Here is a 41,448-nt window from a genome sequence, read left to right on the forward strand (position 1 = left end):
CACATCCGGCGCCTGGCGCAGGGTGTTCTTCAAGGCGGCGTGGAAGCTGCGCGTATCGACGCCTACCTCACGCTGGTTGATGATCGACTGTTGATGGCGATGGATATACTCCACCGGGTCTTCGATGGTGATGATGTGCCCGCTGCTGTGGCGATTGCGGTAATCGATCAACGCTGCCAGCGAGGTCGACTTGCCCGAATCCGTGGCGCCGACGAACAACATCAGCCCCTGCTTGAGCATCACCGTCTCAAGCAGCACGGCCGGCAGCTTGAGGTCTTCAAAGCGCGGGATATCGAGTTTGATGTTGCGCGCCACGATCGACACGTCATTGCGCTGCTTGAAGACGTTGACGCGAAAGCGCCCGACGCCAACCAGAGAAACCGCCAGGTTCATTTCCAGCTCGCGGTCGAACTCTGCGCACTGCTCGACGTCCATAAGGGTCTCGGCAATCCGGGCAATCTCGCCGGGCTTGAACACTTCATGGGCCAGTGTTCGGAGCGCACCCTTGAAGCGCCCGGTAGGCGGTGCGCCAGTCGACAGGTAAAGATCGGAGCCGTCCTGGCTGGCCAGCATTCTTAGCAGCGAGTGAATGTCCATGGCAAAAAAATATCCATTGAGCCTTCCATTGAACGAAAATTGCCAAGGCACGCCACTTTTCACGCGTCCGAGCGTCTACTCCTTCGAAGCATAGTAGATGCCCCAGTACCGATATGTAGCACGGACATGATGCAGGAACCCTTGATGAACGAATCCCCTACCGGCGGCGACGCCCAGGCCTTGATTGCCCGACTCGACTGGGCACAAAGCCCGCTGGGCTCTGCCAGCCACTGGCCGCAGAGCCTGCGCACCGCCGTGGACATCGTGATTCACTCGCCCATGCCCATGCTGTTGTTATGGGGACCGGAGCTGTCGCAGATCTACAACGACGGCTTTGCGTTGTTGGCCGGCAACAAACATCCGCAGGCTTTCGGACAACCCACGCACCAGACATGGCCAGAACTTAAAGACTTCACCGACCCCATTTATAGCGCTGTCCTAAAGGGCCAAGTACGTTCCTACAGCGAGCAGCGTTTCAGCCTGCAACGCGATGGCGGTGAATCGGACTTCTGGCTGGACCTGACCTACAGCCCGATTCGTGACGAACGCGGGCAGGTCGCCGGGATCCTGGTCACTGCCATTGAAACCAATGAGCGCCGACGCATCGCCCTGGAGCTCAAACAACGCTCGGAGGCCAGCCTCAAGGCCCAGCACGAAACCGAAGAACGCCTGCAACTGGCCCTCGCCGCCACCGACGCGGTAGGCACCTGGGACTGGGATATCGGCGAAGATCACTTTATTGCCGACGCCCACTTCGCCCAGTTGCACAGTGTTGACCCGGCACTGGCCAACCAACTGCCCATCACCGAATACCTCAACGGCGTGCACCCGGAAGACCGGGGCATGGTTGCCCGCAGCATCAAGCACTGCATCAGCCAGGGCAGCGAATACGCCGAGGAATACCGACTGCTGCAAGCCAGCGGCGCAGTGCGCTGGGTCTTTGCCCGAGGCCGTTGCTACAAGGATCACCACGGTCGCCCCCTGCGTTTTCTCGGTGCCGCTCTGGACCTGACCGAGCGCAAGCACACCGAACAGGCGTTACGGCAGAGCCAGACCGAACTGCAGCTGATCATCAACGCCATGCCGGTGCTGATCGGTTATGTCGATCATGAACAGCGCTTTCGCCTGAACAACAGTGCGTACCTGGACTGGTACGGCATGACCCCGCAGGAGCTGTACGGTAAAACCATTCGCGAAATTCTCGGCGACGAACTCTATGCCACCCGCGTCGAGCACATCAGCGCCGCACTGGCGGGCAAAGCCTGCAGTTTCGAGGCCTATTCACCACACCGCGATGGCCGACCGCGTTATGCGCTGATGAAGTACCTGCCACGCTTTGGTTCTGACGGCTCGGTCAATGGGTTCTACATTTTCGTGATCGACGAAACCGAGCGCAAACAGACCGAGGAAGCCTTGCGCAACCTCAACGAGACGCTGGAAGAACGGGTCGACACACGCACCAAGGCACTGGCTGAAGCCAACCATCGCCTGCAAAACGAAATGTTCGAGCGCGAACGCGCCGAAGATGCGTTGCGCCATGCCCAAAAAATGGAAGCCGTCGGCCAACTCACTGGCGGTATCGCCCACGACTTCAACAACATGCTGACCGGGATTATTGGCAGCCTGGACCTGATGCAGCGCTACATTGCCGATGGGCGTAGCGATGAGATCGGCCGCTTTGCCGATGCGGCCGTGTCGTCAGCCAATCGGGCAGCAGCCCTGACTCACCGGCTGCTGGCATTCTCCCGCCGGCAATCGCTGGACCGTCGACCGCTTGAGCCCAACACACTGGTGCGCTCGCTCGAAGAGCTGTTGCGCCGCACCAAGGGCGAGCATATCGAACTGAAGTTTCAGCTGGCACCGGAAGTCTGGCCGGTCAACACCGATGCCAACCAACTGGAAAACGCCCTGCTCAACCTGGTGATCAACGCCCGCGATGCGATGCCTGAGGGCGGCGAGCTGGTGATTGAAACCGCCAATAGCTACCTCGATGGCAACGACATCAGCACCCTTGAGCCGGTCAAGGCCGGTGACTATGTGATGCTCGGCGTACGCGACAACGGTACCGGCATGACTCCGCGCGTATTGGCCAAGGCCTTCGATCCGTTCTTCACCACCAAGCCTATCGGCCAGGGCACCGGGCTGGGGTTGTCGATGATTTATGGCTTCGCCCAGCAATCCGGCGGCCATGTGACCCTCAGCAGTGAGCCGGGACAAGGCACGTCGGTGCGCCTGTATTTGCCGCGCCTGCACAACGCGCCTCAGCACAGCTCGCTGGCGGCAGTCAGCCTGGGCAGCCCCTATGCGACGGCGGGTGAGTCAGTGGTGCTGGTCGAAGACGACCCTGCGGTGCGTATGCTGGTGCTCAATGTGCTGAACGAACTGGGCTACATCGCCCATGAGGCGCAAGATGCCAAAAACGCCCTGCCGCTGCTGGAGTCAGACCTGCGCATCGATCTGCTGGTAACCGATGTCGGCCTGCCCGGCATGAATGGCCGGCAACTGGCGGAAATTGCCCGTCAGCATCGACCTGGGCTCAACGTATTGTTCATGACCGGTTACGCGGAAAAAGCCGCCGAACGCCAGGGCTTTCTCGAGGAGGGCATGGACCTGCTGGCCAAGCCCTTCACCCTTGAACAACTGGCCGGCAAGATTCGCCACATGATCCGCCGAACAGGATGATTTGAGGCATAATCGCGCCCCGCCGCCACCACCGCTCCAAGGTAACTGCCCCAATGAAAGCTCAAGCCCGCCATATTCTGGTGAAAACGGCCGAAGAAGCCGAACAGCTCAAACAACGCATCGCCAAAGGTGAAGCCTTTGATGTGCTGGCCAAGAAGTATTCCACTTGCCCATCCGGCAAACGCGGGGGTGATCTGGGCGAAGTCCGGCCTGGGCAGATGGTCGGCGCCATCGATGCGGTGATTTTCAAGAAACCGCTGCGTGTCGTGCATGGGCCGATCAAGAGCAAGTTTGGTTATCACCTGGTGCAGGTGTTTTACCGCGATTGACGGATTGGCTTGAGGGCCTCATCGCGAGCAGGCTCGCTCCCACATTGATTGCAGTCACACTACAAAACCTGTGGGAGCAGTCGGGCGGTGTTCCGTTTGCTCGCGATCCGATTGCGCAACAAGCGGCCATTGAGCCTCAATCCTTGGGGATCAGTGCCCCCGGCACCTGGATCACCCGGCTCGCCAACCGATGCCCGGCTTCGGCGGCCTCTGCCGGGCTTGCGCCACGGAGCCGACTGGCCAGATACGCCGCGCTGAACGAATCTCCCGCCGCCGTGGTGTCCACCACCCGTTCGACACGCAGCGCCGGAACCTCGAACGACTCACCATCACAGCGAATCAGACACGGCTCGGCACCGCGTTTGAGCACCACTTCCGGTATGCCGATCTGCTCGTAGGCCGCGAACACCGCCGCCTCATCGGAAAAGCCGAACAACGCCTGTTCATCATCCACTGTCAGCAGTGCCAGATCGACATAGGGCAAGACTTCGCGGTACGCCGTCCGAGCCTGTTCGACGCTGCTCCACAAACGCGGCCGATAGTTGTTGTCAAAGACGATCCGCGCATCCCGCTGACGGGCTTCGATCAGTGTCTCGATGAGCTTTTTACGCCCGGCTTCACCCAACACCGCCAGGGTGATGCCACTGAAATACAGCACGTCGTAATCCGCCAGCGCCGCAAGAGTCGGTGCAGCCGCCGGTGTGGTGAAGCAATCGCGCACGGCCGCTTCGTTGCGCCAGTAGAGGAAACGACGTTCACCCGCCGCATCGGTCTGGATGCAATACAAACCGGGCAAACGTCCCGGCAACCGCTGGACCATGCCCAGGCCGATGCCTTCTTCGGACCAGCTCTGGCACATGGCATCGCTGAAGCTGTCGTCGCCCAGCGCGGTGACGTAATCCACCGTGGCCCCATCGCCCATTTCACGAGACAGGTAGACCGCGGTGTTCAGGGTGTCGCCGCCAAAACTCTGCTGCAGACTGCCGTCGGCGCGCTGCTGCAACTCGATCATGCACTCGCCGATCAGCGCAATGCGCAGGGTGTCGGGGCCGAGAGGGCTGAGGGTGTTCATGGTTGTGGGGTCTCTGGGGTTTCGGTGTTGTCTGGCAGGCCGTCATCGCGAGCAGGCTCGCTCCCACATTGGATCTCCAGTGCTCACAAGATCAGTGTGGGAGCGAGCCTGCTCGCGATGGCCGCGCCTCGGTCTCAAACCTTAAAAACAGGTTTCCATGCTTTCGATGACGTTCAACTGCTCATCCACCAGGCAACCGGTGCGCCACTTATCAAAGGTCAGGCACGGGTGAGACGTACCGAACGAGATGATGTCGCCCACACGCAACTGAACCCCGGGCGCGACCGTCATGAACGCATGCTGATCCATCACCGCCGTCACTGTGCAGGCACTGACATCATCGCCTACCGCCGGCAGCACACCCGCCCGATATCGCAGCAATGGCACCGGCAGCCCCGCGTCATAGGCCACATCGCGCTTGCCCAGGGCGATCACCGCAAACCCCGGCTCCGGCAACGACTGCACATGGGCCCAGACTTCCAGCGCCGGACGCAGGCCTTCGTGCAAGTCGCTACGACGATCGAGCACGCAGCATTGCGCTTCCTTGTAGATGCCATGGTCGTGAGCCACGTAACTGCCCGGACGCAACACGCTGAGGAAACGCCCGGCGGCGTTCTGGGCTTCGAAGGACTCGGCGATCAGGTCATACCAGGCCGACCCCGACGCGGTGATGATGGGCGTGTCGATGGCGAAAGCGCCGCTGTCTTGCAACTGCACCGCGAGGCGTACCAGGGACGCAGCAAACTCACGAATGCCACTGACTGCCTGGTCGCCGTGAATCACCCCTTCGTAGCCTTCAATGCCGGTCAACGCCAACCCTGGCTGTGCCTTGATCGCTTGGGCCAGCGCCAGCACTTCGGCTTCGCTGCGGCAGCCGCAACGGCCACCGACCACGCCGTACTCGATCATCACGTTCAGGCGCAGACCGCGCGCGGCAAAAAAGGCCCCAAGGTCGGCGACGTTGTCCGGGTGATCGACCATGCAGTGAAAGTCGAAAGACGGATCTGCCAGCAACTCGGCGATCAGCGCCATGTTCGGCGCCCCCACCAACTGATTGGCCATCAACACCCGGCGCACGCCATGGGCGTAGGCGGCGCGAGTCTGCACCGCAGTGGCCAGGGTGATGCCCCAGGCGCCCGCCTCCAGTTGGCGGCGAAACAATGACGGAGTCATGCTGGTTTTGCCGTGCGGCGCCAGCTCGGCACCGCTGTTGCTGACGAACGCCTGCATCCAGCGAATGTTGTGTTCCAACGCTTCGCGGTGCAGCACCAGCGCCGGCAGGCTGACGTCACGCACCAGGTTGGCACCGGGCTGGCCGTTGCCCTTTTCCACGGCAGCGATGTTCAAGGCAGAAGGCATGTTCTAACTCCTCACACGCGGCCGCGAACGGCCACTGTTATTCGTTGATGCGACGGGCCAGATTGTTCGCGCTGTCGATCAGCACCCGGCGATAGTCGTTGTAATTGTTCTTGGCATCGGCCCTCGGGGCGACGATGCACAGGGTCGCAATGGCGACGCCACTCGGGTCTTTCACCGGGGCGGCAAAGCAATGGGTAAAGGTGTCGGCGACGCTGTCGAAGGAGAAGAATCCATCGATAGCGGCCTGACGGATTTCCGCCAGAAAACGCTCCAGCGGCAGGCGTTCACCATCAGGCAGGATGAAGTCATCTTCATCGATCAGGTCGACGATTTGCTGGTCGCTCAAGTGCGCCAGCAACAAGCGCCCGGAAGCGGTCCACGGGATCGGCGCGTTCTCGCCGATGTCCGAGGAAATGCGGAAATGCCGCTCGCCCTCCTTCATCAACGCTACCGTGTACTTGCGCCCGTTGAGCAGGCACATCTGCGCGGTTTCGCGGGTCTGGCTGACGATCTCCTGCAAGGCGTGATCGGCCTCGCGGCTCAGGTCGAAATGGCGCAGATGCGCTTGCCCCAGAAAGTACAGTTGCCGGCCAAGGTAGACGTGTCCTTCCTTGCCCACCGGCTCGAGAATTCGTCGTTCAAGCAGCGACGCGACCAGTTCGTAGACCGTGGATTTCGGACTGCCGATACCGCTGGCGATATCGTTCGGGCGCAGTGGCTGGCCGACTTCCTTGAGGAAATCGAGGATATCGAACGCCCGGTCCAGACCGCGAGCCCGGCGCTTGATGGTGTCTTCGGTCATGTCAGTGGGTTCTCATTCAAATTCGCCGGTGAGTTTAACCAGAGTCCTGCGCCGACCGTTAGACCGCCATCGCGCGCAAGCTCGCTCCCACAGGGGAACGCATTCCAAATGTGGGAGCGAGCCTGCTCGCGATGCAGTCACAGCAAATCTCAGGCTTTCTTCTTGTACGCGATGCAATCAATCTCGACCTTGCAGTCGACCATCATGTTCGCCTGCACACAGGCCCGGGCCGGTGCGTGCTCGGGGCTGAAGTATTCGGAGAAGACTTTGTTGAAGCTCCAGAAATCCCGCGGATCTTCCAGCCATACGCCCGTGCGCACCACGTCTTCCAGGCCATAGCCGGCTTCTTCGAGGATCGCGATCAGGTTGCGCATGGTCTGGTGAGTCTGCTCGACGATCCCGCCAGCAATGATTTCGCCGTCCACCGCCGGCACCTGGCCAGACACATGCAGCCAGCCATCCGCTTCGACCGCGCGGGCGAAAGGACGGGGCTGGCCGCCACCGGCGGTGCTACCAGTGCCGTAACGAGTAATGCTCATGGGTGTTTCTCCTGATTCGATATTGAATATTAAAAACGCGTGTTCTTGAGAAACTCCGCCAAACGCGGAGATTGAGGGCGTTCGAACAGTTCCTTGGGTGGCCCCTGCTCTTCGATTCGCCCCTGATTCATGAAGACGATCTTGTCCGAGACTTCAAAGGCAAAACGCATCTCGTGGGTCACCAGCAGCATGGTCATGCCATCCTCGGCCAGGCCCTTGATCACGTTCAATACTTCGCCGACCAGTTCCGGGTCGAGTGCCGACGTCACTTCGTCGAACAGCATCAGGCTCGGGTTCATCGCAATCGCCCGGGCAATCGCTACGCGCTGTTGCTGACCACCCGACAACTGACCCGGATAGTGATCGCGGCGCTCCAGCAGGCCGACACGCTCCAGCCATTTTTCCGCCAGCACCACCGCTTCGTCCTTGTGCAGCTTTTTGACTTTCAGCAGGCCAAGGGTGACGTTCTGCAACGCCGTGAGGTGCGGAAACAGGTTGAACTGCTGGAACGCCATGCCGGTCATGGCCCGATGCTGGGCAATGACTTTTTCCGAGTGGCGCACGCGCTTGCCGTTGACCTCGTGGTAACCGATGGACTCGCCATCGAGCAGGATCCGCCCGCCCTGGAACTCTTCGAGCATGTTCACACAGCGCAGCAGCGTGGTCTTGCCCGAGCCGCTGGAGCCGATCAGCGTGACCACGTTGCCACGCTGCATGGTCAGGTCGACGCCCTTGAGCACTTCGAGCGGACCGTATTGCTTATGCAGATCGCGAATCTCCAGCAGGGCCTGGCTAGCGTTCTGTGTCGAAACTTGAGCTTGAGTCATGGCAAGGCCACCCGCTTTTCAATATGCCGGCCGAGTAATTCGATGGCGTAGTTGATGATGAAAAAGAGAAAACCGGCAAACAGGTAAAACTCCAGGGTCATGAAGGTCCGGGCGATGATCTGCTGGGTACTCAGCAGCAACTCGGCTACACCGATCACCGAGAGCAAGGTCGAGGCCTTGACGATTTCGGTCGACGAGTTGACCCAGGTCGGCAAAATCTGCCGCAACGCCTGAGGCAGCAGCACGTAAGCGAGGGCCTGATAAAACGTCAGGCCGATGGCCTTGCTCGCTTCCATCTGCCCACGTGGCAATGCTTGCAACGCACCGCGAACGATCTCGGCAACGTGCGAACCGCAGAACAGCGTCAACCCCAGCACTCCCGCCTGGAACGCATCGATCTGCCAGCCCAGTGCGGGCGCCATGTAGAAGCAGGCCAGCACCAGCACAAACACCGGCGTGCCACGGATCAGGTCAACGTAAAAGCGAAACGGCGCGCGCATCCAGAACTTGCCGTAGGTCAGCACCAGCCCGGCAACAATGCCGATCAGGGTGCCCAGCATGATCGCCAGGACAGAGCACTGCACACTGGTCAAAAAGCCCGACCACAGGGTTTCGCGGGCGACCCATAACTCATGCAACCAACTTGGGGACTCGTACATGGGTGCACTCCTAACGGCGAATCGCCAGACGCTGCTCGAGGTAACGCAGCAGCATCGCGATGAGATAACAGGCCGCAACATAGAGCGCTGTCGTCACCAGCCAGGTTTCAATGACCCGGTAGCTCTCGACGTTGATCTTGCGCGCGTAATAGGTCAGCTCCGGCACGGCAATCGCCGCCGCCAGCGAGGTGTCCTTGAACAGCGAAATGAAGTTGTTCGAAAGTGCGGGCAGCACGTTGCGCAACATCACTGGCACGGTGACGTACGCCTTGACCTGCCACTCCCCCAGACCAATCGCCAGCCCGGCTTCACGCAGGCCTTTGGGGATGCTCAACAACCCGCCACGGAACACTTCGGTCAGGTACGCCCCGGCATACAACGACAGGGTGATGATGAACGACGGCAGCTTGTCCAGCCGGATACCCAGGCTCGGCAGCGCAAAGTAGATCAGCAGAATCAACACCAGAATCGGCGTGTTACGGATCACCGTCACGTACACCGACGCCAGCACCCGCAATGCGCGGTGCTTTGAGAGCAAAGCAAACGCCATCAGCAGGCCGATCACGCAACCGATGGCGATCGACACCAACGCCAGTTCAAGACCCAGACCGAGCCCCGCCAGCAAGGTGTCGAAATCGCGCCAGACGGCGGCAAAGTTCAACTGATAGTTCATGGTCAGCAGTACCTTGAGCGGGGCGCGTCAGAAGCGCCCCACTCTCACGGGATCATTTGAATTCGACGGGGAAGCCAATTGCCGGGGAAGGCAGATCGACACCAAACCACTGTTTGAACGACGCCGCGTAAGTCGGGAACTCAACGCCGGTCATGGCTTCATGCAAGACGGTATTGACGAAGTTCAGCCAGTCCTGATCGCCGCGCTTGACCGCGCAGGCGTAGGTTTGCGGGCTCCAGGCGTAGGTCGGGCTGCGATAGCGGCCAGGGTTCTGCACCATCAGGTATTTGACCGAAGACTGGTCGGTGGCAGCGGTGTCGGCACGGCCGGAGTTCACTGCCTGGTACATCAGGTCGACGCTGTCGTATTGGTCAACCTTGGCCTTGGGCAGCGCCTGGTGCACCAATTCTTCGGCATAGACGTTTTGCAGCACCGCCACGGTGACGCTGTCGCCGGCCGCCTTCAGGTCTTCGATTTCCTTGTATTTGCTGTTGGCCGGCAACAGCAGGCCAACGCCTTCGCGATAGTACGGCAGGGTGAACGCCACTTGCTGCGCACGGCTGGCGGTGACGGTAATGAACTGGCAGCTCATGTCGACCTTGTCGGTCAGCAGATTGGGAATCCGTGCATCCGACGACTGCACCACGAATTCGACCTTGCTCGGGTCATTGAACAAGCCCTTGGCGACCATCCGCCCGATGTCGATATCAAAACCCTGCAATTTGCCGTCCGCGCCCTGGAAGTGCCACGGCGCGTTGGTGCTGCCCGTGCCCACGATCAAATGCCCGCGCTTCAACACATTGTCGAGCTTGCTGTCCGCCGCCTGGGCAATGCCCACGGCAGAGGCTGTGGCCGCAAAGAGAAAAACACACGCTGTAAACAAGGAAAGTCGACGCTGCATGACGGGCACTCCAGGATGATGTTTATTCCGCTATACCGGAACGTGGTATGTAACAACGGAATAGACAGCAGAAAGTGTGCCATAGCCCGGCAGACAAATCCCCCAGGAAATGAAATATGAATTGAATCAAAGGGATGCGAAAAAACACAAAACAGGCGTTACCAAACGACGCAGCGCACAAGCGCTACCGTTGGCTACAGGCACGGGTAGTGGGGCCCCAATTGAGGGCGAGCGAGCCGATAGGTGTCACGAAAACCGGAATGACTCACCACGCCGTCGAGCGTCTTGCTCTACGACCTTGAACAAACCTCTATTCCCCCTCGGTTGTAGAACAGAGCTTCAAGCAACTCGATCGCATAACCACCTCCGGACTCCAACCCCGGCCCCGCACGGCGGGTGCGTATCGGGACCACAGGGGATGCCCCCCGTGGTTGAGTAGATTCTCAAGTTCGGCATTCAAGCGCTTACTGTTAAACACCCCAAGTCATCGCTGCCTACTGTCAACTTTGACAGTAGATGACTCGTCACCCACCACATTAACCTAGAGCCGCTGAGGCCTATAAAGATCGCGCCGAGATTTGAAGTTTCCAAATGCACATAAACAGGAGTTCTGAAATGTCCAAAGAAACGGCAAGCGTCAATCTCATTCGCAATGGTGATTTTTCGAATCAAGGGAAAGACTGGCACCCCTTTCCAGTTGATGGTAGCGGGGTAAGTTATGAAGAAGGTTGCTGTGATTTATTGAAGGTTAACGCGTATATCCTCCAAAACGTAGCCACGGGCACAGGAGGCAGCTTCCGCTTTTCCGTGAAGATGAAAACGGACCGACTCGCGGCATGCCAAGCCGAGTTGAGCCTCCTGCCGTCCGGGACACGGGTGACTCTCAATTTAGAGGGTAACAAATCCTGGACTATCAAAGAGTTTCTCTTCGAAGCACCTGCCGACACCAACAAGATGATCGTCGTACTGCAAGCAAATGATGGAGAAACGGGCACCAAATCGTCCTTCGACGATGTAGTGCTCGAACGACGCTGAACAACGCAGTGGATTGACAGCGATCCGTCAGCTCTCCTGACGGACTGTTCGTACTCACACCCTCCTTTAATTTTGTACACGTACCTGCACTCGATGCTTACTGTCAGAAGGAGTAGTCCGTGAATCCGAAAACCTCTCCCATTTCCCTGGCACCGCAATACCGCCGTGCATTGAAGACCTACCGCCCGGTCGTCCTGTATTTCGGTCATCCGCACTGTTACGCCTGTGGGTTCGCGGGGCCGATATTTCTGGCGGCGGCCGAGGCCTATAAAGATCGCGCCGAGTTTTACATGTTGAATACCGCCGATTCCCCGCGCCACCCCAAGGTCAGCGGTACCCCCACCGTGCTCTTCTATCTCAACGGCAAACTGCTGAAAAAACTCAAGGGTTTTGAAAGCGCAGAAGCCCTGGTCGCTGTCTTTGCCAGCCTCATCGGCAAGGCCCGATGCAAATCTGTCGTGCGCAAGCCTCGCCATAATCTGCAATGGTTGCGGCAAACCCTTGGCACCTTGCGTACCGTCCCACGGGCACATCGACTGATCGATCGTCGAGCCGCCGTCAGCATCTCTCGCTGAGAAGCTCAAAGGCGTATTGGACAACCCCCCGATCCACTGCTTTCCTTTAATGGACCGATTGAGAAGCGTTTGCTCAAGCCGCGAGGTTCGAGCAACGTATCGGTTCGGGAGGGGCAATGTCGTTCAAAGTCATGATGGTTTTCGGTACTCGGCCGGAGGCCATCAAGATGGCGCCGTTGGCCCGGGTTCTGCGTCAGTGGCCTGGTGTCGAGCTGAACATCTGTTCCACCGGCCAGCACCTGGAAATGCTCAAACAAGTGCTCGACTCCTTCGAATTGACAGTCGATGAAAACTTGCAAGTGATGACCCAGGGCCAGTCTCTCAGCGGCTTGTCTCAGCAACTGCTGATCAACCTGGATAAAAGCTATGAACGCCTGCATCCGGACATCGTGCTGGTACACGGCGATACCACCACCAGCTTCATCGCCGCCCTCGCCGCCTTTTATCGTCACTTGCCGATCGGCCACATCGAGGCTGGTCTGCGCACCGGCAACCTGCGCGCACCATGGCCGGAAGAAGCCAACCGACGTCTGACCGGGGTGATTGCCGACCTGCACTTTTCACCGACCCGTAACGCCCAGGACAACCTGCTGCGCGAAGGTGTGCCGCTGGAAAGCATCGAGATCACCGGTAACACCGTGATCGATGCACTGTTGTGGATGCGTACCCATCAGCAGGAAATCCACTGGCACCCCGCCGCCGGCTCTCCGCTGGCGATGCTCGATGACAATCGACGCATAGTGCTGATCACCGGCCATCGTCGGGAAAACTTCGGCGAAGGCTTTCGCAATATCTGCCAGGCCCTGGCTGACCTGGCCCTGCGCTATCCCGATGTCCAGTTCGTCTACCCGGTGCATCTGAATCCGCGGGTGCAAAACGCCGTGTATGACATGCTTTCGGACAAGCCGAACATCTATCTGATCGCACCTCAGAACTATCAGCATTTCGTCTGGCTGATGGGCCGTGCACACATCATCCTGACCGACTCCGGTGGCATCCAGGAGGAGGCGCCCTCCATTGGTAAACCGTTGCTGGTGTTGCGCGAAGTGACCGAGCGGCCATCAGTGCTCGAAGGTGGCACCGTGTTGCTGGTGGGCACCGACACCGCGAAGATCATCAAGGAAACCAGCCGGCTACTCGATGACGAGGCCACCTACAAACGCATGAGCCGCATCCACAGCCCTTACGGTGATGGGCACGCCAGTGAACGTATCGCCAAACGTCTATGCACCTGGTTGAGCGCGCACTCGGCGAGTAGCACGTTATGAGCCTGGCGTTTGTCGATTTCCTTGCATACGTACTGTTTGGCCTGAAATACCTTGCGATCACCCTGGCCTTGTTGATGTTCGTGCTGGGTCTGGATGACCTGTTCATCGACCTGATGTACTGGAGCCGCAAGTTGATCCGGCGCTGGCGGATCTACGAAAAGTTCAAGCGTGCCGATGAACAGCGGCTCTACGAGATCCCCGAGAAGCCCTTGGCGATCATGGTGCCGGCGTGGAACGAAGTTGGCGTGGTCGGTGAAATGGCCCGGCTCGCGGCCTCGACCCTCGACTATGAGAACTACCAGATCTTCGTCGGCACCTACCCCAACGACGCCGAGACCCAGGCTGACGTCGATGCGGTGTGCCGGCACTATCCCAACGTACACAAAGTGGTCTGCGCCCGCCCCGGCCCGACCAGCAAGGCCGACTGCCTGAACAACATCATCGACGCGATCTTGCGCTTTGAAAGCGAAGCGAAAATCGAGTTCGCCGGGTTCATCCTGCACGACGCCGAAGACGTGATTTCACCGATGGAGTTGCGCCTCTTCAACTACCTGCTGCCGAGCAAGGACCTGATCCAGATTCCGGTCTACCCTTACGCGCCGGAGTGGCACGGCTTCACCGCCGGGCACTATGTCGATGAGTTCGCCGAGAACCACGGCAAGGACGTGATCGTGCGCGAGGCGCTGACCGGCCAGGTGCCGAGCGCGGGTGTGGGCACCTGTTTCAGCCGCAAGGCGATCAGCGCCCTGCTGGAGGACGGCGATGGCATCGCCTTCGACGTGCAGAGCCTGACCGAAGACTACGACATCGGTTTCCGCCTCAAGCAAAAAGGCATGAAGTGCATCTTCGCCCGCTACTCGGTCATCGACCCGAAACTGGCGCTGGAACAGAAGTGGGTATTGGGTATGAACCGCGCGTTCTCCCAGGTCATTTGCGTACGCGAACACTTTCCGCGTGATTTGCAGCACGCGATCCGGCAGAAATCGCGCTGGATTGTCGGCATCGTGTTCCAGGGCACCAAAAACCTCGGCTGGAGCAGCAAGGGCTCGCTGAACTATTTTCTCTGGCGCGACCGCCGGGGCCTGATCGCCTACCTGCTGAGTTTTATGGTCAACCTGCTGTTTCTGGTGCTGCTGGCAATGTGGCTGGTCACCCTCATTTCACCGAACGCCTGGCGCTTCCCCTCGATTCTCTCGGACAGCATCCTGCTTTCAATACTGCTCTGGCTGAACGGTTTGATGCTGCTCAACCGTCTGTTCCAGCGCGCCTGGTTCGTCACCCGTTTCTATGGTCTGGGTCAGGGCCTGCTGTCGGCGCCACGAATGATGTGGAGCAACTTCGTGAATTTCTTCGCCAACCTGCGCGCCCTGCGCCAGGTCATGGAAATGGGCGACTCGCGCCGCGTGGCCTGGGACAAGACTACCCACGAGTTCCCGGCGCTGGCCAAGGCCCAACGCACTCCGCTGGGCCATCGACTGGTAGAAAAAGGCCTGCTGAGCGAGGAACAGCTGGAAGCTGCGATCACCAACCCGGTGCGTCGTCGCCTCGGTCATGAACTGCTGCTGCGCGAGCACATCAACAGTACCCAACTGGTCGAAACCCTGGCCGAGCAACTGGACCTGGAGTGGGCGCCACTCAATCCGTTCAAGCTCGACAAACAGCTGATCGACCGCGTACCGCGCAAAGTCGCCACCCACTACGGCGTGTTGCCGGTTGCCTTGGAAGGCACCACCCTGGTGCTGGCCTCCGAAGGCCCGGTCAGTCAGGTTTCGCTGGGGGCCATCAGCCGTCAATTGAAACGCCCGGTTCGCTGCCGTCTGGCACCGCAGGGCCGAGTCACGCTGGGTATCCGCTACTGGTACCCAAGCCCCCTGCAAAACGAGGAAGTCCGTCACATGCTGCAGGTGCTTGAGCGTCATCAGGACGATGAGGCCCTGCTGGAACGCGTCGGCCATCACCAGGTATTGCTCGGCAACCTGCTGCAAGTGCGTGGCATGGTCCCGACAACACTGTTCAATCAGGCGCTGATCGACTTCGACGCCGAGCGCATGTCGCTGGGCGATCACCTGATCGAGCGCGGCATGATCACCCCAGAGATTCTGCAACAGGCGCTGGCCGAGCAATCCGCTGAACAACAAGCAGCTTTCCGCATCGCCCGGGAGGTCGCATGAGGCCGGGTATTTGTCATCAACTGATGCTCGCTAGCCTGTTGCTTGGCGTGAGCGCTGCCAGTTGGGTAGACGCGGCACCGCTGAGCGATTTCGAGCAGTTCCGCAGTTTCCCGTATATGGACCGCAGCTACCGCGAAGCGAAAAAAGGCAACTGGGCTGAAGTCGAACGACTGATGCAGCACTTGCTGACCATCGTCCCGAAAAACGACGAGGCCCGGGCATTGCTGGTCGAGGCCCTGGCCAAGCAACGGCGTTACAACGAAGCCGTGCAAGCATTGCCGGACAACCCGGACAACAGCGAGGCCCTGCTCAACCTGCGACTGACCTGGATCGAACAGGACCCACCCACCTCCGAACAGGTTGAAAAATGGCTGGACACCAGCCCTCTCAACCAACGCGTGCGCCTGTGGCAGGCCTACAGCTTGAGCTTGGCCAAGTTTGGTGGCGCACTCAAAGCCCACGACTGGCTGGCACAATTGTCGCCAAAGGGGGACGACAACATCCTGCGTCTGGCCCGCGCCAACTGGTCCGAACAACTGCATGACTGGAACGGCACCATCGAGCAACTCGCGCCATTGGCGGCGCGTAAACAACTCGACGCCGAAGGTTGGCATCGATTGGCCAACGCCTATGTGCAACGCCTCGAAGAAACGCCTTTGCAGGATCTGCTGCAACAGGCGCCGACCCCGGAAGCGGCACACAAGGTGCGGTTGGCGATGATCGACCGGGCGATTGCCATGGGCCACATCCAACAGGCTCAACGCTGGATGCAATCACTGCCGGCCGACGACCTTGCCGATCCGGCCCAGCGCCAACGACTCTGGGAACTGGCGCGGCAAACCGGCGACACGCAGGCCGTGCAACGCCTGAGTAGCGAGTTACAGCGCCCGTGCCTGGAAACCGCGCAATGGCTATCGCGTCGCGACCCGCAAGCCGCCCTCGACCAATTGCGTGGTTGCTCACCCAGCGATGACCCGCAGACCTGGCTGGTTCTCGCGCAACGCCTGCAAGCCACCGAACTGCTGCAAAACCAGCGTTTGCCCGAACCCTGGGACAGCAAACGCCGCGAACGCTTGCTCGATGTCTGGCAGCAACAAGGCCAGAGCGACAAAGTCATGGCCTGGCTCGCCAGCCAAGCGCAAACCGCCGACGTGGTGAAACGCCGCGCCGAACTGCTGCAGGCGCTGGGCCGTAGCGCCGAAGCAGCCACCCTGTGGGAACGGCATTACCAGCAGACCGGCAATCTCGACTCACTCAATCAAGCCACCTACCTGGCGCTCAACAATGGCCAGCGTGAGCATGCGCAGTCATTGCTGGAAGATACCTTCGACCGCCATGGCGGGCGCTTGCCGGCGGCCATGTTGCAACGTCTGGCCGGGCTCTATGGCTCGTCGTCGACGACAACCCCTGCTCAGCAAAAACGCATGGCCTTGCTGTTGAATCGGGTCGACGCGGCGACGCGCGGCCAATTGCTCGGACAACTGGCCGAGAACGGCCAGTGCGACGCGGTACGCCAGGCGATCGGCGTGCAGCCTGCCGATCCCGGCGAACTCCGCGCGCTGGGTCGCTGCGCTATGCCAGACCGGCCAGGCGAAGCCGTGGTCTATTACCAGACCGCGGAAAATTTCGGGGATCGCGGCAGTCGCTTACCGCTGGCCTATGCCCTCGAAGCCTCCGGCGACTCGGCAGGCGCCTTGCGTATCTGGCGTAGCGTGCCGGACAGCCAGCTCACCGAGAACGCCCGCCTCACCGCCAGCCGCAGCGCATTGAACATCGGCGCCACCGACACCGCCGAACGCTATTGGCAGCAAAGCCGCACCCGCGGCAGCAACGAATGGGCCCTCGGCGCGGCAATCGCCCAAGCCCGGGGCAATGACGCGCTGGCCCTTGAGCGTCAGCGCCAGGCATTACGGCAATCCCCTGACGCCGGGCATTTCTATGCCGCCTCGGTGACAGCACAAAAGGCTGGGGATCTGCCGCAAAGTACGGAGTGGCTGGCCGAAGCGGTACGCCGCGACCCGAAAAACCCGCGCTACAGCGCCGACTACGGCATGCGCCTGGCCGGTGCCGAGTCCCGCCAAGAACGGGCTCGCGCGATTCCCTTCCTGCAAACCGCCACCCACCATTTCCCCGAAGACTATAGCCTCGGCGAGACCCTGGCCTGGCGCTATGACGAAGTCGAAGACAGCGCCTCGGCGCGCCAGGAACTGCGCCGGGTCATCGATCTGGAGCAAAACCCGGTGGCCGCTGACGACGACAGCGGCAGTCTCGAGGCCCGCCGTTATCGCCAACGTCGCGCTCACGAAACCCTGTCCAGACGTGACAGCCTGACCCTCGCCAGCACCTGGTCGCCGGCCGGGGTTTCGACCAACGACATCCTGCGCCCCGACAACACCCAAGGCACTGCTCGCCACGCTGCCTCGCAAAATGTGCAGGTCGCCATGTGGGACCACGCCCTGGGTGATGAACCCAGCCGCGCCGGCAGCACGCTATCGGTGTATGGCCGGGCATTGCTGGGCGGCGCTGGTCGCTCCAGTTACGCACAATCCGTCGGCACGGGCCTGGGCCTGCGCTACAAACCCTGGGGTACGGCGAACATCAACTTCTACGCCGAGATCTACAAACAGAACACCTTCGACGATCAGCACAAGCAAGGCCTGAATCTGGGTGAATTTCTCAACCCGAATCAGCTCTGGGACCAGCTCAACGACCACCGCAAAGACGGCCACACCAGCACCGACTATTTGCTGCGCACCACCGCCTCGTTCCTCGATCAAGGTCGCTTCCGCAACGACTGGCGGGTTGATGAAAGCGACTGGGAGGAGCGTTTTCTCTACCTCGATGCGGCGTGGTGGACCAAGGCTGGTGACCATCAATGGCTGTCGCGCTTCCAGCAAGGGCACACCTGGAAACTGCCGTTCAACAGCGCGCAAACCATCATGCCGTATGGCTTCCTCGAGTTCGCCAGCCAGGACCCGGGCAACGACTGGCGCCAGGACCTGCGCACCGGTCTCGGCCTGCGTTGGCAATGGTGGTTTAACGACGACACCTATAACGCCTATCGCGCGCACCTGACCGTGCGCACCGAGTATCAACAATCGCTGGGCGGCAATTTGTATGAAGGTGGCAATGGCGTGCTGTTGGGTGTGGAGTTGAACTTCTGATGAGTCGACTGATGCTTCTTTGCTGCTTGCTGACGCTGGGTAGCCAACAGGTCTGCGCTGATGAGCGGATTTTCTATCAACCGTTGAACGTCGACGCCAGCCTGAGCCAGGCGCAATGGCGACAGGTCTGGCAGGACAGCGCCAAACAAGGCGCGACCACGGTCATCGTGCAGTGGACGGCGTACGGTGATTCAACCTTTGGCGAAGCCAACGGCTGGCTCGCCAACAGTCTGCGCCAGGCTCAGGCGCAGGGCTTGAAGCTGGTGCTCGGGCTGTCCATGGACCCGGCGTACTACCAGCGTATCGACCCGCTCGACAGCGCCGGGCTGGCGTCCTACTGGCAAGCGCAACTGGGACAGTCACTGGCCCAGCAGCAAAAACTGCGCAAGGACTGGAAACTGCCCGTCAGCGGCTGGTACTTGCCGCTGGAGCTGGATGATGCGCACTTCACGGCTGCCGACAGCCGCGAGCACTTGCAACGGCAGCTCCAGGACTTCGCCCACCAACTCGACGCACCGCTGCACATCAGCGCGTTCAGTGCCGGCAAACTGGCGCCGCAGGTCAATGCAGACTGGCTGGGAAAGTTGGCCAGCAGCGGGATTGAGGTCTGGTGGCAGGACGGCGCCGGTACTGGACGCCTGCCGTCGGTGGTGCGCAACAGTTACGCCAGTGCACTGCCCTGCTCGGTCGGTATCGTGCATGAAGCGTTCCGTCAGGTCAGCGCCGAAGGCCAGCCGTTCCGTGCCGAGCCGGCCACCCCGGACGCCACCTCCAATGGCTGCCATCCAACAGCCGTGTTCGACTTGCGCTACCGTCCGTGGGGACGGGTGATTCTGGACAATCAACAAAAAAACCATCCGGGCGATGTACAAAACCATTGAAGCTCAGGCGTGCTTGAACAACGCCAGCACGCGCTCGGTATTCTCCGAACACGCCATCCCCTCAGGCCGGGCCTTGATGGTTTCGATCATGCCCAGCAACTTCGCCTTGCTCTGCGCCAGATGCTGTTGCATCTCTTCGATCTGCCCGACCTTGCGCTCCAGGCTCGATACCAGTTCGTCATGCCTGAGTTCACCCTGCTTCGGGCTGGTGAGCCGTTGCTGGTCAAGCTGTGGCGCGAGGGGCATGACAGCCACCCACAATTGCCGCCGATCACCTGGAAGCGCAAGCCCCTGGCGGCACTGGCCAACATGGCTGTCGTGCGTTTTCAGATCCAGCGCCTGAGCCGCGGTCGCCAGCCAAAACCTGCGGTGCCGGCGCTCTGGGCGTTGATCCTCGACCAGCTGTACATCGCCAAACGCACGCGCCAGTACCGGGCTGCGATGAGCAAATAGCCGGATGGCTTATGCAGCTCCTGCGAGGTGTGGGTCAACGAAACAGGCGGGGCCAGTGCCAACGAACGGGGCGAGGCCGCTTGAACCGTTCCCGGAGCATCCAGCCCATGCTCACCAGCATCAACGGCACATGCCCCTGTTCTGCCAGCATCGGCAACAACATCAGCGCCCAGCACGACCCGACGCACCAGCCCGCGCTGACCATGCCGTATCTCAGACAATCCTTGAAAAAGTCGAGGCCGAACGCCGAAATCCTTGGCTGGTTATGACAGTGATTCAAACACGCTTGCTTGAACGGCGAAGCCTGCCAGACCAGGCACACTCCCAGCGCGACGATCAATGTGTCCATCGGGGAAAACCCGAGTATCACCCGCGCGCCCACTGTCAGCGCCATCAGCACCACGCCGGCCAGGGTCCAGATGGCCGAAAAACCGATGACGAACAACGCCACAGCCTGCCAGCGCTTGCGCAACAGGCTGCGTCGCCACACGTAGTCGAGCGGATGCACCAGTAACAACGGCATCATCGCCAGCAACATCAACCACCACGAAGACAACAACTGGCGAGGGGGATTGAACAGCAACACCTGTTCAACCCCTTGCCTGCTGACAGCATGATCCAGTGCCGGAAACGTCCCGCAGAACGCCGGGATCGACAACATCTGCGCCGCTCCCAGCAACAGCCCCCACCCGGCCAGGCTGATCAGGATCAGCCATGGCCGGGGGCCTCGGGTCAACGCGAGCACCAGGTACTGCGCCATGCTCAGCTCCCTTGCCGATAGACGCTCACTCTGCCCACGCTGACGTTGTCGCCAGGCAGTATCTGCGTGGCTGCAACGAACCGGACCGTCAACTTCGTCAAATCCGGTGCACCACTGGCGCTGAGTTTGTCGAAGATATCGGTGATTTCCAGTACATGGCACAAGCCCTTGCCACCGTGCTGGCTATCCGTGCGGCTGGCGTTGCTCACCCCGAACAGCGAAATCGAGCCTGCACGCACATCTGGAGCGGCGGACGATTGACCTTCGACCGGCAGACTGATGTACACGTCATACGTAGCCGCATCGTTATTGCCGCGAATGTTCTCCAGGTTCAGGAACACCCGGTCGAGATCGGCTGGCGCCGCCGTCGCGCTGAACGCCCGGGTCTTCAAATTACCGAAAACCTTGGCCGACGTTGCCTTGTCCAGGCGCACCGGGGTTTCGACAGTCGCACTGTTCAGGTCAATGGCCTGGTCGTTGGCGCCGAGTAATTCGGCAGTGACAGGTTTGCTCAATGTCTTCTCCTTCGCGCCCACAGCTGCGGGGACCGGAGGTGCTGCGCCGAGTGTTTCAAGCCGCTGCTCGAACGCACGAGTACCGTGCAAAGGATCGGAAGTGTCCTCATACACATAATCGAGTTTAGGCGCCCGCGTATCCAGCATATCCCCGACGCGGAACGACCAGCGATCACCACTGGTCGTCGGCACGGCGAAACCTCGGCCACCGGTCGGCGGGCCGGAAACCCATGCCGCCGACACCGGGTTCTGGTCGTGCGAGTCGCGCTTGCGCCAGACATCCCAGAGCCGGTCGATATTGGCATGGTGCAGCCAGAAAATCGGGTCAAGGGCCGCGGTATCCGGGTTGATCATCAGGCCATTGGGATAGGGGCTGCGGTTCGAACGGCCACCCACTGCAACGTGTACGTAGTTGTGCGGTTGCTGCTCAAGCAGACCGCTCACTTCGCCATCGTGCTCGAACACCGACTCAGGGCCGCCAAAACCTGGCGTACCACCCGAGGAAGAGCCGGCAAAATGGTGTTCCTTGAGGGCTGGACGAAGGTCGATCCGCGCGGGGTCGAGGACAATCACGCCGTCGCCTCTGGAGCCGAACCGGCGTTGCACATACAGTGGATTCTGCTCGCTATTGGGGAGCGTGGTAGCGGCGAAACAGGCAGGCAGTTTCAACGTCTGCTGGTTGTCGTTGTAGTTCCAGTAAGGCAGCGACCAGTCAGTCGGCCCGCCCAGGCCGACAATCGCCGCCCGGACAATCTGTTCGAATGAAGCCAGGTAGCCACGGTGCCAGGGCAGGAAATACCAGGATTGGTGTTGGCATTGATTCCAGTAGAGATCCTGATCTTCTTGCGGCGGCAATTTTTCACCCGGCCGCAAGTAACCGGCATCTTGCCAAAGCTGAACGTCGATACCGTGAATCGCCGCCAGAAACCGCCAACTGGTGCGATCAGTGATTGGCCTTTGCTGCAGGACTCCGACACCGCGTGCGTACCACAACAACGCATCACTCCAGCCAGATCCCAGATTCCATACATCACGCCGTACATGTGCCATGGTAGATCTCCCTGAAAAACCGCGTGGATGAGGAGCGCACTCCTCAACAGGCAACGGTAGATCAGGTGCCGCACAGCCCCTGTGAAAGCAGACCGGCGGCATGACCTTCACGGCCAGGCAGAATCGGCGATCATTTACCGCCCGGAAAAACGCAACCGCGAGAGCATTCGCAGGTCGCCGTCCAGGTAATAGGCGTTGGTCCAGCTGTCATCCACCGCCAGGGGCGGAACCTGCTTGAGGTCCTCTTGCCTGGCGGCATAGCGGAAGCGGTAATGCTCGTAGAAGCGCAGCAATTCCAGGCCGTATCGGTCGGCCAGATCGGTGTCGCCGCGAATGATCAGGAAGTTTTCGTCGTTGCCTTCACTGGCATTGATGCTCAGGTTGTGACTGCCGCTGATGATCACCGGCGCGTCGGTGGTGAAGTCGACGACGATGGCTTTGAGGTGCACCAACAGATCGCCCTTCTGGCCTTTCATGCTTTCCTTGAGCCAGCCTTCGATACCGGTGTTGAGCAACGCGGTGGCGGCGAAATCGGCCGTGCGGTCGGCGTGGTAACCGGTGATGCGGCTGGCGGTGTTTTGCAGGCCATAGCGCAGCACATCGTCGTGGGGCTGACCGAGCAAGGCGTTGAGGATTTCGTCCGGCAGCGCGAACGCGGTGACAAACAGAACGTCCTTCTTCGCCGCATTGATGATCTCGACGAATTGCTGCAGATCGGCCTGGCCGGTACGTGGTGAGAAACCGACAAACAACGGCTGTGACGGGTCCATCGGGTTGTTCTTGGTCAACCAGGTACGCGTAGCGCCCACGTCGGTCGGCGCAGCCCAGATCTGCTCGAACACTTGCAAATAACGGACACCCACAGCGGTATTGTCCAGCACATGCACCACGTTGGCCTGGCGGTAGACGCCGTTGTCGGTGAAATTGGTACTGCCGCACAGCACCGATTGCGGCCGATATTCACCACCATCGATCTTGCTCAGCACGATGAATTTGTCGTGGAAGATCGCGTGGGTCACCCGCCCCCGCTTGCTCTCGTCAGGAAGCTTCGCCAGGCTCTCTTCATTCATGGTGGTGTCGGCATCACCGGGCTTGGCGTGATACAGCACCCGAACCTTGGCACCCCGCCCAAACGCTGCGTTGACCGCATCGATAATGGTTGGCAGTTGATACTCGTAAATCGCAATGTCCAGCGCCCACTGGCCATCCACGGCGCGCTCGATGAAACCGGTGATCTGCTCCAGCAAGCCGTTCTCCAGCCATTGCCGTGGTGCGGCGGGCCAGTCGTCGAGGGACAGGTTCTTGTTGGCGCTCAGCTGTGCATCGAGCTCGGGGAATTCCCGGGAGAAGGCCTGGCTGGCCGCCACTGCACGATTGAAAATGACATGCTGGCCTGCCGGCAAACCATTGTCGGTGGTAACCGTCACTGCCAAGGCCTCGCCCAATTGCGGCGCATCCGGCGTGCCATAAGCCAGGTGAACCCGGTAGTTGATCGTTACCCCGGGTTTGACGATGTAATCGGCCCAGCGAAATTTCTGCAACGGCGCGCTGTCGCTGGGCGTCGCGTTGTACTGGGGAAAGGTGTGCGCCTTGCCTGGGAAAGTCAGGCTGTTGAACAAAAACTCCCAGGGCCCGCTGCCCTGCTGTTTTTCGATGGCAAAACCGAGCAGGCCTTTGCGTCGCGGTTCAGCCAGGTCCATGGCCAGTAACACACCGTTGGTACCGGCATAGGCTTTGACGCGGAAATCGTCCTGACTGTTAGCGGCTAGAACACGCATGATCCACTCCTGTGATGAGCTGAACCCACAGCATAGGTGCTGTTGGCAATTCGGCAGATTAAAGCATGTCGATATGTCGATAATCTGCGTTCAACTCGTGTGCCAGGGTTTTCGCCCGGCCCAAACGAATCGGCCCGCGCTCGATGTCCACCAGCAACGCCGGGCAATTGAGTGCCACCCGCACTGGCGGGTCTTTGAGGCGGCCATCGGTCAACAGCAACACGCGTTGTTGCTCTGCCGGGAAACGCTTTTGCCGCAACGCCAGCCACTGCGTCGCCTCATCCAGCGCGGCGAACAGCGGCGTGCCTCCGCCCGCACCGAGTGCGTCAAGCCAGTCGCGCAGGCTGGCCGAGGCTTTCAGGCCTTGCACCTGCCACTTCGGTGCAGCGCCACTGGCGGTCAATAGCGCCAGCCGCGCACGTTGGCGATAGGCGTCGTCGAACAGTTGCGCCAGCAGGCCTTTGGCGTCACTCAGCGCCTGATGCCGCCGGGTCGAGGCCGAGGCATCGACAATCACCAGCCACAGCTCGTGGGGTGAACGACTGCGCAGATGGAACAGCAGATCTTCGCGCTGACGCGGACGGCCGTTGAGCAGCGTGCCGGGCCAATTGACCGAGCCGTTTTGGCTGGCTTGACGCTGACCTTGCCTGCCGTTTTTCAGGTGTCCTGCACGGGGTTTGGCATTCGCCCCCGCGTCAGATCGAGGGCGAATGCCTAGGGCTTTTTTGGCCAGCTCGGCACTTCACGGCGGGCGCCGGTGGGTAATGCCTGAGCCGGCATTTCACCCCACTGGCCCTGGCCTTCGCCGGGGTTCAGTTGTTGGGCGGCGGACGCGTCTGGCGTGGAGTTCTGGCGCGGCGCGGACGGCGGCGTGTCGCGACGACGATGGCGCAGGGCAAACTCGGCCACTGCATCGATGTCTTCCTCGCCGATCGCCCCGGCCCCACGCCACGCCGCATGGGCGCGGGCGGCACGCAGCCAGACCAGGTCGGCACGCAAGCCGTCGACCCCGGCGGCAAAACAACGCTCGGTGATCTGCGCCAGTGCCTGATCATCCAGAGGAATGCTCGCCAGTGCTGCACGTGCACCTTGGCAGCGTTCACGCAATGCCTGCTGCTGACTTTCCCACTCGGCGCAAAAAACGTGGGGGTCGCTGTCGAAGTCCAGCCGGCGACGGATGATCTGACCGCGCTCAAGCGGCGCCGTGTGACCGCTGAGGGCGACGTTCAGACCGAAACGGTCGAGCAGTTGCGGACGCAGCTCGCCCTCTTCCGGGTTCATGGTGCCAATCAGCACAAAGCGCGCCGAATGCCGATGGGAAATGCCGTCGCGTTCGATCAGGTTGGTGCCGCTGGCAGCGACGTCGAGCAACAGGTCCACCAGATGATCGGGTAGCAGATTCACTTCATCGACGTACAGCACGCCGCCGTCAGCCTTGGCCAACACACCGGGGGAAAACTGCGCACGGCCTTCGCCCAGCGCGGCGTCCAGGTCGAGGGTGCCGACCAGTCGCTCTTCAGTCGCGCCCAACGGCAAGGTGACGAACTGCCCGCTGGCGAGCAGGTCCGCCAGGCCACGGGCCAACGTCGACTTGGCCATGCCCCGCGGCCCTTCGATCAGCACGCCGCCGATTTTCGGGTCGATGGCCGTCAGGCACAGCGCCAGTTTCAGGGCATCGGCGCCGACCACGGCGGACAGCGGGAAATGCGGGGTGTCGGTCATTGTCTGGTCTCGATCATGGTCGGTCATTACTAGGGATGAACACCAATGTCTGTCAGTTAAAAAGCACAACCTGTGGGAGCGAGCTTGCTCGCTCCCACATTAGACTTGAGTCGCTGCTGATCTAGCTGTCTTCTTCTATATCCAACAACAAATTCTCCAACGCCTCCCGATACTCGCCCGGCTCCTGCCACATCCCGCGCTGCTGGGCTTCGAGCAGGCGTTCGGTCATGTCGCGCAAGGCGTGGGGATTATGCTGCTGGACGAACTCGCGGGTCGACGGGTCAAGCAAATAGGCGTCGGCCAGCAAGGCGTACTGGTGATCGTCGATCAGCTGTGTGGTGGCGTCGAAGGCGAACAGGTTATCGACGGTGGCCGCCAGTTCAAAAGCACCTTTGTAGCCGTGCCGCTTGATCCCGTCGATCCACTTCGGGTTGGCCGCCCGGGAACGGATCACCCGGTTCAGCTCTTCCTTGAGCGTACGGATCTTCGGCAAATCCGGCTGACTGTGGTCGCCATGGTAGCTCGCCGCCGCTTCGCCACTGAGGCTTTCGACAGCGGCGAGCATGCCGCCCTGGAACTGGTAATAGTCGTTGGAATCGAGCAAGTCGTGCTCGCGATTGTCCTGGTTTTGCAGCACCGCCTGAACCTGGCTCAAGCGCTGGGCGAACTGTTCGCGAGCCGCCGTGCCCTCATCGGAACCGCCGTAAGCGTAGCCGCCCCAGTTCAGGTAGACCTCGGCCAGATCCTCGCGGCTCTGCCACAAACGGCCATCGATAGCGCCCTGCACACCCGCGCCATACGCGCCGGGCTTGGCGCCGAAAATCCGCCAGCCGGCCTGTCGTGCGGCGGCCTCTTCGTCCAGACCGGACTGGATCAGTGCTTCGCGTTCGCTGCGAACCTTGGCCGCCAACGGGTTCATGTCGTCCGGTTCATCCAGCGCGGCAACCGCTTGCACGGCGGCATCGAACAACCGAATCAGGTTGGCGAAGGCATCGCGGAAGAACCCGGAAACGCGCAACGTCACGTCCACTCGCGGCCGGTCGAGCAGGCTCAATGGCAGAATCTCGAAGTCGTCGACCCGCTGACTGCCCGTCGCCCAGACCGGACGCACGCCCATCAGCGCCATGGCCTGGGCAATATCGTCGCCGCCGGTGCGCATGGTCGCCGTGCCCCAGACCGACAAACCCAACTGGCGCAAATGATCGCCGTGGTCCTGTAGGTGCCGCTCAAGAATCAGGTTCGCCGACTGGAAACCAATGCGCCAGGCGGTAGTGGTCGGCAGGTTGCGCACGTCCACCGAGTAGAAATTGCGCCCGGTGGGCAGCACATCGAGACGCCCGCGACTCGGGGCGCCGCTGGGACCTGCCGGAACAAAGCGACCGCTGAGGGCATCGAGCAGACCGCGCATTTCTGCCGGGCCGCAGGCGTCCAGACGCGGTGCGACCACCTCACACAGGTTGTCGATGATCGCTTTCACGTCAGACCAACCTGCCTCCTGTGGGAGCGAGCCCGCTCGCGAAAGCGCCGGGTCAATCGATATCAATGTTGAATGATTAACCGCTTCGCGAGCAGGCTCGCTCCCACAGGGACCGGGTTTGGCTTGAGACGGGGTCAGTAGCTCGACTTCGGCATTCACAGTCTGCGAGATCAGTTGAGCGGCGAACAATTCCAGGCGTTCACGGGTATCGCCCGCCGTACGCCAGGCCTCAGCGCTGAGCGTCAGCAATTCAGCCGGTTTCGGACCGGACCAAGGATCGGACAACACACAATCCAGCGGATCGAACCCGAGCGTGAAAGCCTTGGCCAACGCCCGGAGCAAACTCGATTGCGCCCCTCGACCGTCACCGCGCGGAATGCGCAGCAACGCCAGCAGGGTGTCGATGCGCAAACGCCCGCTTGGCGATTCGCCGAACACGTGCAGGCCGTCGCGGATCTGCGACTCTTTCAGGTCGCACAAATAGGTGTCCAGACGCGGCAACCAGATCGCGGCATCGGCGTCGCTGTCGAGCTTCTCGTCCAGTTGCAACTCGCGGTCGATGTGGGTTTCACGCACCAGATTGAGGATGTCGCGCTGCAACTCCCGTGCACGGCGTGGGTCGAGCAATTGGGCTTCGTAATACTCGTCGGCCAACAGTTCCAGATTGCGCAACGGGCCGTAGGTTTCGGCGCGGGTCAGTGGCGGCATCAGGTGGTCGATGATCACCGCCTGCGTCCGCCGTTTGGCCTGCGCACCCTCGCCCGGATCATTGACGATAAACGGGTAAATGTTCGGCAGCGGCCCGAGCAACGCGTCCGGCCAGCAGCTTTCGGACAGGCCAACGCCCTTGCCCGGCAACCATTCAAGGTTACCGTGCTTGCCGACATGAATCACCGCGTGGGCGCCGTAGGCCTGGCGCAACCAGAAGTAGAACGCCAGGTAACCGTGGGGCGGCACCAGGTCCGGGTCGTGATAGACCGCGCTCGGATCGACCTGATAACCGCGCGCCGGCTGAATGCCGACAAAGGTCAGGCCAAACCGCAGCCCCGCGACCATCATTCGTCCGCTGCGGAACATCGGGTCGTGTTCAGGCGATCCCCAACGTTCCAGCACCGCTGCACGGTTGGCTTCGGGCAAGGCGTTGAACATCGAGTAATAGTCGGCCAGTGCCAGGCTTTGCTGGCACGGGCGCAGGTCAATGCTCTCCAGGTCATTGCTGACCCCGCCGAGCAATTGCTGAATCAATGCGGTGCCGCTTTCCGGCAAATCGGCCGGCAATGGATAGCCCTCGGCGTGCAGCGCCCGCAGGATATTCAGCGCCGCAGCCGGCGTGTCGAGGCCAACGCCGTTGCCAATCCGCCCGTCGCGGGTCGGGTAATTGGCGAGGATCAGCGCAATGCGTTTTTCAGTATTGGCCACCCGCGCCAACTCGACCCAGCGCCGCGCCAGTTCGGCAACAAAATCCATGCGCTCGGGCTGCGGTCGATAGCAGACTACGTCGGACTGACTGCGCTCACTGCGCCAGGCCAGGTCCTTGAAGCTGATCGGGCGGCTGATGATCCGCCCATCGAGCTCCGGCAAAGCGATGTGCATCGCCAGATCCCGCGGGCCGAGCCCTTGCTCGCTGGCACGCCAACCGGGTTCGTTGTCCTGGGCGCAGATCGCCTGGATCACCGGGATATTGCGCCGGAAGGGCCGCAGGTGCGGGGCTTCGGGGCTCGATTGAGCAAACCCGGTGGTGTTGAGAATCACCGAGGCCTGCACCTCATCCAGCCAGTCCTCGATCACCGTCAGGCAGCCGGGCTCTTTCAAACTGGCCAGCGCTATCGGCAGCGGGTTCAGTCCCGCCGCCTGCAAGCGCTGGCAGAAAACATCGATGAAAGCGGTGTTCGCCGCCTGCAAGTGCGAACGGTAAAACAGCACCGCCGCCACCGGTTGATCAAGCTGCCAGTCGGCTTGCCAATCGCCCAGCGTCGCGTTGCTTTTGTGTGGGTGGTAAATCGCGGTACGCGGCAAGGTCTGCGGTTCGGACCAGTGGTAATCGCGGCCCAGCCAACGACTGGCCAGGCAGCGATACAAATCCAGCGCATTGCCCATGCCGCCCTGACGCAAAAAATGCCAAAGCCGCTCGCGGTCTTCGACAGGTACGGTGCTGAGGTCGCTGAGTTCCGGGTCGGGACGGTCATCGCCCGGCACCAGAATCAGTTGCACACCGCGTTGCGACAGCTCCACCAGGCGTTCGATGCCGTAGCGCCAATAGGCAATCCCGCCGTGCAGCGAGATCAGAATCACCTTGGCGTGGCGCAGCACTTCGTCGACGTACAAGTCGACCGAGGCGTGATTCTGCACCTGCATCGGGTTGGCCAGGCGCAGGCTCGGGTAGTCCTCGGGCAACTGCTGCGCCGCTTCGGCGAGCAGCGCCAGGCTGGAGTCGCCGCTGCACAGAATCACCAGCTCGGCGGGGGTTTGGCCAAGGTCGGCAATGTTGTCATCCGAGACGAAACCGCCGGGCTGGGTCCTGAGCAGGTGCATGGATTAAACGCTGAGCGCGGCGCGCAATTGCGCTTCGAGCAAGGCGGCGTCGAGTTGCTGGCCGATCAGCACCAGACGGGTGCTGCGCGCTTCGTCTGCGCCCCACTGACGATCGAAATGCTTGTCGAAACGCGTACCCACGCCCTGGATCAGCAAGCGCATCGGCTTGCTCGGGATTGCGGCGAAACCCTTGACCCGCAGGATGCCGTGCTGGACCACCAATTGGGTCAGGGCATCGAGTAACAGGCTTTCGTCGGCTTGTGGCAATTCGATGGAAATCGAATCGAAGGCGTCGTGATCGTGATCGTCGTGGTCGTCGCCATCGTGGTGATGGTCGTGGTGGCTGTGGCGGCTGTCGATGTGTTCTTCGGAGCCGGCACCCAGGCCGATCAACACGTCCAGCGGCAAGCGACCGCTGCTGGATTCGATGATTTTCACCGCTGGCGGCAGTTCTTCGGCGACTTCCAGGCGCACTTTGGCCAGATCCGCCGGGCTGATCAGGTCGGCCTTGTTGAGGATCACCAGGTCGGCGCTGGCCAGTTGGTCGGCGAACAGCTCGTGCAGCGGCGATTCGTGGTCCAGGTTCGGGTCGAGTTTGCGCTGGGCATCGACCTGGTCCGGGAACGCGGCGAAAGTGCCGGCGGCCACGGCCGGGCTGTCGACCACGGTGATCACCGCATCCACGGTGCAGGCGCTACGGATTTCCGGCCACTGGAAGGCCTGGACCAACGGCTTTGGCAGGGCCAGACCGGAGGTTTCGATGAGGATGTGGTCGAGATCGCCGCGACGGGCAACCAGTTCGCGCATCACCGGGAAGAACTCTTCTTGAACGGTGCAGCACAGGCAGCCGTTGGCCAGCTCATACACGCGACCGTTGGCTTCTTCCTCGGTGCAGCCGATGGAACATTGCTTGAGGATTTCGCCGTCGATGCCCAGCTCGCCGAACTCGTTGACGATCACCGCGATACGCCGGCCCTGGGCGTTATCGAGCATGTGTCGCAGCAAGGTGGTTTTGCCCGAACCGAGGAAACCGGTGACGATGGTGACGGGAAGTTTGGCCAGTGTTTTCATCGGATGCCCTTTGGCAAGGTGGCGGGCATACGGGACGACAACCGGCGGCGCTTGAGCGCGCGGAAGAATTCGCCACCGGATCACCCCGCCCGGTTGTAGTGAGAATCTGTATCGAGGCAGGTCTCCTGGCTGACGGTGGGCCAGTCTTTCGACTGGCGGTTCCTGCACCTTCCCGCGCCTGAAAACAAAAGAGCGCAGTGGCATGGCAGAAACGAAACCGTTCACAGTTGCGGGGGCAGCCGCGGCATCGACCGCGTTCCCTTCTTAGCTTCGGCGCACGCGCCAAAGAACCTCGAAAGCGCAAGGCTACGCATCGCATCGGGGCGGGTCAATGTTCGCCTGAGTTGTGCGTCGGCTGTGATGGCGCCATCGCGAGCAGGCTCGCTCCCACAGTTGACCGCGTTCCAATGTGGGAGCGAGCCCGCTCGCGATGGCAGCACCTCGGTCTCGCGTTGAGAACGCTTGCCAATTGACGCCCCGCCCTCGCCCATGCTCTCCTACACGCCTTGTTACGGGTGCCCTTCACAGGGTGAAACGGGAAACCGGTGAATCATGTGCTTTACTCAAAAGCCATGTCAGTCCGGTGCTGCCCCCGCAACGGTAAGCGAGCGAAGAATCAGATCCACTGTGCCAGCAGTTCGGCATGGGAAGGCGATTCTTGCAGGTTCGGCGAATGCCAGCCCCTCGTGAGCCCGGAGACCGGCCCGCAACACATCAATAACAAACCCGCGGTGGGCGGGCGCTGTTTCAGCCTCTGCGTGCCCGGCTCGCGGGGGTTTGCATGCGCTCGCTTCACCCACTGACTGACCAGAGGGAAGCGCCATGTCGATCATCAGCAGCACTCGCCACGTCACCGCCAGCACCACCTCCACCCTGAGCCAACGCCTCGTTGCCGCTATCAGCGCATCGATCCTGGGCGCGTGCCTTGTGTATTTCGCCGGCTTCTCGCACATCGACGCGGTGCACAACGCCGCCCACGATACCCGTCACAGTTCTGCTTTCCCGTGCCACTGAGACCTGCCGAGATGATCAAGCGTATAGCGCAAACCGCAGGTTTCACCGGCTTGCTGGCCGCCCTGCTGCTGACCCTGCTGCAAAGCTTCTGGGTCGCGCCGCTGATTCTTCAGGCGGAGACCTACGAAAAAGCCCCGGCGGCTGAAGTCCATGAACATGCCGAAGGCGCCATGGCTGGCCACACCCACGATGCAGAGGCTTGGGAACCGGAAGATGGCTGGCAGCGCGTGCTGTCGACCACTGGTGGCAATCTGGTGGTCGCCGTCGGTTTTGCGCTGATGCTCGCGGGTCTCTACACCCTGCGCGCGCCGACTCGCACTTCTCAAGGCCTGCTCTGGGGATTGGCCGGTTATGCGACCTTCGTCCTCGCACCGACCCTGGGTTTGCCGCCGGAATTGCCGGGAACTGCCGCCGCAGACCTGACACAACGGCAAATCTGGTGGATCAGCACGGCAGCGTCCACCGCTGTCGGTATCGCGCTGATCGTGTTCGCCCGGCATTGGCTGCTGAAAGTGCTCGGTGTCGCCATTCTGGCCGTGCCGCATATCATCGGCGCGCCGCAGCCTGAAGTGCATTCGATGCTGGCCCCTGAAGCCCTCGAAGCGCAATTCAAGATCGCCTCGCAGCTGACCAACGCCGCGTTCTGGCTGGCAATGGGCCTGATCAGCGCCTGGTTGTTCCGCCGCAAAAGCGATGATCAATATCACGCATGAGTGAAACGGGCGCAGCACCGACCCTGGTGGTCGGCCTGGGCTGCCAGCGCGGCTGCCCGGCCAGCACGCTGCGCACGTTGCTCGACCAGGCGTTGCAGGCTCATCACATCGAATTACAGGCGATCAAGGCCTTGGCCAGCATCGATCTGAAACGTGATGAGCCCGGTCTGATCGAGTTGGCCCGGCAACTGTCACTGCCACTGATCTGCTTCAGCAGCGAACAACTTTCCAGCTATCAACCGCAACTCAGCCATCGCTCGCAAATCGCCTTCGAGCGCACCGGCTGCTACGGCATAGCGGAAAGTGCCGCACTGGCCCTCGCCGAACAACTGGCGCAGGCACCGGCTAAACTGCTGATCCCGCGACAAAAATATGCCCAAGCGACGTTTGCGTTGGCCGGTGCTGCGTAAAATCCTCGATAATCCCCGCCTTCGATCATGAGCAATCTTCATCTGAAGCCTTGCTTTGACAATTTTTCACAGGAGCCGGCCATGACCGTCTACTTCATTGGCGCAGGTCCCGGCGACCCGGAACTGATCACGGTCAAGGGCCAGCGGCTGATTCGCAGCTGCCCGGTGATCATCTACGCCGGCTCGCTGGTGCCTGAAGCCGTACTGCAAGGCCATCAGGCCGAACAGGTGGTCAACAGCGCCGAATTGCACCTGGAACAGATCATCGAACTGATCAGAGTCGCCAACGACAAAGGCCAGGATGTGGCACGCGTGCATTCCGGCGATCCGAGCCTGTATGGGGCGATCGGCGAGCAGATTCGTTATCTGCGCGAGCTGAACATTCCGTTTGAAATCATCCCTGGCGTCACCGCCACTGCTGCGTGTGCAGCGCTGTTGGGTGCCGAGCTGACGCTACCGGACATCTCTCAAAGCGTCATCCTGACCCGCTACGCCGACAAGACTGCGATGCCGCCGGGCGAAGAATTCAGCAGCCTGGCCCGGCATGGCGCGACCATGGCGATTCATCTGGGGGTCAATCACCTGGAAAAAATCGTCGCGCAGCTGCTGCCGCATTACGGCGCGGATTGTCCGATTGCGGTGGTTCATCGGGCCAGCTGGCCGGATCAGGATTGGGTGGTGGGAACGCTGACAGACATCGCCGAAAAGGTTCAGGCCAAGGGGTTTCGGCGTACGGCGCTGATTCTGGTGGGTCGGGTATTGGGCAGTGACACCTTCAGCGAATCGTCGCTGTACCGCGCGGGGCATGCACATTTGTACAGGCCTTAGGCCCCCATCGCGAGCAGGCTCGCTCCCACAGGGGATACTCGGTCAAATGTGGGAGCGAGCCTGCTCGCGATGGCGTCAGTGAATTTCACCCATAAAAAAACGGCGCTCACGGGCACCGTTTTTTCATGTCGCAGCGAACACCTTAGTAGTAGGCGTTTTCTTTCTGCGTGTGGTCGGTCACGTCACGGACACCCTTGAGCTCGGGAATACGCTCCAGCAGCGTGCGTTCGATGCCTTCCTTCAGGGTCACGTCAGCCTGGCCGCAGCCCTGGCAGCCGCCACCGAACTTCAGCACGGCGATGCCGTCCTCAACCACATCGATCAGGCTGACCTGACCGCCGTGGCTGGCCAGCCCCGGGTTGATTTCGGTTTGCAGGTAATAGTTGATGCGCTCGTTGACCGGGCTGTCGGCGTTGACCATCGGTACTTTGGCGTTTGGCGCCTTGATGGTCAGTTGGCCGCCCATGCGGTCAGTGGCGTAGTCGACCACCGCATCGTCCAGGAATGCTTCGCTGAACGAGTCGATGTAAGCGGTGAAGCTTTTCAGCCCCAGCGCTGTGTCTTCAGGTTTTTCTTCGCCCGGCTTGCAATAGGCAATGCAGGTTTCGGCGTATTGAGTGCCAGGCTGGGTGATAAAGACCCGAATGCCGATCCCAGGGGTGTTCTGCTTGGAGAGCAGATCAGCCAGATAATCGTGGGCGGCGTCGGTAATAGTAATGGCGGTCATGGAAGTTCCTCGCAGGCTTGCGCGCAGTTTACGCCAATCATCGCGCCGGACAAAGTCCCAGTATTTTTGTCGGGAAAGATCCGGTCGCCACCAGGCCGACCGGCAGCTCGATCAGAGGTTTTCATAGCGATTCATGTCCAGTACGCCCTCTTCCACCGGATCGGTCTCGTGGATATACCGGCTCAAATCGTGGAAATACTGCCAGAACTGCGGGTGGCTGCGACGAATACCCCAGTGCTCGACGATTTTCTCGAAGCCCTGGGCATCCTTGGCGTTCTCCATCTCAGTGACAAACGCCGGCACTTGCTCAGCCGGAATGTTGAACATGAAGTTCGGGTAGCTGCTGAGCACACCGGGATAAATGGTCAAGGTGTCCAGCCCCGGCTGATAGCGCAATGCCTCGCCGAGCAGGAACGCCACGTTGCTGTGGGCACGGTTGCGCAGCAGGCTGTACACCTCGCGCTTGCCGCTGCGAGTTTCGATGCGCAGCATCGTCGCTTCCGGCAACTGGTCGATCACCTTGAGCCCGGCCGCCGGGCGTGCGGTCAGGCGACTCAACGCCTGCTCGGCATTCTGCAAGGCCGGATCGATATTGGGCCGTGAGCAATACGCCCCGTCGCAGCGATTGATCGGATCAGGCCTGGCGTTCAGGTCGCCGTAACGCATCAGCAATTGCTGGGCGAAGTCGCGCTTCGGGTCTTTCTCGTCGAGTTTCAGCGCAGTCGGTTTGTCGTTGTCGATGCTTTCGTAATCCAGCCACATCTTGAATTTGCCGCTGCTCTGATACCAGTCGTCCAGATACCCGTCGCGTGAATCGGCCGGCATCAGGCGCAGGAAGTTCTGCTCGGCGCCGTTACGGATCAAGTCGAAATACAGCCGGGTCTGCGCCTGATGGGAAACGTTGCCGAACACATCGAAGTTGACCGCCAACTGATAATAGGTGCGCTCCAGCAACGGGTAGTCGAACAGCCACATGGTCTGCGGCACTTCACCGATCAACCCCTTGCTCACCGAAGCACTGTCAAAATGCCGGAAGATGCTCAGCAAGGCGTTGTCATTACCGGCCCACAAGGTCGACCAACTCGGCGCGTGTGCCTTGGCGTAGGTGTCACGGCGCAAGGCTTCGTACTCGTTACGCTTGTCGCGGTAGGCATRCCACAGGCTCAGCACGCTGCCGACATCGTCATTCTGGCCAGGCATGGCCAGCAATGGCGTGGCCTTGCCGCGATAACTCGGATCGGTGATGTACAGGTCGTGTTCCGGCGCCTGGAAAAACGCCCAGAAGTTGTCGCGGATCACGTCGGTAGCGATCTGCCCGCGACAGACCGGGCCACGGATAAAGGTGCGCACGAAGTATTCGGCGTTATCGAGCATGAACTGATAACGGGCCTGGGCCGGAATCGCCTGGAAGGTCTCGAACGGATTGGCACGACGTTCCGGGCCATAACCCGGCAAGGCGTGGACCTGCCAGTTGCCGTTATAGAACAGGGTCTTGATCCGGGCCATTTTCGCCGGGCTCAGCGGATAAGTGATGTGCGTCTTGTGCACAATCACCCCTTGCACCGGCCACAAGCGGTAATACACCTGGGTGCCCGGGTCATCGTTCGGGCGACGGCTGTTGATCAGGTCGATCGGCTGGCCCGTCGGTGTGCGCGAACGCACCCACTGGAAGAAGTGCCCCGGCTCGCCGTCCTTGAAGTAGATATGCGCCAGAAACCAGTGCTCGAACAACCAGCGTGCCACCAGACTTTCACGGGCGCCCGGCGCGTTCAGCAGGTTTTCCCACTGCACCACCTGCAAGGCTTCCCTGGCGCTGGGGACCAGGCCCTGCTGGTCGATGGGTGCACCGGAGGCCAGCCAGCGTTGCAGCGTCTGGTATTGCTGATCGGTCAGCCCGGTCACCGCCAGCGGCATGCCTTCTTTCGGATGGGCGCCGGCATAGGCCTCGAATTCTCCTGGCATCGGGCACATGGTCTCGCGATTGAGTCCCAGCACAATCTCTTCCGGCAACCTGGCGTTGGGTTGCAGCGGCGTCCGGTGGCCGAGTTCAAGCATGCGCGCCATCAGCGCCGCCTGACTGCCCTGAGCATCGAGTACCGAACTAAAGCCCCTGGACTGCCAGGCCGTCTTGCCAAAAGCATCATAAAACAGCCGGGTCGGTTGAGCCGCCTGGCTGCGCTGGCCATCATAGACCAGGCGCTTGGTGGCGCCACGCGCCGCACCTTCACCACTGCCCAGATTGAGCTGACAGGCGGAGTCATAGCAGGCATGGCAGGCCACGCATTTTTCAGTGAAGATCGGTTGTATGTCGCGGGTATAGGAGATCGCTGGCGCCGTGCCTTGTGCTGTGGCGACACTGCTTATAAGCAGCACAAAGAGGCTGATGAAAACGCGATACGACATATCCCTGGTCCCGATCATGAAAAAACGTCGCGATTCTACCGTCCTGGCCTGTTCATCAACATGAGCGATATTCATGCAAAAGCAGCTCATGCTCTAATTGCACACAGGTTTGCTATCATTCCGGCCCTTCGTAATGGCCTTACCAGGTAGTCCCAATGTCCGATCGCAGTGCTCGCCTACACGTCCTCAAGCAAGCCCTCAAAGAGCGCATCCTGATTCTCGATGGCGGCATGGGCACAATGATCCAGAGCTTCAAGCTCGAGGAGCAGGACTACCGTGGCAAACGCTTTGCCGACTGGCCAAGCGACGTCAAGGGTAACAACGACTTGCTGGTACTGAGCCGCCCGGACGTAATCGGGGCGATCGAGAAGCAATACCTGGATGCCGGCGCCGACATTCTGGAAACCAACACCTTCAACGCCACCCAGGTATCCCAGGCCGACTACGGCATGCAGGGCCTGGCGTACGAGTTAAACGTAGAAGGTGCGCGCCTTGCACGCAAGGTGGCGGACGCCAAGACTCTCGAAACCCCGGACAAACCACGTTTTGTCGCCGGTGTCCTCGGCCCGACCAGCCGCACTTGCTCGCTGTCGCCGGACGTAAACAACCCCGGCTACCGCAACGTGACCTTCGATGAACTGGTGGAGAACTACACCGAGGCCACCAAAGGCCTGATCGAAGGCGGCGCCGACCTGATCCTGATTGAAACCATTTTCGACACCCTGAACGCCAAAGCCGCGATCTTCGCCGTGCAGGGCGTGTTCGAGGAAGTCGGTTTCGAATTACCGATCATGATTTCCGGGACCATCACCGATGCCTCTGGCCGCACCCTGTCCGGCCAGACCACCGAAGCCTTCTGGAACTCCATAGCCCACGCCAAGCCGATTTCCGTCGGCCTGAACTGCGCCCTTGGCGCCCGTGAGCTGCGCCCGTACCTGGAAGAACTGTCGAACAAGGCCAGCACCTACGTGTCGGCGCACCCGAACGCCGGCCTGCCGAATGAATTCGGTGAATACGATGAGCTGCCAGCGCAAACCGCCAAAGTCATCGAAGAGTTCGCCCAAAGCGGTTTCCTGAACATCGTCGGCGGTTGCTGCGGCACCACGCCGGGGCACATCGAGGCCATCGCCAAAGCGGTCGCCGGTTACGCGCCACGGCAGATTCCGGACATCCCCAAGGCCTGCCGCCTTTCGGGCCTGGAGCCGTTCACCATCGATCGCAGCTCGTTGTTCGTCAACGTCGGCGAGCGGACCAACATCACCGGTTCCGCCAAGTTCGCCCGCTTGATCCGTGAAGACAACTACACCGAAGCGCTGGAAGTCGCCCTGCAACAGGTCGAAGCCGGTGCACAGGTGATCGACATCAACATGGACGAGGGCATGCTCGATTCGAAGAAGGCCATGGTGACCTTCCTCAATCTGATCGCTGGCGAGCCGGACATCTCCCGCGTGCCGATCATGATCGACTCGTCGAAATGGGAAGTGATCGAAGCCGGCCTCAAGTGCATCCAGGGCAAGGGCATCGTCAACTCCATCAGCATGAAGGAAGGCGTCGAGCAGTTCATTCACCACGCCAAACTGTGCAAGCGCTATGGCGCTGCCGTGGTGGTGATGGCCTTCGACGAAGCCGGCCAGGCCGACACCGAAGCGCGCAAGAAAGAGATCTGCAAACGCTCCTACGACATTCTGGTCAACGAAGTCGACTTCCCACCGGAAGACATCATCTTCGACCCGAACATCTTCGCCGTCGCCACCGGTATCGAAGAGCACAACAACTATGCGGTCGACTTCATCAACGCCTGCGCCTATATCCGTGACGAACTGCCCTACGCGTTGACCTCGGGCGGCGTGTCCAACGTGTCGTTCTCGTTCCGTGGCAACAACCCGGTGCGTGAAGCGATCCACTCGGTGTTCCTGCTGTATGCGATCCGCAACGGCCTGACCATGGGTATCGTCAACGCCGGTCAACTGGAGATCTACGACCAGATCCCGGCCGAACTGCGCGACGCCGTCGAGGACGTGATCCTCAACCGCACCCCTGACGGCACCGACGCCCTGCTGGCGATTGCCGACAAGTACAAGGGCGATGGCAGCGTCAAGGAAGCCGAGACCGAAGAATGGCGCAGCTGGGACGTCAACAAGCGTCTTGAGCACGCGCTGGTCAAAGGCATCACCACGCACATTGTCGAAGACACCGAAGAATCCCGGCAGTCCTTCGCCCGGCCGATCGAGGTCATCGAAGGCCCGCTGATGTCCGGCATGAACATCGTTGGCGACCTGTTTGGCGCCGGCAAGATGTTCCTGCCGCAGGTGGTGAAATCCGCCCGCGTGATGAAGCAGGCGGTGGCGCACCTGATCCCGTTCATCGAACTGGAAAAAGGCGACAAGCCGGAAGCCAAGGGCAAGATCCTGATGGCCACGGTCAAGGGCGACGTCCACGACATCGGCAAGAACATCGTCGGCGTGGTACTCGGCTGTAACGGCTATGACATCGTTGACCTCGGCGTGATGGTCCCGGCGGAGAAAATCCTGCAAGTGGCCAAAGAGCAGAAGTGCGACATCATCGGCCTGTCCGGCTTGATCACGCCTTCGCTGGACGAGATGGTCCATGTGGCCCGCGAGATGCAGCGCCAGGATTTCCATCTGCCGCTGATGATCGGTGGCGCAACCACCTCCAAGGCTCACACGGCGGTGAAGATCGAACCCAAGTACAGCAACGACGCGGTGGTCTACGTCACCGACGCTTCGCGCGCCGTCGGCGTGGCGACGCAGTTGCTGTCCAAGGAACTGAAGGCGGGTTTCGTCGAGAAAACCCGTGAGGAATACATCGAAGTCCGCGAGCGCACCGCCAACCGCAGCGCCCGCACCGAGCGCCTGAGCTACCCGGCGGCGATCGCCAAGAAGCCGCAGTTCGACTGGAGTTCTTACGAACCGGTCAAGCCGACGTTCACTGGCGCCAAGGTGCTGGACAACATTGATTTGAAGGTGCTGGCCGAGTACATCGACTGGACGCCGTTCTTCATCTCCTGGGACCTGGCCGGTAAATTCCCGCGCATCCTCCAGGACGAAGTAGTCGGCGAAGCCGCCACCGCGCTGTACGCCGACGCTCAGGAAATGCTCGCCAAACTGATCGACGAAAAACTCATCAGCGCCCGTGCGGTGTTTGGCTTCTGGCCGGCCAATCAGGTGCACGACGATGACCTGGAAGTCTACGGCGATGACGGCAAGCCGTTGGCCCGCTTGCATCACCTGCGCCAGCAGATCATCAAGACCGACGGCAAGCCGAACTTCTCCCTGGCCGACTTCGTCGCACCAAAAGACAGCGGCATTACCGACTATGTCGGTGGTTTCATCACCACCGCCGGGATCGGCGCCGAAGAAGTCGCCAAGGCCTATCAGGACGCTGGCGACGACTACAACTCGATCATGGTCAAGGCACTGGCCGACCGTCTGGCCGAAGCCTGTGCCGAATGGCTGCACCAGCAGGTTCGTAAAAACTACTGGGGTTATGCCAAGGACGAGGCCCTCGACAACGAGGCGCTGATCAAGGAGCAATACACCGGCATCCGCCCTGCCCCGGGCTATCCGGCCTGCCCGGACCACACCGAGAAAGGTACACTGTTCTCGTTGCTGGATCCCGAGGCCAGTGAAATGCACGCCGGTCGCAGCGGGGTGTTCCTCACCGAACACTACGCCATGTTCCCGGCCGCCGCCGTCAGCGGCTGGTACTTCGCCCACCCACAGGCGCAGTACTTTGCCGTCGGCAAAATCGACAAGGATCAAGTGCAAAGCTACACCGCTCGCAAAGGCCAGGAACTGAGCGTGAGTGAACGCTGGCTAGCACCGAACCTCGGTTACGACAACTAAGGATCAAAAGATCGCAGCCTACGGCACACAATAAAGCGCCGCGCCCGCGCCCCCCCCAACCACTCAACAGGCCGAGCGTTAGCTCGCCTGCCGCTGTTGATCTTGATCTTGATCTTGATCCACCCGCCCCTTCGGAAGGCCGAGTGGAGGTGTTCATCAGGGGGTGGGCGCGCAGCGCCGTACGGCGCAGCCGGACACATCGAGAGGAGGTCGTCGCGAAGCAGACCGTAGGCGATGCCCCCTGATGAATGCCGGAGCGAGGGTACGCCGAGCCTAGGCGAGGTGCCGTACGCTTGGGGAGAGTGATTTTTTGCTTACTTTTTTTAGGCGCTTGTAAAAAAAGTGAGTCGCCGTAAGGGCGAAACCGCCAGCCGCCGTTACCGCAGAAATGGATATGTACACCTGTAAGAGACTGGTCGGCTGTCAGGCCGCCATCGCGGGCAAGCCCGGCTTGTATGTTTAGACTTGAAGGGGTGGGTGGGACTAAAAGCCCGATTCTGACTCTAGCCAGTACAGACCGTGGGAGACTTCGTCCCACCCCTTCTACCCAAAAGCGCCAATAAGGAATTCATCGGCAAGGCCGACGATAGAGACA

Annotated in this window: 31 protein-coding genes, 2 pseudogenes and 2 riboswitches (1 of these 35 cut by a window edge); of the genes and pseudogenes, 14 read left to right on the top strand and 19 right to left on the bottom strand. The window is 60.9% G+C overall.

Features of this window, described 5'->3' with window-relative positions:
• Window positions 1-597, bottom strand: the 5' portion of a protein-coding gene (locus tag AC1DIH_RS24215) for a PilT/PilU family type 4a pilus ATPase (protein ID WP_477773562.1). It extends 522 nt beyond the left edge of the window; 597 of the gene's 1,119 nt are visible here — the first part of the coding sequence; the start codon lies at window positions 595-597; its stop codon lies beyond the left edge, outside the window.
• A gap of 144 nt (window positions 598-741) precedes the next feature.
• Between AC1DIH_RS24215 and AC1DIH_RS24220 the strand changes: the two genes are divergently transcribed.
• Both AC1DIH_RS24220 and AC1DIH_RS24225 read left to right on the top strand, forming a co-directional pair.
• Window positions 742-3,279: a hybrid sensor histidine kinase/response regulator gene (locus AC1DIH_RS24220; protein WP_477773563.1), complete on the top strand. Its 2,538-nt coding sequence runs from the start codon at window positions 742-744 to the stop codon at window positions 3,277-3,279.
• 53 nt (window positions 3,280-3,332) lie between these two features.
• Window positions 3,333-3,608, top strand: a complete 276-nt coding sequence (locus AC1DIH_RS24225; protein WP_019690952.1) for a peptidylprolyl isomerase — start codon at window positions 3,333-3,335, stop codon at window positions 3,606-3,608.
• 136 nt (window positions 3,609-3,744) lie between these two features.
• Here the strand turns inward: AC1DIH_RS24225 and AC1DIH_RS24230 are convergent, their stop codons facing one another.
• From AC1DIH_RS24230 to AC1DIH_RS24265, 8 genes are all read right to left on the bottom strand, one after another.
• Window positions 3,745-4,680: a sugar kinase gene (locus AC1DIH_RS24230; RefSeq protein WP_477773564.1), complete on the bottom strand. Its 936-nt coding sequence runs from the start codon at window positions 4,678-4,680 to the stop codon at window positions 3,745-3,747.
• A gap of 141 nt (window positions 4,681-4,821) precedes the next feature.
• Entirely contained in the window at window positions 4,822-6,039 is a 1,218-nt protein-coding gene (locus tag AC1DIH_RS24235; protein WP_477773565.1) for an amino acid deaminase, read from the bottom strand.
• 37 nt (window positions 6,040-6,076) lie between these two features.
• On the bottom strand, window positions 6,077-6,841 hold the full coding sequence (locus AC1DIH_RS24240) for an IclR family transcriptional regulator (RefSeq protein WP_477773566.1): 765 nt from the start codon (window positions 6,839-6,841) through the stop codon (window positions 6,077-6,079).
• A gap of 149 nt (window positions 6,842-6,990) precedes the next feature.
• Window positions 6,991-7,380 carry a RidA family protein gene (locus tag AC1DIH_RS24245; RefSeq protein WP_477773567.1) on the bottom strand — a complete coding sequence of 130 codons (390 nt, stop codon included), beginning with the start codon at window positions 7,378-7,380 and terminating at the stop codon, window positions 6,991-6,993.
• 29 nt (window positions 7,381-7,409) lie between these two features.
• Complete coding sequence (locus AC1DIH_RS24250; RefSeq protein WP_427531596.1) at window positions 7,410-8,207, bottom strand: amino acid ABC transporter ATP-binding protein; 798 nt, start codon at window positions 8,205-8,207, stop codon at window positions 7,410-7,412.
• A complete protein-coding gene (locus AC1DIH_RS24255; RefSeq protein WP_427536625.1) occupies window positions 8,204-8,866 on the bottom strand; it encodes an amino acid ABC transporter permease in 663 nt (220 codons plus the stop codon). Before AC1DIH_RS24255 ends, AC1DIH_RS24250 begins: the two co-directional genes overlap by 4 nt.
• A 10-nt stretch (window positions 8,867-8,876) precedes the next feature.
• Window positions 8,877-9,539 (bottom strand): amino acid ABC transporter permease, encoded by a 663-nt coding sequence (locus AC1DIH_RS24260; RefSeq protein ID WP_054596802.1) that lies wholly within the window; start codon window positions 9,537-9,539, stop codon window positions 8,877-8,879.
• Between the two features lie 52 nt (window positions 9,540-9,591).
• The gene (locus AC1DIH_RS24265) at window positions 9,592-10,440 is read right to left on the bottom strand and encodes a transporter substrate-binding domain-containing protein (RefSeq protein ID WP_477773568.1); all 849 of its coding nucleotides are present in this window, start codon (window positions 10,438-10,440) and stop codon (window positions 9,592-9,594) included.
• Window positions 10,441-11,055: 615 nt separating this feature from the next.
• Here AC1DIH_RS24265 and AC1DIH_RS24270 point away from each other — a divergent pair.
• The 6 genes from AC1DIH_RS24270 to AC1DIH_RS24295 all read left to right on the top strand — a co-directional run bounded on the left by AC1DIH_RS24270 (window position 11,056) and on the right by AC1DIH_RS24295 (window position 19,534).
• Complete coding sequence (locus AC1DIH_RS24270) at window positions 11,056-11,475, top strand: hypothetical protein (protein WP_477773569.1); 420 nt, start codon at window positions 11,056-11,058, stop codon at window positions 11,473-11,475.
• Between the two features lie 119 nt (window positions 11,476-11,594).
• Window positions 11,595-12,050 (top strand): thioredoxin family protein, encoded by a 456-nt coding sequence (locus AC1DIH_RS24275; RefSeq protein ID WP_477773570.1) that lies wholly within the window; start codon window positions 11,595-11,597, stop codon window positions 12,048-12,050.
• Between the two features lie 116 nt (window positions 12,051-12,166).
• Window positions 12,167-13,318: a non-hydrolyzing UDP-N-acetylglucosamine 2-epimerase gene (gene wecB / locus AC1DIH_RS24280; RefSeq protein WP_477773571.1), complete on the top strand. Its 1,152-nt coding sequence runs from the start codon at window positions 12,167-12,169 to the stop codon at window positions 13,316-13,318.
• On the top strand, window positions 13,315-15,489 hold the full coding sequence (nfrB, locus tag AC1DIH_RS24285) for a cyclic di-3',5'-guanylate-activated glycosyltransferase NfrB (protein WP_477773572.1): 2,175 nt from the start codon (window positions 13,315-13,317) through the stop codon (window positions 15,487-15,489). The genes wecB and nfrB overlap by 4 nt, the downstream gene beginning before the upstream one ends.
• On the top strand, window positions 15,486-18,653 hold the full coding sequence (locus tag AC1DIH_RS24290) for an NfrA family protein (protein WP_477773573.1): 3,168 nt from the start codon (window positions 15,486-15,488) through the stop codon (window positions 18,651-18,653). The genes nfrB and AC1DIH_RS24290 overlap by 4 nt, the downstream gene beginning before the upstream one ends.
• On the top strand, window positions 18,653-19,534 hold the full coding sequence (locus AC1DIH_RS24295; protein WP_477773574.1) for a DUF4434 family protein: 882 nt from the start codon (window positions 18,653-18,655) through the stop codon (window positions 19,532-19,534). The genes AC1DIH_RS24290 and AC1DIH_RS24295 overlap by 1 nt, the downstream gene beginning before the upstream one ends.
• Window positions 19,535-19,537: 3 nt before the next feature.
• Here the strand turns inward: AC1DIH_RS24295 and AC1DIH_RS24300 are convergent.
• Window positions 19,538-19,729, bottom strand: a pseudogene (locus AC1DIH_RS24300) (MerR family transcriptional regulator); the annotation flags it as partial.
• A 15-nt stretch (window positions 19,730-19,744) separates the two neighbouring features.
• On the opposite strand from AC1DIH_RS24300, the pseudogene AC1DIH_RS24305 reads away from it, so the two are divergent.
• Window positions 19,745-19,987 (top strand): annotated as a pseudogene (locus tag AC1DIH_RS24305) (2,4-dienoyl-CoA reductase); the annotation flags it as partial.
• Window positions 19,988-20,021: 34 nt separating this feature from the next.
• Here the strand turns inward: AC1DIH_RS24305 and AC1DIH_RS24310 are convergent.
• From AC1DIH_RS24310 to cobW, 7 genes are all read right to left on the bottom strand, one after another.
• Window positions 20,022-20,747, bottom strand: a complete 726-nt coding sequence (locus AC1DIH_RS24310) for a copper chaperone (RefSeq protein WP_477773575.1) — start codon at window positions 20,745-20,747, stop codon at window positions 20,022-20,024.
• 2 nt (window positions 20,748-20,749) lie between these two features.
• Window positions 20,750-22,312, bottom strand: a complete 1,563-nt coding sequence (locus tag AC1DIH_RS24315; RefSeq protein WP_477773576.1) for a tyrosinase family protein — start codon at window positions 22,310-22,312, stop codon at window positions 20,750-20,752.
• 134 nt (window positions 22,313-22,446) lie between these two features.
• On the bottom strand, window positions 22,447-24,090 hold the full coding sequence (locus tag AC1DIH_RS24320) for a phospholipase D-like domain-containing protein (RefSeq protein WP_477773577.1): 1,644 nt from the start codon (window positions 24,088-24,090) through the stop codon (window positions 22,447-22,449).
• Window positions 24,091-24,148: 58 nt separating this feature from the next.
• Window positions 24,149-24,751 (bottom strand): vWA domain-containing protein, encoded by a 603-nt coding sequence (locus AC1DIH_RS24325; RefSeq protein WP_477773586.1) that lies wholly within the window; start codon window positions 24,749-24,751, stop codon window positions 24,149-24,151.
• A gap of 53 nt (window positions 24,752-24,804) precedes the next feature.
• Window positions 24,805-25,812 carry a magnesium chelatase ATPase subunit I gene (locus AC1DIH_RS24330; protein WP_477773578.1) on the bottom strand — a complete coding sequence of 336 codons (1,008 nt, stop codon included), beginning with the start codon at window positions 25,810-25,812 and terminating at the stop codon, window positions 24,805-24,807.
• A 121-nt stretch (window positions 25,813-25,933) separates the two neighbouring features.
• Entirely contained in the window at window positions 25,934-29,821 is a 3,888-nt protein-coding gene (cobN, locus tag AC1DIH_RS24335) for a cobaltochelatase subunit CobN (RefSeq protein ID WP_477773579.1), read from the bottom strand.
• A 3-nt stretch (window positions 29,822-29,824) separates the two neighbouring features.
• Complete coding sequence (cobW, locus tag AC1DIH_RS24340; RefSeq protein ID WP_477773580.1) at window positions 29,825-30,892, bottom strand: cobalamin biosynthesis protein CobW; 1,068 nt, start codon at window positions 30,890-30,892, stop codon at window positions 29,825-29,827.
• A gap of 98 nt (window positions 30,893-30,990) precedes the next feature.
• Window positions 30,991-31,202, bottom strand: a riboswitch (cobalamin riboswitch).
• A 186-nt stretch (window positions 31,203-31,388) separates the two neighbouring features.
• A riboswitch (cobalamin riboswitch) is annotated at window positions 31,389-31,614 on the top strand.
• A 100-nt stretch (window positions 31,615-31,714) separates the two neighbouring features.
• Between cobW and AC1DIH_RS24345 the strand changes: the two genes are divergently transcribed.
• From AC1DIH_RS24345 to cobM, 4 genes are all read left to right on the top strand, one after another.
• Complete coding sequence (locus AC1DIH_RS24345; RefSeq protein WP_477773581.1) at window positions 31,715-31,906, top strand: CbtB domain-containing protein; 192 nt, start codon at window positions 31,715-31,717, stop codon at window positions 31,904-31,906.
• 11 nt (window positions 31,907-31,917) lie between these two features.
• The gene (locus AC1DIH_RS24350; RefSeq protein ID WP_477773582.1) at window positions 31,918-32,619 is read left to right on the top strand and encodes a CbtA family protein; all 702 of its coding nucleotides are present in this window, start codon (window positions 31,918-31,920) and stop codon (window positions 32,617-32,619) included.
• On the top strand, window positions 32,616-33,029 hold the full coding sequence (locus AC1DIH_RS24355) for a cobalamin biosynthesis protein (RefSeq protein ID WP_477773583.1): 414 nt from the start codon (window positions 32,616-32,618) through the stop codon (window positions 33,027-33,029). Before AC1DIH_RS24350 ends, AC1DIH_RS24355 begins: the two co-directional genes overlap by 4 nt.
• 81 nt (window positions 33,030-33,110) lie before the next feature.
• On the top strand, window positions 33,111-33,857 hold the full coding sequence (cobM, locus tag AC1DIH_RS24360; protein ID WP_477773584.1) for a precorrin-4 C(11)-methyltransferase: 747 nt from the start codon (window positions 33,111-33,113) through the stop codon (window positions 33,855-33,857).
• 142 nt (window positions 33,858-33,999) lie between these two features.
• Here cobM and nfuA read toward each other — a convergent pair whose 3' ends face one another.
• Window positions 34,000-34,584, bottom strand: a complete 585-nt coding sequence (gene nfuA / locus AC1DIH_RS24365; RefSeq protein ID WP_007946504.1) for a Fe-S biogenesis protein NfuA — start codon at window positions 34,582-34,584, stop codon at window positions 34,000-34,002.
• A gap of 111 nt (window positions 34,585-34,695) precedes the next feature.
• A complete protein-coding gene (locus AC1DIH_RS24370; RefSeq protein ID WP_477773585.1) occupies window positions 34,696-36,987 on the bottom strand; it encodes a fatty acid cis/trans isomerase in 2,292 nt (763 codons plus the stop codon).
• A 155-nt stretch (window positions 36,988-37,142) separates the two neighbouring features.
• Between AC1DIH_RS24370 and metH the strand changes: the two genes are divergently transcribed.
• Window positions 37,143-40,853, top strand: a complete 3,711-nt coding sequence (gene metH, locus AC1DIH_RS24375; RefSeq protein WP_477766184.1) for a methionine synthase — start codon at window positions 37,143-37,145, stop codon at window positions 40,851-40,853.
• Window positions 40,854-41,448 lie beyond the last annotated feature (595 nt).

It is taken from the genome of Pseudomonas sp. 05N36 (assembly GCF_056397385.1).

Excerpts from the sequence above, each read along its gene's own strand:
- AC1DIH_RS24220 (WP_477773563.1), top strand. The coding sequence starts at position 742 with ATGAACGAATCCCCTACCGGCGGCGACGCCCAGGCCTTGATTGCCCGA.
- AC1DIH_RS24225 (WP_019690952.1), top strand. The coding sequence starts at position 3,333 with ATGAAAGCTCAAGCCCGCCATATTCTGGTGAAAACGGCCGAAGAAGCC.
- AC1DIH_RS24230 (WP_477773564.1), bottom strand. The coding sequence starts at position 4,680 with ATGAACACCCTCAGCCCTCTCGGCCCCGACACCCTGCGCATTGCGCTG.
- AC1DIH_RS24235 (WP_477773565.1), bottom strand. The coding sequence starts at position 6,039 with ATGCCTTCTGCCTTGAACATCGCTGCCGTGGAAAAGGGCAACGGCCAG.
- AC1DIH_RS24240 (WP_477773566.1), bottom strand. The coding sequence starts at position 6,841 with ATGACCGAAGACACCATCAAGCGCCGGGCTCGCGGTCTGGACCGGGCG.
- AC1DIH_RS24245 (WP_477773567.1), bottom strand. The coding sequence starts at position 7,380 with ATGAGCATTACTCGTTACGGCACTGGTAGCACCGCCGGTGGCGGCCAG.
- AC1DIH_RS24250 (WP_427531596.1), bottom strand. The coding sequence starts at position 8,207 with ATGACTCAAGCTCAAGTTTCGACACAGAACGCTAGCCAGGCCCTGCTG.
- AC1DIH_RS24255 (WP_427536625.1), bottom strand. The coding sequence starts at position 8,866 with ATGTACGAGTCCCCAAGTTGGTTGCATGAGTTATGGGTCGCCCGCGAA.
- AC1DIH_RS24260 (WP_054596802.1), bottom strand. The coding sequence starts at position 9,539 with ATGAACTATCAGTTGAACTTTGCCGCCGTCTGGCGCGATTTCGACACC.
- AC1DIH_RS24265 (WP_477773568.1), bottom strand. The coding sequence starts at position 10,440 with ATGCAGCGTCGACTTTCCTTGTTTACAGCGTGTGTTTTTCTCTTTGCG.
- AC1DIH_RS24270 (WP_477773569.1), top strand. The coding sequence starts at position 11,056 with ATGTCCAAAGAAACGGCAAGCGTCAATCTCATTCGCAATGGTGATTTT.
- wecB (WP_477773571.1), top strand. The coding sequence starts at position 12,167 with ATGTCGTTCAAAGTCATGATGGTTTTCGGTACTCGGCCGGAGGCCATC.
- nfrB (WP_477773572.1), top strand. The coding sequence starts at position 13,315 with ATGAGCCTGGCGTTTGTCGATTTCCTTGCATACGTACTGTTTGGCCTG.
- AC1DIH_RS24290 (WP_477773573.1), top strand. The coding sequence starts at position 15,486 with ATGAGGCCGGGTATTTGTCATCAACTGATGCTCGCTAGCCTGTTGCTT.
- AC1DIH_RS24295 (WP_477773574.1), top strand. The coding sequence starts at position 18,653 with ATGAGTCGACTGATGCTTCTTTGCTGCTTGCTGACGCTGGGTAGCCAA.
- AC1DIH_RS24310 (WP_477773575.1), bottom strand. The coding sequence starts at position 20,747 with ATGGCGCAGTACCTGGTGCTCGCGTTGACCCGAGGCCCCCGGCCATGG.
- AC1DIH_RS24315 (WP_477773576.1), bottom strand. The coding sequence starts at position 22,312 with ATGGCACATGTACGGCGTGATGTATGGAATCTGGGATCTGGCTGGAGT.
- AC1DIH_RS24320 (WP_477773577.1), bottom strand. The coding sequence starts at position 24,090 with ATGCGTGTTCTAGCCGCTAACAGTCAGGACGATTTCCGCGTCAAAGCC.
- AC1DIH_RS24330 (WP_477773578.1), bottom strand. The coding sequence starts at position 25,812 with ATGACCGACACCCCGCATTTCCCGCTGTCCGCCGTGGTCGGCGCCGAT.
- cobN (WP_477773579.1), bottom strand. The coding sequence starts at position 29,821 with ATGCACCTGCTCAGGACCCAGCCCGGCGGTTTCGTCTCGGATGACAAC.
- cobW (WP_477773580.1), bottom strand. The coding sequence starts at position 30,892 with ATGAAAACACTGGCCAAACTTCCCGTCACCATCGTCACCGGTTTCCTC.
- AC1DIH_RS24345 (WP_477773581.1), top strand. The coding sequence starts at position 31,715 with ATGTCGATCATCAGCAGCACTCGCCACGTCACCGCCAGCACCACCTCC.
- AC1DIH_RS24350 (WP_477773582.1), top strand. The coding sequence starts at position 31,918 with ATGATCAAGCGTATAGCGCAAACCGCAGGTTTCACCGGCTTGCTGGCC.
- AC1DIH_RS24355 (WP_477773583.1), top strand. The coding sequence starts at position 32,616 with ATGAGTGAAACGGGCGCAGCACCGACCCTGGTGGTCGGCCTGGGCTGC.
- cobM (WP_477773584.1), top strand. The coding sequence starts at position 33,111 with ATGACCGTCTACTTCATTGGCGCAGGTCCCGGCGACCCGGAACTGATC.
- nfuA (WP_007946504.1), bottom strand. The coding sequence starts at position 34,584 with ATGACCGCCATTACTATTACCGACGCCGCCCACGATTATCTGGCTGAT.
- metH (WP_477766184.1), top strand. The coding sequence starts at position 37,143 with ATGTCCGATCGCAGTGCTCGCCTACACGTCCTCAAGCAAGCCCTCAAA.